The sequence below is a fragment of the Acidobacteriota bacterium genome (genome assembly GCA_018001935.1).
Lineage (GTDB): Bacteria > Acidobacteriota > JAAYUB01 > JAAYUB01 > JAAYUB01 > JAGNHB01.
Genome location: JAGNHB010000014.1, coordinates 20,050 through 77,720 on the forward strand (window position 1 = coordinate 20,050; position 57,671 = coordinate 77,720).

At 67.4% G+C, this 57,671-nt stretch carries 43 protein-coding genes (1 of these 43 running past the window's edge); 24 read left to right on the plus strand and 19 right to left on the minus strand.

Annotated elements, in window-relative coordinates; translation table 11 throughout:
- Window positions 1-586: 586 nt before the first annotated feature.
- The 5 genes from KA419_07765 (at window position 587) to KA419_07785 (ending at window position 7,438) form a co-directional block, all read left to right on the plus strand.
- Window positions 587-1,531: a metallophosphoesterase gene (locus KA419_07765; GenBank protein ID MBP7865833.1), complete on the plus strand. Its 945-nt coding sequence runs from the start codon at window positions 587-589 to the stop codon at window positions 1,529-1,531.
- Between the two features lie 178 nt (window positions 1,532-1,709).
- Window positions 1,710-3,119: a hypothetical protein gene (locus KA419_07770; GenBank protein ID MBP7865834.1), complete on the plus strand. Its 1,410-nt coding sequence runs from the start codon at window positions 1,710-1,712 to the stop codon at window positions 3,117-3,119.
- A gap of 130 nt (window positions 3,120-3,249) precedes the next feature.
- Complete coding sequence (locus tag KA419_07775) at window positions 3,250-4,026, plus strand: type III pantothenate kinase (protein MBP7865835.1); 777 nt, start codon at window positions 3,250-3,252, stop codon at window positions 4,024-4,026.
- Window positions 4,023-6,599: a protein kinase gene (locus KA419_07780; GenBank protein MBP7865836.1), complete on the plus strand. Its 2,577-nt coding sequence runs from the start codon at window positions 4,023-4,025 to the stop codon at window positions 6,597-6,599. The genes KA419_07775 and KA419_07780 overlap by 4 nt, the downstream gene beginning before the upstream one ends.
- A 98-nt stretch (window positions 6,600-6,697) precedes the next feature.
- The gene (locus KA419_07785; GenBank protein ID MBP7865837.1) at window positions 6,698-7,438 is read left to right on the plus strand and encodes a rhomboid family intramembrane serine protease; all 741 of its coding nucleotides are present in this window, start codon (window positions 6,698-6,700) and stop codon (window positions 7,436-7,438) included.
- A gap of 83 nt (window positions 7,439-7,521) precedes the next feature.
- Here the strand turns inward: KA419_07785 and KA419_07790 are convergent, their stop codons facing one another.
- From KA419_07790 to KA419_07800, 3 genes are read right to left on the minus strand one after another with little or no spacing between them, the layout of a single operon-like run.
- Window positions 7,522-8,223: a methyltransferase domain-containing protein gene (locus tag KA419_07790; protein ID MBP7865838.1), complete on the minus strand. Its 702-nt coding sequence runs from the start codon at window positions 8,221-8,223 to the stop codon at window positions 7,522-7,524.
- 42 nt (window positions 8,224-8,265) lie between these two features.
- Window positions 8,266-9,273 carry a glycosyltransferase family 2 protein gene (locus tag KA419_07795; GenBank protein ID MBP7865839.1) on the minus strand — a complete coding sequence of 336 codons (1,008 nt, stop codon included), beginning with the start codon at window positions 9,271-9,273 and terminating at the stop codon, window positions 8,266-8,268.
- 20 nt (window positions 9,274-9,293) lie between these two features.
- Window positions 9,294-10,850 carry a DnaJ domain-containing protein gene (locus KA419_07800; GenBank protein ID MBP7865840.1) on the minus strand — a complete coding sequence of 519 codons (1,557 nt, stop codon included), beginning with the start codon at window positions 10,848-10,850 and terminating at the stop codon, window positions 9,294-9,296.
- 154 nt (window positions 10,851-11,004) lie between these two features.
- Between KA419_07800 and KA419_07805 the strand changes: the two genes are divergently transcribed.
- Window positions 11,005-12,000: a response regulator gene (locus KA419_07805; GenBank protein MBP7865841.1), complete on the plus strand. Its 996-nt coding sequence runs from the start codon at window positions 11,005-11,007 to the stop codon at window positions 11,998-12,000.
- Window positions 12,001-12,004: 4 nt separating this feature from the next.
- On the opposite strand, the gene KA419_07810 is transcribed toward KA419_07805, so the two are convergent.
- The 4 genes from KA419_07810 to KA419_07825 all read right to left on the minus strand — a co-directional run bounded on the left by KA419_07810 (window position 12,005) and on the right by KA419_07825 (window position 18,494).
- On the minus strand, window positions 12,005-14,188 hold the full coding sequence (locus KA419_07810) for a bifunctional (p)ppGpp synthetase/guanosine-3',5'-bis(diphosphate) 3'-pyrophosphohydrolase (protein MBP7865842.1): 2,184 nt from the start codon (window positions 14,186-14,188) through the stop codon (window positions 12,005-12,007).
- Window positions 14,185-15,831, minus strand: a complete 1,647-nt coding sequence (locus tag KA419_07815) for a hypothetical protein (GenBank protein ID MBP7865843.1) — start codon at window positions 15,829-15,831, stop codon at window positions 14,185-14,187. Before KA419_07815 ends, KA419_07810 begins: the two co-directional genes overlap by 4 nt.
- Entirely contained in the window at window positions 15,828-17,882 is a 2,055-nt protein-coding gene (locus KA419_07820; protein MBP7865844.1) for a protein kinase, read from the minus strand. Before KA419_07820 ends, KA419_07815 begins: the two co-directional genes overlap by 4 nt.
- A gap of 348 nt (window positions 17,883-18,230) precedes the next feature.
- Window positions 18,231-18,494, minus strand: coding sequence for a hypothetical protein (locus KA419_07825; GenBank protein ID MBP7865845.1), 264 nt, complete (start codon window positions 18,492-18,494; stop codon window positions 18,231-18,233).
- 897 nt (window positions 18,495-19,391) lie between these two features.
- On the opposite strand from KA419_07825, the gene frr reads away from it, so the two are divergent.
- From frr to KA419_07855, 6 genes are all read left to right on the plus strand, one after another.
- The gene (frr, locus tag KA419_07830; GenBank protein ID MBP7865846.1) at window positions 19,392-19,949 is read left to right on the plus strand and encodes a ribosome recycling factor; all 558 of its coding nucleotides are present in this window, start codon (window positions 19,392-19,394) and stop codon (window positions 19,947-19,949) included.
- 152 nt (window positions 19,950-20,101) lie between these two features.
- Window positions 20,102-20,659, plus strand: coding sequence for an ATP-dependent protease subunit HslV (gene hslV / locus KA419_07835; GenBank protein ID MBP7865847.1), 558 nt, complete (start codon window positions 20,102-20,104; stop codon window positions 20,657-20,659).
- Window positions 20,660-20,711: 52 nt separating this feature from the next.
- Window positions 20,712-22,058, plus strand: coding sequence for an ATP-dependent protease ATPase subunit HslU (hslU, locus tag KA419_07840; protein MBP7865848.1), 1,347 nt, complete (start codon window positions 20,712-20,714; stop codon window positions 22,056-22,058).
- A 386-nt stretch (window positions 22,059-22,444) separates the two neighbouring features.
- The gene (locus KA419_07845; protein ID MBP7865849.1) at window positions 22,445-23,434 is read left to right on the plus strand and encodes a hypothetical protein; all 990 of its coding nucleotides are present in this window, start codon (window positions 22,445-22,447) and stop codon (window positions 23,432-23,434) included.
- Between the two features lie 250 nt (window positions 23,435-23,684).
- On the plus strand, window positions 23,685-24,341 hold the full coding sequence (fsa, locus tag KA419_07850) for a fructose-6-phosphate aldolase (protein ID MBP7865850.1): 657 nt from the start codon (window positions 23,685-23,687) through the stop codon (window positions 24,339-24,341).
- A 127-nt stretch (window positions 24,342-24,468) separates the two neighbouring features.
- On the plus strand, window positions 24,469-25,122 hold the full coding sequence (locus KA419_07855; protein MBP7865851.1) for a metallophosphoesterase family protein: 654 nt from the start codon (window positions 24,469-24,471) through the stop codon (window positions 25,120-25,122).
- A 55-nt stretch (window positions 25,123-25,177) separates the two neighbouring features.
- Here KA419_07855 and KA419_07860 read toward each other — a convergent pair whose 3' ends face one another.
- Window positions 25,178-25,465: a DUF3303 family protein gene (locus KA419_07860; protein MBP7865852.1), complete on the minus strand. Its 288-nt coding sequence runs from the start codon at window positions 25,463-25,465 to the stop codon at window positions 25,178-25,180.
- Between the two features lie 83 nt (window positions 25,466-25,548).
- Here KA419_07860 and KA419_07865 point away from each other — a divergent pair, with 83 nt between their 5' ends.
- Window positions 25,549-27,099, plus strand: coding sequence for a formylglycine-generating enzyme family protein (locus KA419_07865; GenBank protein ID MBP7865853.1), 1,551 nt, complete (start codon window positions 25,549-25,551; stop codon window positions 27,097-27,099).
- 17 nt (window positions 27,100-27,116) lie between these two features.
- Here KA419_07865 and KA419_07870 read toward each other — a convergent pair whose 3' ends face one another.
- On the minus strand, window positions 27,117-29,801 hold the full coding sequence (locus KA419_07870; protein ID MBP7865854.1) for a PAS domain S-box protein: 2,685 nt from the start codon (window positions 29,799-29,801) through the stop codon (window positions 27,117-27,119).
- A 276-nt stretch (window positions 29,802-30,077) separates the two neighbouring features.
- Between KA419_07870 and KA419_07875 the strand changes: the two genes are divergently transcribed.
- Together KA419_07875 and KA419_07880 are read left to right on the plus strand one after the other, a co-directional pair.
- Window positions 30,078-32,519, plus strand: coding sequence for an ABC transporter substrate-binding protein (locus KA419_07875; GenBank protein MBP7865855.1), 2,442 nt, complete (start codon window positions 30,078-30,080; stop codon window positions 32,517-32,519).
- Window positions 32,520-32,569: 50 nt separating this feature from the next.
- The gene (locus KA419_07880) at window positions 32,570-34,504 is read left to right on the plus strand and encodes a protein kinase (GenBank protein MBP7865856.1); all 1,935 of its coding nucleotides are present in this window, start codon (window positions 32,570-32,572) and stop codon (window positions 34,502-34,504) included.
- Here the strand turns inward: KA419_07880 and KA419_07885 are convergent.
- Window positions 34,474-35,538 carry a flippase-like domain-containing protein gene (locus tag KA419_07885; protein ID MBP7865857.1) on the minus strand — a complete coding sequence of 355 codons (1,065 nt, stop codon included), beginning with the start codon at window positions 35,536-35,538 and terminating at the stop codon, window positions 34,474-34,476. The genes KA419_07880 and KA419_07885 overlap by 31 nt on opposite strands.
- Window positions 35,535-35,726: a hypothetical protein gene (locus KA419_07890; GenBank protein MBP7865858.1), complete on the minus strand. Its 192-nt coding sequence runs from the start codon at window positions 35,724-35,726 to the stop codon at window positions 35,535-35,537. The genes KA419_07885 and KA419_07890 overlap by 4 nt, the downstream gene beginning before the upstream one ends.
- A 133-nt stretch (window positions 35,727-35,859) precedes the next feature.
- Between KA419_07890 and KA419_07895 the strand changes: the two genes are divergently transcribed.
- From KA419_07895 to KA419_07905, 3 genes are read left to right on the plus strand one after another with little or no spacing between them, the layout of a single operon-like run.
- Window positions 35,860-37,623, plus strand: coding sequence for an ABC transporter substrate-binding protein (locus KA419_07895; protein MBP7865859.1), 1,764 nt, complete (start codon window positions 35,860-35,862; stop codon window positions 37,621-37,623).
- Window position 37,624: 1 nt separating this feature from the next.
- Window positions 37,625-38,218 (plus strand): signal peptidase I, encoded by a 594-nt coding sequence (lepB, locus tag KA419_07900; protein MBP7865860.1) that lies wholly within the window; start codon window positions 37,625-37,627, stop codon window positions 38,216-38,218.
- Complete coding sequence (locus KA419_07905; protein MBP7865861.1) at window positions 38,218-38,781, plus strand: YdeI/OmpD-associated family protein; 564 nt, start codon at window positions 38,218-38,220, stop codon at window positions 38,779-38,781. Before lepB ends, KA419_07905 begins: the two co-directional genes overlap by 1 nt.
- A gap of 17 nt (window positions 38,782-38,798) precedes the next feature.
- On the opposite strand, the gene KA419_07910 is transcribed toward KA419_07905, so the two are convergent.
- The 5 genes from KA419_07910 to KA419_07930 all read right to left on the minus strand — a co-directional run bounded on the left by KA419_07910 (window position 38,799) and on the right by KA419_07930 (window position 43,546).
- Window positions 38,799-39,272 (minus strand): hypothetical protein, encoded by a 474-nt coding sequence (locus KA419_07910; GenBank protein ID MBP7865862.1) that lies wholly within the window; start codon window positions 39,270-39,272, stop codon window positions 38,799-38,801.
- 392 nt (window positions 39,273-39,664) lie between these two features.
- On the minus strand, window positions 39,665-41,749 hold the full coding sequence (metG, locus tag KA419_07915; GenBank protein MBP7865863.1) for a methionine--tRNA ligase: 2,085 nt from the start codon (window positions 41,747-41,749) through the stop codon (window positions 39,665-39,667).
- Between the two features lie 235 nt (window positions 41,750-41,984).
- Complete coding sequence (locus KA419_07920) at window positions 41,985-43,088, minus strand: glycosyltransferase family 4 protein (protein MBP7865864.1); 1,104 nt, start codon at window positions 43,086-43,088, stop codon at window positions 41,985-41,987.
- Entirely contained in the window at window positions 43,089-43,298 is a 210-nt protein-coding gene (locus tag KA419_07925) for a type II toxin-antitoxin system HicA family toxin (protein ID MBP7865865.1), read from the minus strand. It lies immediately after the preceding gene.
- A complete protein-coding gene (locus tag KA419_07930) occupies window positions 43,295-43,546 on the minus strand; it encodes a type II toxin-antitoxin system HicB family antitoxin (GenBank protein ID MBP7865866.1) in 252 nt (83 codons plus the stop codon). The genes KA419_07925 and KA419_07930 overlap by 4 nt, the downstream gene beginning before the upstream one ends.
- A gap of 143 nt (window positions 43,547-43,689) precedes the next feature.
- On the opposite strand from KA419_07930, the gene lexA reads away from it, so the two are divergent.
- Window positions 43,690-44,295, plus strand: coding sequence for a transcriptional repressor LexA (gene lexA, locus KA419_07935; GenBank protein ID MBP7865867.1), 606 nt, complete (start codon window positions 43,690-43,692; stop codon window positions 44,293-44,295).
- Window positions 44,296-44,978: 683 nt separating this feature from the next.
- Window positions 44,979-46,133 (plus strand): DNA polymerase IV, encoded by a 1,155-nt coding sequence (gene dinB / locus KA419_07940; protein ID MBP7865868.1) that lies wholly within the window; start codon window positions 44,979-44,981, stop codon window positions 46,131-46,133.
- A gap of 13 nt (window positions 46,134-46,146) precedes the next feature.
- On the opposite strand, the gene KA419_07945 is transcribed toward dinB, so the two are convergent.
- Genes KA419_07945 through KA419_07955 form a run of 3 tightly spaced genes read right to left on the minus strand, consistent with a single transcriptional unit; the run spans window position 46,147 to window position 50,622 of the window.
- On the minus strand, window positions 46,147-47,472 hold the full coding sequence (locus KA419_07945) for a TIGR04013 family B12-binding domain/radical SAM domain-containing protein (protein ID MBP7865869.1): 1,326 nt from the start codon (window positions 47,470-47,472) through the stop codon (window positions 46,147-46,149).
- Window positions 47,469-49,694, minus strand: coding sequence for a dienelactone hydrolase family protein (locus KA419_07950; GenBank protein ID MBP7865870.1), 2,226 nt, complete (start codon window positions 49,692-49,694; stop codon window positions 47,469-47,471). Before KA419_07950 ends, KA419_07945 begins: the two co-directional genes overlap by 4 nt.
- Before the next feature lie 22 nt (window positions 49,695-49,716).
- Window positions 49,717-50,622, minus strand: coding sequence for a hypothetical protein (locus KA419_07955; protein ID MBP7865871.1), 906 nt, complete (start codon window positions 50,620-50,622; stop codon window positions 49,717-49,719).
- 113 nt (window positions 50,623-50,735) lie between these two features.
- On the opposite strand from KA419_07955, the gene KA419_07960 reads away from it, so the two are divergent.
- The 4 genes from KA419_07960 to KA419_07975 all read left to right on the plus strand — a co-directional run.
- Window positions 50,736-53,531: a SpoIIE family protein phosphatase gene (locus KA419_07960; protein ID MBP7865872.1), complete on the plus strand. Its 2,796-nt coding sequence runs from the start codon at window positions 50,736-50,738 to the stop codon at window positions 53,529-53,531.
- Window positions 53,528-54,853, plus strand: coding sequence for an SLBB domain-containing protein (locus KA419_07965; protein ID MBP7865873.1), 1,326 nt, complete (start codon window positions 53,528-53,530; stop codon window positions 54,851-54,853). The genes KA419_07960 and KA419_07965 overlap by 4 nt, the downstream gene beginning before the upstream one ends.
- Before the next feature lie 167 nt (window positions 54,854-55,020).
- Complete coding sequence (locus KA419_07970; protein ID MBP7865874.1) at window positions 55,021-55,560, plus strand: bifunctional (p)ppGpp synthetase/guanosine-3',5'-bis(diphosphate) 3'-pyrophosphohydrolase; 540 nt, start codon at window positions 55,021-55,023, stop codon at window positions 55,558-55,560.
- Window positions 55,561-55,639: 79 nt separating this feature from the next.
- Window positions 55,640-57,671, plus strand: partial view of an immunoglobulin domain-containing protein gene (locus tag KA419_07975; protein MBP7865875.1) — the 5' portion only. The gene runs 440 nt beyond the window's last position; 2,032 of the gene's 2,472 nt are visible here — the first part of the coding sequence; its start codon is at window positions 55,640-55,642; its stop codon lies off the right edge, out of view.

The following is a 57,671-nucleotide window of genomic DNA, read 5'->3' on the forward strand; positions in this document are numbered from 1 at the left end:
GGGACGGGGCGTACGAACTTCCCCGTTCGCACGCGCCGTCCCGGCGCGGGTGAAACGAGGCCGAGAGCGCACGGGGGGGTACGACGCGCAGCCGGTGGGGGAGTGTCCGCCCCGGGACGGGGCGTACGAACTTCCCCGTTCGCACGCGCCGTCCCGGCGCGGGTGAAACGAGGCCGTGAGCGCACGGGGGGGTACGACGCGCAGCCGGTGGAAGAGTGTCCGCCCCGGGACGGGGCGTACGAACTTCCCTGTTCGCACGCGCCGTCCCGGCGCGGGTGAAACGAGGCCGAGAGCGCACGGGGGGGCTACGACGCGCAGCCGGTGGAAGAGTGTCCGCCCCGGGACGGGGCGTACGAACTTCCCCGTTCGCACGCGCCGTCCCGGCGCGGGTGAAACGAGGCCGAGAGCGCACGGGGGGGTACGACGCGCAGCCGGTGGGGGAGTGTCCGCCCCGGGACGGGGCGTACAAACGTCGGCGAACGAACTTCGGCGATGAAACGGTTGAAACCCCGTGTTGAAGCCATATAGAATAGCCCTGCCCGGGGCGGGTTCCGGCCCCGGCAGTTTCCTTGCAGGACACCTGATCGTGAAGACGTCCCCTCACAAGACCCAGACCCCAGGGCCTTCCGCCGGCGGAAAGGCGCCGTCTTACGCCGGTACCGTCGCGGGCCGGGAAGGGTTCGACCCCTTGTGCATCCTGGTCGGAGACACCCAGAAAACCACCTGGTTCGAGTTCTGGCGGGAACGCAACGTCTCCGCCACGCCCCCCCTCGTGGCCGAGATCGCCCGGCGGGCCCCGGGATTTTTGCTCCACCTCGGGGACCTCACTGCCCGAGGCCAGTCCGGCGCCCACTGGCGGCACTTCGACCGCGTGTTCCGGCCGCTGCGCGTCGCCGGGATCCCGCTGGTCCCGGTGGTGGGCAACCACGAGTACTACGGCCTCGATGTGCTGGCCTTCCGCCACTATTTCGCCCGGTTCCCGTTCCTGGAGAAGCGGAAGTGGCGGTCCTTCCGGGCCGGGGACGTCGGTTTCCTCCTGCTGGACGGCAATTTCGGCGGGCTGACCGCCGCGGAAGACCGGGCCCAGCGGGAGTGGTTCGCCCGGGCCCTGGCCGACCTGGAGTCGGACCCGGGTGTCCGGATTTCCGTCCTGGCGGTGCACCAGCCTCCCTTCTCCAACAACCGCGTGGTGGGTTGCAGCCCGGCGGTGCGCCGGGCTTTCGCGGAGCCCTTCGCCGCTTCCCGCAAGGCGCTTCTTTGCGTCAGCGGCCACTCCCACGCCTACGAGCACTTCGTCGAGGGGGGGGTGCACTTCGTGGTGTCCGGCGGCGGGGGCGGCCCCCGCCACGCGCTGGCCCTCTCCGGGAACCGGCGGCTGTTCCGCGACCTCTACGCCGGGCCGGCCGTGCGCTTCCTCCACTTCTGCGAGTTGAGAACAGCCGAAGGCGGCCTCCGGGTGGACGTTGTCCGCATGGGGCAGGATGGGGCGTTCGACGTCGCGGACCGGTTCGTCGCGACGCGGGGCGGTTGAGCCCGTGAGGGGGCCGCTTCCGGTGTATGCGACGCGCCAACAGCCGGAGCGCCGCTTCCTGCGTGCCGCACAGCCCTCGGGGCGGCGCGGTCCGGTTGCTGCCGGAGATGGGCAACCCGCAGAACACGGCAACCCGGGTGTTTCACTCGACACCTTGCTTGAGGTGATAAGATTTAACATGCGAACCTGCGGGAAAAATTTTCTTTTCATGCTCCGGGGCGCCCCTGCCCGGGGTGAAGGTCCCGGGAGCGCGCGGCCCCGGCCGGTGCTGCGGGTTATCCTGGCGGCCTGGCTGGCCGCGGCCTGCGTCTGCCCGGCGGCCACTCCCGCGAGGAAGGCCCGGAAGCCGAAGCCGCCCGCCAGGATCGTCCCGGCCGCCCTTGAGGTGGTCGGCCTGGACCGGTACCCCGTCGAGGCGTTCGTGGCGGCCACGGGGGTCCGGTCGGGGGTCGCCGTGACGGCGGCGGAGATCGACCAGGCGGTGTCCCGCCTCACGGGCTCGGGGATGTTCCGCACGATCACCTGGAAGACCCGGGTCGTGAAACGGAAGACGATCCTGACGTTCAACGTGCAGGAGACGGACCGGACCGTCCCGGTTTTCTACGAGAACCTGATCTGGTTCACGGAGGAGGAGATCAACCGAAAGGTCCGGGCGGTCTTCCCCCTGTTCGACGGGAGGGTCGACATGTCGGGGGTCCTGGCGGGCACGGTTCGGACCACCCTGGAGGGCCTGGTCCGGGAGCGGGGGGTCACGGGGACGGTGAAAGCCGGCCTGGCCTGCGATTTCACGTCGGGGGCCCACCGCTTTGCCTTCGCCGTGGAGGGGGCGGACCTGCGGATCGCGGGCGTGAGCGTCACCGGCGTCTCGCCGGGATTGCAGCGGGACGTCAGGCAGGCCTGCGACGCCCTGACGGGGCGGGAGTACTCCCGAACCGGGCTGGACGCTTTCGCCCGCCTGGCGCTGCTGCCGGTTTTCCGGCGGCACGGTCGCATGAAGGCGGTCTGCGGCACGCCGACGGCCACGCTCGACCCCGGGCCCGGCGCCCGCGTCCGGGTGACCCTGCCGGTGGAGGAGGGGCCGGTCGGCGTGCTGGGGGGCTGGACGTGGCAGGGTGCGTCCGTCTTCACCGCGGAGCGGCTGAACGAACTGCTGGGCCTCGCCCCGGGGGAACCCTACGACGAGGCGAGGCTCCAGGCCGGTTTCGGAAGGGTTTCCGAGCTTTACGCCCGACGCGCCCACTACGCCGCGAAAATCGCTTCCGACCTCCGGTGCGACGAGACGGGGGCCCGGGTGGACCTGGTCCTCACCGTGGCCGAGGGGGAGGCCTTCCGGATGGGGCGCCTGGACTTTCCCGGGCTTCCGCCGGACCGCGCCGATCGCCTCCGGAAGGCGTGGCGCCTGCAGCCGGGAGAACCGTTCGACCCCGACTACCCGGCGGAATTCGTCCGCGGCAACGCCGAAAAGCTCGCCCGGGCGTACGGCACGGCTCGGGACGCCCGCCGTCCCGTCACCGTCGGCTTCCGACACGAGATCCGCCCGGACCTCGGCCGGGCGACCGTGGACGTGGTCATCTCGCCGGCGAACTGAGACGCCGATACGGGCCCGGCGCCCTCGGCCCCGCCAGTGGCGGCCGGGGTCTTTCCGAGGGCCCGGCGTCCGCTTTCCTTGACATCCGGAGTCGATCCCTTACAATGGGCGTGGCGCAGGGAGGGTCGTGATGGAGAATGGTCCCCTTTTTCTGGCGGCGGATTGCGGCAACACCCACATCAAGCTCGGGGTTTTCGCGGGGAGCGACTTGAAGGCCACGTTCCGGCTGACCTCCGACCCGCAGCGGACGTCCGACGAGTACGCCGTGACCCTCCGGTCGCTGCTGGCGGGGGAGAACCTCGACCTGCGGCGTTTCGAGGGCGCCGCTCTCGCCACGGTGGTGCCCCCGGTGCAGCCGCTCCTGGCGCGTGCCCTGACGAAGGTGCTCCCGTGCCCCTGCCTGGTGGTTTCGCCGGAGACCGACTCGGGGATTTCGCTGGACGTCGACGACCCTGACGAAGTGGGCGCGGACCTGGTCTGCCTCGCGGCCGGGGCGGCCCGTCTCTACCCCTTGCCGGCCGTGGTGGTCTCCTTCGGGACGGCCACGGCGATCCTGGCCCTCACCGCTTCCGCTTCCCTGGTCGGGGTGGCCATCGCCCCGGGGATCCTCGGTTCCGCCCGTTCCCTGCACGCCAACACTGCCAAGCTGCCCGACGTCGATCTGGCCACCCCGAAGCGCGCCCTCGGCCGCAACACGGTGGAAGCCCTGCGGGCCGGGCTGGTCTTCGGCTTCGCGGGGCTGGTGGAGCGGATCGTCCGGGAGATGGAGAAGGAACTGGGGGCGTCCGTCACCGTGATCGCCACGGGGGGGCTTCTCAACGTCCTGGCCCCCGTGACCACGGTGTTTCACCACGTCGACGCCTTCCTGCCCCTGCACGGCCTGCGGGCCATCTGGGACCGGCGATGATCGGGCGCGTCCTGGGGAACATCCGCATCGAGTCCGCCCTCGGGGCGGGAGGGATGGGTGAGGTCTTCCTCGGTTTCGACGAGAAACTCCAGCGCCGGGTGGCGCTGAAGGCCATCCGGGGCGCCCGCCGGCTCGACCCGGGCGCTCGCCGGCGCTTCCTCCGGGAAGCCCGGATCCTGTCCCGTCTCGACCACCCGGGCATCTGCCGCATCCACAACCTCATCGAGTACCCCGACTGCGATTTCCTCGTCCTGGAGTACATCGAGGGCGACACCCTCACCCGGCTCCTCCGGGAGGGGGCGCTCTCCGAGGGGCGCAAACTGGCCGTGGCCGAGGGGATGGCCCGGGTGCTGGCGGCGGCCCACACGGCGGGGGTCGCCCACCGCGACCTGAAACCGGACAACGTCATGATCACCCCCGACGGCCAGGTCAAGATCCTCGATTTCGGGCTGTCCCGCCTGGTGGGCGACACCCCGGCGTCGGCCGACGAGCCCGTCCCCGACGCCGGCGGGGACGCCGACCCCATCTCCGTGAGATCCATCAGCGGGTCGGGGTCCGGCACGAGCGGCGGCAGCCTGCCGTCCCCGGACCTCGAGGGGGGGGAGGCTCGGCTCACCCAGCAGGGGCACGTCATCGGCACGGTCGCCTACATGAGCCCCGAACAGGCCCGGGGCGCCCCGGTCACGGAAAAGGCGGACCTCTATTCCCTCGGCGTCATCCTTCACGAGCTGTTCACCGGAAAGAGCCCCTACCCCGAGGGCCTGACCACGATGGAATTGCTGGTCCGGGTGGGGCAGGGGATGGTGGGGCCGGCGGAAGGAATCGACGTCGGGTTGGCCTCGCTGATCGACCGCCTCAAGGACGTGGAGCCCGAGCGCCGACCCTCCGCGGAGGAGGCCGCCGGGGCCCTGGCCGGCGTGATCGCGCGCCCACAGCGTCGCCGGCGGCGGCTCCGGCGCCTCGCCCTCGGGTTTGCCGCCGCCGCCCTGGTGACCCTGGCCGTCTGGCTGACGTGGCTGGCCTCCCGTCGGCCGGACCGCCTCGAGTTCGCCCCCCAGGGGAGGGTCGTCGTGATGCCTTTCGTGGACCGGACCGGCGGCGAGGCCTGGGTCCGCACGGGGCTGCGGGACCTGGTGGTCAAACCCCTCGAAGGCCTTCCGGCCGCCAACCTGGCCCCCCTGGATCAGGTGGAGGACGTCCTGAAGTCCCGTGGGCTGGACAAGGCCACGGAGCTGACGGAAGGGCAGGTGATGGACCTCCGGTCCGCTCTGGGGGCGGACGTGGTGGTGGAAGCCTGGGCCAGCCGGGAAAGCGAGGCGTTGTGCCTGACCTACCGGGTGTGGGTGTCCGGGAACCGGAGCGACCGCCGCCTTCACGGCGCGAACCTGCCCCTCCTCGGCGACCGGATGGCGAGGATGCTGGCGGAGGAACTCCGGCTGGGTTCCCTCGCCGCCGGCTCGCGCGACCCCTTCGCCAGCCAGCTTTACGGCATCGGCCTGCACACCTCCCGGACCCGGGGGGCCAAGGCCGCACGACCCCTCTTCGAGTCGTGCCTCGTGATCGATCCCGGATTCCGTCCGGCCCGTTTGCAGCTGGCCGCGTGCGCGGAGCAGCTGGGGGACTGGTCGGCCGCCATCGGGGAAGCCCGCGCGGTGCTGCGGGAGGCGGAAGCCGCCCGGGAGTTCTCACTGGAGGCGCAGGCCCTGGGGTTCCTCGGCGGCCTGTACGCCACGCGCACCGACTACGCGGAAGCGACCGCCTGCCTGGAGCGCGCCCTGTCCCTGGAGAAGCGTCGCGGCAACCTCGCCGGGCAGGCGGCCGCCGGCTTCCAGCTGGGCCGGGTGGCCTACCTCCGAGGCGACTGGGCCCGGGCCCGGGCCCTCCTGGAGTGGGTGCTGGCGCTGGAACGCCGCACCCGGGACCTGCCCCGGGAAGCGGACACCATCAACTACCTCGGGCTGGTGGCCCTCAACACCCGCCGGTTCGACGTGGCGAGGGCGCATTTCAGCCAGGCCATGAAACTGGCCGCGGAGCAGGGGGACGCCCGGCGGGGGGCCATGTCCCTCGTCAACCTCGGGAACGTGGCCAACCACCAGGGGCAGGCGGCCGAGGCCGAGAAGCGCTGGAACGAGGCCCTGGCCGCCCTCCGAGGCTGCGGCGACTTTCACAACGAACTGGTCGTCCTGAACAACCTGGGCGTCCTGAAACTCAAGCAGAAGGACCACGCCGGCGCCGCGGCCGTCTACCGTGAACTCGTCGGGCGCAGCGCCCAGACCGGGGACCGGGTGATGGAAGCCGCCGCCTCCCTCAACCTCTCCCTTTGCCTGATGGCGATGAAAAAGCTGGACGAGGCCCGAAAGTGCATCGACCGGGTGATGGCCCTCGAGACCTGGGTGCGGGACGACCCCGAGTGTTTCGCCAACCGGGCGGAACTGTCCTTCCTCGAGGGAAACCGGGAAGAGGCCGTCCGTCTCATGGAGGAAGCCTGCCGCCGGGGGGGGAAGGACTGGGCGGAAGGCGCCCGGGGGGACCTGGACCGGTACCGGGGCCGCGCGCCCCGGGCGAAGGGCTGAGAGGGCCTGCCTCCGCCGACGCCCCGGGAGGTCCCGGCCGGGGCCGGCCGCCCGCCCGGGGCCGCGCGACGGGCGCAATCCATCCGCACGAGGAGAGGATGAACTATCCCTACAACGTCCAATACCGCTTCGGCCCGAAGCTGACGGCCGCCGCGAAAGTCCTGATCGGGATCAACATCGCGGTCTACCTCGTCCTGACCGTGGACCGGACCTCCCTCAACACCGACTTCGGGCGGGTGGACCTCTGGCTTTCCCTGATCCCCTTCCGCGTCTGGGGCTCCGGGGAGGCCTGGCGCCTCCTGACTTACATGTTCCTTCACGGCCCCCCGCTGCATCTTGTCTTCAACCTCTTGATGCTGTGGATGTTCGGCTCCGAGTGCGAGGGGGTCCTGGGGCGGCGGCGCTTCGTCGCCTACTACCTCGTCACGGGCGTGGGCGCGGGCTTGTGCCAGATGGGGCTCGCGGCGATCATGCCCTCCATCGCCGGCGTCCCCGTCATGGGCGCGTCCGGGGCGGTCTACGGGCTCCTGCTGGCCTACGCTATCTTCTTCCCCAACCGGTGGCTCCTGCTGTTCTTCGCGATCCCGGTGAAGGCCAAGTACCTGGTCGCGGGGTGCGCGATCCTCGAACTGCTGATGACCGTCTCCAATTTTCGCGACGGGATCGCCCACGTCGCCCACCTGGGCGGGATCGTGTTCGGATACTTCATGTTGAAGCGGCGGACGTTCCGGGCGGACCTCCGGTACCACTGGCTCCGTCTGAAAGCGTGGCACTACCGGCGGAAGTTCAAGGTCGTCCGCAAGTCGGACCGGCCGTCCCCGCCGCGGTATTACCACTGAGCCGGAGGCGCCGTTCGCCAGCCGTTCCACCTCGCCAAGGCGCAAAGCTCGCAAAGGAAGACGGCCTTAGCCGCAAATAATGCTCACGGCCGGGTGGCGGTGGCCAGGAGGGACGTCCCGATCGGAAGAGGGCGGCAGACCGACTGGGTCAGGCACCCGGTCGCGTAGAGCAGGGCGTTGAGCCAGCGGGGGACCGGGGGGAATTCGGAAGGGGACTCCCGGATCACCAGCTTGCGGTACAGCGCCATCGGCACCATCTCCGGGAAAAGATGGCGGCAGCGGCGGGGTGAAAACCCTGTGGCCGACAGGAGCCCCAGGAGGCTCCGGCGGGTGTAGCGGCGCTGGTGCCCCAGCTGGCGGTCCCAGTCCGACCACAGGCGGGGGCCGGCCGGGACGGTGCAGACCAGCCGCGCCCCCGGCCGCATCCGGGCGTGCAGGTCCCGCACGAGGGCTGCGTCGTCTTCGAGGTGCTCGAAGACGTCCAGGGCCAGGACCACGTCCATGCCCCGGTAATCCTCCGCCTTCGCGGCGTTCGCCGTTTCCCCGAAGACCGTTTCGAGGTGGGCGGCGAGCTGGGGGATCGGCTCGTGGAAGAAGTAGGACGCCCGGGGGCGGTCGCGCCGGATGAAACGCCCGATGACGCCCGACCCGGCCCCGAGGTCCAGCACCGACACGGGCCCCGTCGAGGGGACCGAGCGGGCGACCGCGCGCCAGCGCAGGCGATGCCAGAAGAAGCGCTCGTAGCGGTCGGACAACTGGTCTTCGAGGTGGGTTTCCAGCGACACGGCATCACTCCGGGACGTTGCAGGGTTTTCCGGCCGGGACGGTCACGCCCGCTCACCGGGCTTCGGAAGGGCGCCCGCCCCAACGGCCCCTCGCGCATCCCCGCCGTCGGGGGCGGTGTCGCCCGCCGTGCCGCGGACCACCTCGCGGACCACGTACGCCGGCCTTTGCTTGACCTCCTCGTAGATCCGCCCGAGGTACTCCCCGATGATCCCGATGGAGATGAGCTGGACTGACCCGAAAAAGAAGATGCTGAGGAGGGTCGACGTCCAGCCGGGGATGGCCTGGGTGGTGAAGAAACGGAAGTAGAAGACCACGCCCGTGGCCACGGCGGCGACGAAGGCGGAGAAAAGCCCGACGGCGGTGGCGAGGCGGAGGGGGATCGTGGAGAAGGAGAAGACGGCGTCCAGGGCCAGGCCGACGAGCCGGTGGAACCGTACGCGCGGGGGGCCGTCGGTCCGGGGGTCCCGCTCGACGGGGACCCCTTCCTGCCGAAAACCCGCCCAGGCCCGCATCCCGGGAACGAAACGGTTGCGTTCGGGCATGGCGGCGATCACGTCGACCACCTTGCGGTCCATCAGGCAGAAGAGCCCCGCTTCGAGGGGGATCGGGATGCTCGCGAGCCGGAAGAGCAGGCGGTAGAAGGCGGAGAAGAGTAAGCGCTTGAGGATGTTCTCCTTGCGCTTTTCCCGGACGGCGTAGACGACGTCGGCCCCGGCCTCCCAGCGGGCGATGAAGCTTTCGACCGCTTCCGGACGGTCCTGGAGGTCCGCGTCCAGGATCACCACGGCGTCGCCCGATGCGTGCTGCAACCCGGCAAAGACCGCGGTCTGGTGGCCGAAGTTCCGGGAGAGGTTCACCAGGACCACCGCCGGGTCGGAGCGGGCCCAGCCCCGGACGATGGACTCGCTGGCGTCCCGGCTCCCGTCGTTGACGAAGAGGTACTCCGCCGCGCAGCCCAGACGGGGGGCGACGGCCTTCAGACGTTCGTACAGGACGGGGAGATTGGCGGCTTCGTTGAGAAAGGGGATGACGAAGGAGAGCCGTTTCATGGGGGGGCGCCGCGCGGGGGTCATCGCTTGAAGAGCTTCCCGAACATCCCCCGCGACTTCGACTTGTTCGAATCCTCGATTTCCTTGAGCTCCTGCCGGGCGATCTTGTTCTCAGGGTCCCACTGGAGCGCCTGCTCGAACATGTTCACCGCCTTGACGTTGAGGTTCGCCTCCTTGTACATGCGGCCGAGGTGAAGGTAGGTGGAGACGTTCATGGGGTTGACCTCGATGGCCTTGAGAAAGTGCTGTTCGGCCTCGCGCTTGTACTGGGGAATCTTCGACATGGCGTAGCCGAGGTAGGCGTTGTAGTCGCCGTTCTCCGGCTTGAGCTGCACGGCCCGGCGGAGCAGGCCGACGGCCTCGGCGTACTTCTGGCTGTTGATCAGGGCCCGTCCCTTGTTGAAGTGCTCCAGGGCCAGGGCGTCGACGTTCAAGGGCGGCTCCGGGCCGCTGGCGACCACCTTGCGGGTGTTCAGCTTCTCGTCGTAGACCCCTTTCTGGGAGGGGTCCTTGAGCGTCTCGTAGGCGGTGTTGATCAGGTTCGAGATCTTCTCCAGGAGGCTGCTGAGCTGGGGGGAACGGTACTTTTCGAACTTGTCCGGATGGTAAAGCTTGACCAGGGCGTAGTAGCGGTTCTTCAGCTCGGAGAGCGAGAACTTCTCCCGGTCGATCCCGAGGACATCGTAGTAGTTCTGGCGGTCCATCTCGTCGTGCAGGTCGCTCAGTTCCGAGATCTTCCCCTGGACGTCGAAGGCCTTCTCGGTCCCGGCAGCGCCGCCGGAGATTGCCCCGGCCTTCGCCGGCGAGGGCGCGGAGGGCGCCGGTTGGGCCGGGGGGGCCTCGGCCTTCTCCGGGGCGGAGAACGGGGAGGCGGACGGCACCCGGTGCAGGGGGGTGAACGACAGGAAGTGGAGAGCGTCCAGGAGGGCGAGATGTTCCAGCGTTTTCTCCTGGGGTGCGTTCACCTGCTGGAGGACCTCGGGGATGCCGAACATCCCGGTCAGCTTGGAGAGGACCGTGCTCTCGGCGGAGTTGAAGGGAAGCGCCCGCATGACCTGGATCTTGTCGAGGACCAGGTTGACGTGGTAGCCCTCGAAGTACTCCACGAGACGCTCCGTGGACAGGTTCATCGTCCGGAGGAGGTGAAGCTGCATCTCCTCGAGGTGGAGGGGGGGCTTTTTGGAGGGACCCTTGGATTTCTCCCGCTCGTTGATCTTGAAGTCGATGCGGTCCCATTCCAGCATCGCCTGGACCATGCGGGAGAGCTGAAGCGAGAAGACTTTCCGGATCTGGTGTTCGGTGAGCTGCTTCTCCTGGATGAGTTCCTCGTCCAGTTCGAAGGCCTTGAGCTTGATCTGGGTTTTCTGCTTCAGCTCGTCGGAGGTCATGATCTTGAGCATGACCAGCAGAACCGAGAACTTCTCCTTCAGGTCGGTGCTGTCCAGGTAGGTGATGCAATCTTCGTGGATCTCGAAGATTTTCCGGTCGTGCCCGTGCTGGAAGACAATGTGGAACGAAGTTCTCGACCGGCGGGCATCATCCAGAATTTTCAGAATTTTTTCAGCCCGATCGTGCATATTTGCTTCCATCCTCTTACCCCATAGCCTATAATAAAATTCTTAAGGCGAAAGTACAAGGAAAAGTTGATCGACGGTGGGAGGTTCGCCGGTGGACGGCAGGAAGAAGTGGAAGATCCTCGTTGTGGACGATGAGGAATGGAACCGCTTGATCATGGTGGGTTTCCTTGAACAGTACGAGTGCGTTTCGGCCCGGAACGGGATGGAGGCCCTCGAGGTCGTGAAGAGCTTCCGGCCCGACCTGATCTTCCTTGATCTGATGATGCCGGAGATGGATGGGTTCGAGACCTGCCGCCGCCTGAAGACCAACCCGCAGACCCAGCACATCCCCGTCGTCATCGTGACCTCCTTCACCGATCGGGATTCGCGGATCAAGGGGCTCGAAACCGGGGCCAACGACTTCCTGACGAAGCCCGTCGACCGGCTCGAACTCCTGGTCAGGACAAGCAACCTTTTGAAAAACAAGGAGTACGACGACTTTCTCCTGAACTACAACAAGATCCTCGCGGAGCAGTTGGCGGAGAAGACCAGCGAACTCCGGGCCTCCTTCATCGACACGGTGCACCGCCTGACCCTCGCCGCCGAGTACAAGGACGAGGACACGGCCTGCCACATCAAGCGGATCGGCCTCTACGCCCGGGCCCTGGCCCAACAGATGAACGCCTCCCCGGACGAGCTGGAGAACATCTGGTACGCGAGCCCGATGCACGACATCGGGAAGATCGGGATCCCCGACAGCATCCTGCTCAAGCCCGAGCAACTGACCTGCGACGAGTACGAGGTGATGAAGTCCCACACCCTGATCGGGGCCAAGATCCTCCACGATTCCAAGTCCCAGATCCTCAAGGCGGCCGAGGTCATCGCCCTCCACCACCACGAGCGCTGGGACGGCGGGGGGTACCCGGCCGGTCTCAAGGGGGACCGGATCCCCATCGAGGGGCGGATCGTCAACATCGTCGACCAGTATGACGCACTCCGCAGCAACCGCCCCTACAAGCCGCCCTTCGACCACCCCAAGGCCGTCCGGATCATCCTCGAGGGGGACGGCCGCACCATGCCCTCCCACTTCGACCCGGACGTCTTCCGTGCCTTCGCGGCCGCCCAGGACCAGTTCGACGACATTTTCCGGAACACCCGCATCGACATGTAGAGGGTCAGGAACCGCTCCGGCTCACGTCCAGGACCCCCCGCAGGGCCCGGAGCTTCTCCAGGACCGTCCGAATCTCGTCGGCCGAGCGGACCAGGAGGACGAAGTCCATCATCGTGCACCCGTCCCGGGCCTGGACGGCGCCCGACGAAAGCGGGACATCCATCTTTTTCAGCAGGCCCGCGACCGCGGTCTGAACGGCGGGGCGCTCGGCGGTGAGATGGATCTTCACCGGGAGCGTCTCCCGTGACTTGCCGGCCCACTCGGCGTCGAGGATCCGCTCCTCCGGTTCCTTCTCGAGCCGGGGGCAGTCCTTCCGGTGGATCGTCACGCCGCGGCCCCGGGTCACGAAGCCCACGATCGCGTCCCCGAGGAGGGGGTTGCAGCACCGCGCGTAGCGGACCAGCATGTCGTTCTGCCCGGCCACGACGATGGTGGACGGGTGCCGGACGGGCCTCGCCGGCACGGTTTCCGGGAGCGGCGCCGGCGGGGGGGGTGCTGCCGCCGATTCGGGGCAGAGCGCCTCGAGAACGGCGTCGGGGGTAAGTTCCTCCCGCCCCAGGTTGAGGTGGAGGTCGTCGAGGGACCGGCACCGGAATCTTTCCAGGGCTTTCGCGACGCGGGGCTCGTCCTTGAGCAGGCGCGACAGCGGGACCGCCCGTTCCTTCGCCGCGCGCTCGAGCAGGTCCCGGCCCCGGGCGCGTTCCTGGAGCCGGCGGGTTTCCCCGAGGAAGTGCCGGATCTTCTGCCGCGCCCGGTGGGTGCGGACGAATTCGAGCCAGTCGGGGGAGGGTTTCGCCCGGGGGTGGGTGATGACTTCCACGATGTCCCCGTTCTTCAGTTCGTCCGAGAGGGGCGCGATCCGCCCGTTCACCTTGGCGCCCACGCACGTGTGGCCCACGTCGGTGTGCACCGCGTAGGCGAAGTCGAGGGGGGTGGCGCCGGCCGACAGTTCCCGGACGTCGCCGGCGGGTGTGAACACGAAGATCTGGTCGTCGAAAAGGTCGGTCCGGAGCGTGTCCAGGACGGCGTTGTCGAACACCCCCTCGCCGCCGGCGAGCATGTCGTGGAGCCAGCCGAACTGGCGGAGCCGGTCCTCGCCGGCGCCCCGGCGGGAGGACTCCTTGTACATCCAGTGGGCCGCCACGCCGTTCTCGGCGATGTCGTGCATCTCCCGGGTCCGGATCTGGACCTCGATCCGCTCGTTGCCGGGGCCGATGACGGCGGTGTGGAGCGACTGGTAGCCGTTGGGCTTCGGCACGGCGATGTAATCGTCGAAGGTCCCGGGGATCGGCCGCCAGCGGTGGTGGATGAGGCCGAGGACCTGGTAGCAGTGGGCGATGGTCTCCACGATGACCCGCAGGGCCGTGATGTCGTAGAGGTCGCCGTAGTCCAGCCCGCGCTCCTCCATTTTCCGCTGGATGGACCAGAAGTGCTTGCCCCGGCCGCTGATTTCGCCCTCCAGGGCGTTGTCCGCCAGCATGGCGGCGATTTCCCGCCGAGCCTGGTCCACCAGGGACGCCCGCTCGGCCTGGGTCTTCGCCACCAGGGCCTTGAGGTTTTGGTACTTCTCGGGCTGGAGGAAGCGGAAGGCCTGGTCCTCGAGTTCCCGCTTGAACCGGTACAGCCCCAGCCGGTTGGCGAGCGGGGCGTAGATGTCCATGGTCTCCTGGGCGATGACCTTCTGCTCCTCGTCGGGGAGGTGCTGCAGCGTGCGCAGCGAGTTGAGGCGGTCCGCCAGTTTGATGAGGATGACCCGCAGGTCCCGCGCCAAGGTCAGGATCAGCTTCCGGAAGCTCTCGGGGTCTGACAGCCCCCCGCGGCGGAAACCGTAGCGGGAGATCCGGGACGTGGTCTCCAGCAGTTCGGCCGCCTGCGGGGCGACCCGGACCCGGGAGACGAGGTCGGACGCCGTCACCCGGCCGCGCTCGTAGGCGGCGAGGAGGATCCCCGCCTCCAGGCCCGCGGGGTCCATCTTCAACTCGGCGAGCGAGAGGGCGACCCCCAGTGAGTGGACAGAGAAGGGGTCCCCCGAGGCGCGCACAACCCCCTCGAGGGCTTTCGTCGCCTGCTGGAGAACGGCCTCGACCTCCCGGCACGCCTCCGCGGGAAGGTAGGCCGCAAGCGTGTCCATCAGGTGAGCCCGGAGTTCCTCGGGCGTCGCCCGCTTGGTGGAGACGGGGTCCTTCATCGGCCCGATTTCCAGCGATCGAACAAGGCCATCACCGCCGGGCTGACCCACTTCCGCGGCGCTTGGAAGCCCGCGGGAAGGGAGGCGATGTCCTTTCGCGCGCTCTCCAGCATCGCCCTGGCCTCGTCGCCTTCCAGGCGGTGGATGCAGACAGCCGCGCAGGCCCGGAAGAAGAGGGCGATCTCCCGGCGGGTGCAGTCGCCGCGCTTGAGGTACTCGTCCAGGAGGAAACGCACCTTGCGGTAGTCGCCGGAGTCGAAGTACTCCTCCAGGGCGTTCCGGAGGTACTCCTCCGTCTCCATGTTCCCGCTCTTCTGCCGGAGGTCCCGGATCTGCCGGAGGAGGTCCTGGGCCTCGGGCGACTCGGGGAAATCGGCCCGGGCGGCCTCCGTCAGGCGGGCGGCCTGCTCCGTGTCCCCGGACTTGAGCCGCTCGCGGGCCTGGGCCAGGTTCCGGTCGAGGGCGGCCTTCTTGTCCGCGATGACCTTCAGGAGTTTCCGGGCCTCCGCCTGGAACTCCTGCTGCGTCTCCAGTTGGCGCAGCAGGCCCTCGGCCTCCTTCCACCGCTTCTGGTCGACGAGACGGCGGACGTCGGCGACGCGGCGGAGGCGCTGGATCTGGGCCTGGACCGGCCGGAACTCGGCGGCGCCCGCGAAGTACTTTTCCCCCAGCGTGACGAAGGCGACGGCCTTGTCCAGGTTGCCCCCGTCTGCGGCGGACCGGGCCTCGTCCGCCAGCCGGGCCTTGACCTCGTCCAGGGCCTTCCGGACGTCGTCCGCCGCGGGGTACTTCTGGGCTGCCCGACGACCGGTTTCCAGGGCCATCTCGTAACTTCCCTGGCGGGTGTAGTTGCGGATGTCCGCGACGACCTCCTGGAGCGACTGGCTCCGCGCCTTCGCGTCGGCGATGGCGGCGTTGGACTGCTCGAGCATCCGCTGGGCCTCGGCGGCGTGGAAGCGGTTGATGGCCACCACCACCTGGAGGCAGGGGACGGCCTTCTCGTGCTGGCCCGCCTGGAAGAAGGCCCGGCCGTTCTCCCAGTTGCGCAACTCCCGCTCGATGTCGTCGAGGGCGGACGCGGCCTTCTTCGAGGCGTCGGGGTCGCCCTTGGCGTCCCGGGCCTGGGTGAAGAGCCGCTGGGCCGTGGGGTAGTCCCCCCGCCGAAGGGCGTCCTCCGCCTGGGCCACGGCTTGGGCCACCGCGGGGTCGCGGGCGGGCGCCTCGGGCCCGACGGGCGGGCGCGAGGCCGCCTCTGCGAACGCCTTGTTGACCTTCTCCTTCAGGACGTTGTACTTCGCCACGTAGGCCGAGTCCCGGCCGAACTCCTTCAGCTCGATGTTCTCCAGCTGCTGGTCCAGGTACTCCTTGGCGGCCTCGTACTTGCGCAGGTTGAAGTAGGCTTCCACCAGCAGGATGTAGGGCTTGTAGTCCATGTAGAAGTGGCTGTAGATCTGGGCGTTTCGTTTCGGGCGCGGGTACTTCTTGAGGCAGTAGTTCACCAGGTTGTTGACGGTGACGGTCCACTGGCCGGACTTCGCGGCCTTCTCCGCCTCCTCGTAGTACTTGTACCACTCCTGCTCCTGGGCGAGGGCGCACAGGGAAAGCAGGCCGGCCAGGGCCAGGGTCGCGGGAAGTCGTCTCATTGCGGCCCCCCTTCACCCAGGATGTCGCGCACCGCCTCCCCCGTGTTGAAACCGGGGAATTTCCGGCTGACGACCAGCGCCTTGCCGCTCTCGATGGTGACGGTCTCCTTCACGGGGTCGGGCTGGAGGGCCTTGTTCTCGTAGGTCACCGTGTACTTTCCGGGCGGGAGCTGGAGCCGCAGCGGCGTCGCCAACTCCGGGATCGCCACGGGCTTCCCGGCGGCGTCGGCGATGGCGGTCACCGTGGCGGCGGGCCGGACGTCCAGGACGAGGTGGCCCGGGGCGGGTGGCGGTGGCGGCGCGGGCCTCGTACCCGGCTGGAAGATCAGGAAGGCGATCAGGATGGCGGCGGCGGCCAGGATCCCGGTGACCAGAAGCCAGATCTGCAGCCGCTGGCGGTGGATGTTGCGGATGCAGGTCTGCAGCCGCGGGTCCATGCCGGTCCGGGCCACCGTCTCGCCGGCCAGGCTGAGCGCGAGGTTGTACTTTCGCTTGAGGGCCAGCGACTGGATCTTCTTGACCGCCGTGCTGACGATCTCCTCCTTCTCCAGGTTCTCCACTTCCTGGAGCAGGGTTTCCGCCTCCTTGAAGTCGGGGAGGATCTCCACCACTTTCCGGCAGACCGTCTTCGCCTCCTCCCGGTTGCCTTTCTCGAGGATGGAACGCGCCTGCCGGCAGAGGGTCCGGCACTCCTCCTCACGCTCGGAACGCTCGACGGCCTCTTCCGCCGTCCGGTACATCTCCGCCAGCTCCGCGTCGGACGGGTTGAGCTTGATGGCTTCCCCGAAGACCCGGAGCGCGTCGGAGAACTGGCGCAGCCCCATGAGGTGACGGCCCTTGTCGATGTAGCCCTCGATGGACTGCCGGAGCCGCTTCTCGCTCTCCTTCTGGTGGGTTTTCCGGACCCACTCCAGGGCCCGGGGGTTTTCCGGGTCGATGATCAGCGCCTCGTTGAAACACTCGAGGGCCAGGTCGAAGTGGTCGTCCTCATAAAAGTTGGAGCCTTCGGAGAGGAGTTCGTCGATGCGTATGGCCCGCTTCTTCTCCTGTATCTCGCCGTAAAGGGCCTCCAGGATCTCGGCGGACTCCCCGGAGGAGCGCAGCCGGTCCAGCACCCGGGAGGCCAGGTCGAACTTGCCCTCCCGGATGTAGCGCTGGATCACCTCCACCTTCAGGCTGGGCTCCTCGAGGCCGGAGCGGGTGATGGAAATGGTGGTGTCCAGGGCGGCGTCCTGGTCCATCTCGGTCATGAACTTCTTGAGCCGCCGGGACATGCTGGACAGGTCCATGAAGCGGTCGTCGGGGTTCTTGCTCAGCGCCTTCATCACCACCGCTTCCAGCTCGGCGGGGCAGGTGGGGAAGAAGTCGCGGACCGACGCCGGTTTCTCGTGCAGGATCTTGTAGAGGATCGAGGTGTAGTTCTCCCCCTCGAAGGGGCGGCGGCCCGTCAGCAGCTCGAAGAGGATGACCCCCACGGCGAACTGGTCGGAGCGGCCGCTGGTGGGGTCGCACTTGACCGCCTCCGGCGACATGTACGAGGGCGTCCCCAGCATCACGCCCGTCTTGGTGAGGAGCGACGACTGGCTGATCTGGGCGATGCCGAAGTCCACGATCTTGACCCGGCCGGTGGGCAGGAGAAAGATGTTGGCCGGCTTGACGTCTCGGTGGATGATGCCGTTCTGGTGGGCGAAGTTGAGCCCCTCGCAGACCTGCACGACGATGTCGATGACCTTCTTCAGGGTGAAGATGTAGCCGGACTGCATCAGGTGCAGCAGGTCCGAGCCCTCCAGGAACTCCATGGCGATGAAGGGGATGCCCTGGTCCTCGCCCAGTTCGTAGATGATGACGATGTTGTCGTGCCGGAGGCGCCCCGGGGCCTGGGCCTCCTTGTAGAAGCGCTTCTTGAAGTCCGGGTCCGCGGCGTTGGTGTAGGACATGGTCTTGAGCGCCACGTAGCGGGCCATGAGGGAGTCGTAAGCCTTGTAAACGATCCCCATGGCCCCCTTGCCCAGTTCCTCGATGACTTCATACTTGCCGAGTTGTTTCAGCATGGGCCGCTCTCTGCCTGAATATCGGGCTCATTATAAAGGAATGCGGCACCGAAAGTCCACCCCGCGAAAGAAAAAGTGATTTCTTGCGCAATTTGGCATGGCGCTTCCTTCGAAGGAACCGCGAACCCGAGCATAGCAGGGAGACCGACCGGGCGCTGCCCGGCCGATGGGGAGTGCGGCGCGCCGGTCTGCCGGAGCGCCGCGTTGACCACGCCGTGCCGGTCTGCCGGAGCGGCGTGGGTATCCTGCCCGAAGGGCGAGATCCAGCGCCTTGGGACCGGTGAGTTCGCCCGTCGCCCGGTTTTCTCCGCGACCGGTGCGCATACCGCCTGCTGCGGCACCCCCCCATCAGCGAAAGGGCCTCTTCTTTCCCGTTCCCCCCGAGGCAGAGGAAAGGGGGGAGAGGGTGCGGTCCGGTTTCGTGCCGGGGAGACCGGCTGCCCATCGGGTGACGGGGCTTCCGGCGGCGGTGGACAGGATGCCTGTCGCCGCCCGGGCCCGGAGCGGTTCCATCGCCTTCATCCGGGAGAATTTGAAGAACGGGAGCAGACCCGTGAGGAGGGCGACCGCCAGGATGATCATCACAAAAACCGCCGTGCGCCAGCTTGCCATGACTCACCTCCGAACAGGGGACTCCACGGCCGCTCGGGCGATCGGTTTTTCCCGTCGGGCGCTGCCGTGTTCACCTCCATTGACACGCGTGCCGCGGTTTTCGTTCCCCGGGAAATGGCGGATGAAAATGGAGTGCATCCCGGGGAGCTGGGCGTTTCGCCAAATCCTTGGGACAGGCCGTCAGAAGGGACGGAGCCCGCACCGCGGGCGATTCTCGAGACTGATCCGCCCGGAGGCTTGAGGAGGTGGCCGGATTGTTATGACCAACAGATCGGAAAGGAGTTGCGTCGAGACTTGTTATGTCTGCCAGATTCGATTGGATTTAAATAGCACCTGGCACCGTTTGGCTGCAGACGATCGGACCCCACCGATTGCCGGGGTGTGGAATTACGGTTCAATTCCGTCTCTCCCTTTGGGCGCCACCGCTTCGATGTATCGCCGGGCGGCCGATGCGACGGATTCGGGAATTTCGCCTCGCCGGGACGACCTTTCGAGAATGGCGAGGCGCTGCCGGGCGGAAAGGGCGCGGAAGTGGCTCCGCTGGATGGAGTAGCAGAGCGGCCGAGGGGAGATCAGCATCACCAGCGCCCATCCTGTGGCGGCCAGGAGGATTGCGGCGACGGTATCCCTGACGTTCCAGTGGCCCGGTTGTTTCTGTCGAGGATCTCGGGTCAGAAGCGATGAGCCGCAAATCGCAAAGGTCAGTGTTCCCAGCAGGAACCAGGGCAGGGAGGCTTTCAGGTCCAGCCATCCCTGTTAAATGGTGTCGGCTTCTCTCCTCCACGCGAGTCGCGGAAAAACGGTTTTCCCCGGTTTTCCCGGGGTCATCCGCCTTGACCCGGAGGCGGGGGAGACCGTATAATCCGCCTTTTGAAATTCTCGCGGAGAGGACCGACCATGGTACAGGAAAAGCTGAAACAGACCGAAGAGAAGATGAAGAAGGCCATCGCGGACTTCGAGCAGGAACTGAAATCCATCCGGACGGGCCGCGCCTCGGCCGCCCTGCTGGACAACATCCGCTTCGACTACTACGGGACCCTGACGCCCCTCAAGTCGGCGGCGACGGTGTCAACCCCCGAGCCGAACCTCATCGTCGTCCAGCCGTGGGACACCAGCCAGATCCCCGCCATCGAAAAGGCCATCCTCACCTCCGACCTGGGCATCACCCCTTCCAACGACGGCCGCGTGGTGCGGTTGCCCGTTCCCCCACTCACCGAGGAACGCCGGAAACAGATGGTGAAGACCGTGGCCCAGATGGCCGAGCAGCACCGGGTGGCCGTGCGGAAGATCCGGCAGGAGGGGCGCGACCAGGTCCAGAAGCTGGAGAAGGACAAGAAGGTCTCCGAGGACGACGCCAAGAAGGGGCTCGACAAGATCCAGGAGTTCACCGACGGCTACATCCGCAGGATCGACGAGATCACCAAGAAGAAGGAAGCGGAGCTGATGAAGATCTGACGGACCCGCAAAGAGTGGCGCAAGCTTCAGCTTGCGCGGGAAATCAAAGGAGTTGCGATGTAATTCATGACGGTTTCCCGACTGTTTGCAAAGTTCTCGAGACCCGGCCGCCGTTCCATCCAAGCGGCGGCGAAACGGTAAAGGACGGTATCATGACACGAATCCGAAGCACGACGGTGCTGCTGGTCCAGGCCAACGGCATGACCGTCATGGCCGGGGACGGCCAGGTGACCCTGGGCGACACGGTGGTCAAGCACTCCGCCCGCAAGGTCCGCCGGCTCTACGACGGCAAGGTCCTGGCGGGCTTCGCCGGCGCCACCGCCGACGCCTTCGCCCTTTTCTCCCGCTTCGAGAAGAAGCTCAAGGAGTTCGCCGGCAACCTGGAGCGCGCCGCCGTGGAACTGGCCCAGGAGTGGCGCACCGACCGCTCGCTGCGCAACCTGCAGGCCCTCATGATCGTGGCGGATACCCAGCGGGCCTTCCTCATCTCCGGCAACGGCGACATCATCGAGCCCGAGGAGGGGATCGCGGCCGTGGGCTCCGGCGGGCCCTACGCCAAGGCCGCCGCCCTGGCGCTGCGGCGCCACACCCCCCTGGGCGTCCGCGACATCGCCGAGGAGGCCCTCAAGATCGCCGCCTCGCTGTGCATCTACACCAACGACCGCCTCACCGTGGAGACGCTGGGCGGCCCGGAGGAGCGCCATGACTGAGCCCGTGACCCTGCCGGACCTGTCGGAGCCGCCCCCGCCCGAATTCGACCGGATGACCCCGCGCCAGATCGTGGGGGAGCTGGACAAGTACGTCATCGGCCAGAAGAAGGCCAAGCGGGCCGTGGCCATCGCCCTGCGGAACCGCCTGCGCCGCCTCAAGCTGCCGCCGGGCATGGCCGAGGAGGTGGCGCCCAAGAACATCATCCTCATCGGCCCCACGGGCGTGGGCAAGACCGAGATCGCCCGACGCCTGGCGCGGCTCTCCCGGAGCCCCTTCCTGAAGGTGGAGGCCTCCAAGTTCACCGAGGTGGGGTACGTGGGCCGGGACGTGGAATCCATGATCCGTGACCTGGTGGAGATCGCGGTGAACATGGTCCGCGAGGAGCTGGGCAAGGACGTCCTGGAAAAGGCCCACCACAACGCCGAGGAGCGCCTGCTCGACCTCCTGCTGCAACCCATGTCCCCGCCCCGCCAGAGCCGCGTGGAGAACCCCGGCGACTGGGCGGCCTACGACAACTTCAGCAAGACCCGCGAGAAGATGCGCGAGCGGCTCCGGGCCGGCGACTTCGACCACCGCGAGGTGGAGCTGGAGGTCCACGAGTCCCGCTTCCCCTCCTTCGAGATCTTCTCCTCCTCCGGCGTGGAGGAGCTGGGGATCAACATGAAGGACATGATCGGCGGCCTCTTCGGCGGCCAGAAGAAACGGCGCAAGATGAAGGTCGGCGACGCCCGGGAGCACCTGGTCCGCGAGGAACAGCAGCAGCTCGTGGACAACGACCGGGTGGCCAAGGAGGCCCTCTCCCGCGTGGAGCACTCCGGGATCATCTTCCTGGACGAGATCGACAAGATCGCCGGCCGGGAAGGGGGGCACGGCCCCGACGTGAGCCGGGAGGGCGTGCAGCGGGACATCCTCCCCATCGTGGAGGGGACCATCGTCCACACCAAGTACGGGATGGTGCGCACCGACCACATCCTCTTCATCGCCGCGGGCGCCTTCCACATCAGCTCGGTGTCGGACCTCATCCCGGAGCTGCAGGGGCGCTTCCCGCTCCGCCTGGAGATGGACAGCCTCACCGAGGACGACTTCATCCTCATCCTCACCGAGCCGAAGAACGCGCTGCTCAAGCAGTACGAGGCCCTCATGGCCACGGAGGGGGTCGCCCTGGCCTTCGAGCCCGGGGCCGTGCGCGCCCTGGCCCGCGCCGCCGCCCAGGTGAACGAGCGGACGCTGAACATCGGGGCGCGGCGGCTCTATACCATCCTCGAGAAGGTCCTCGACGAGATCCTCTTCGAGGGGCCCGACCTCGAGGACAAGCGGGTGAGCATCTCCAGCGCCTACGTGGAGGACGCCCTCAAGGGCGTGATGGAGAACGAGGACCTCAGCCGGTACATCCTCTGACCCCGGGAGCGAGCATGGTTTCAAAATCACTCCAGAGCCGCACGCGTCTGAGTCTGAGCCGCGCGCGTCTGAGTCTGAGCCGCGCGCGTGAGCAAGCGGTCAGACCTGCCGCCTTCAGCCGGCCCCTCACGGTCTCTGACCGCTCCCTCACGGTCTCTGACCGCTCCCTCACGGTCTCTGACCGCTCCCTCACGGTCTCTGACCGCTCCCTCACGGTCTCTGACCGCTCCCTCACGGTCTCTGACCGCTCCCTTACGGTCTCTGACCGCTCCCTTACGGTCTCTGACCGCTCCCTTACGGTCTCTGACCGCTCCCTTACGGTCGCGGCTCTGACTGGATCGATCCTGGCCGGCCTGCTGCTCCTGCTCCTGGCGGGGTGCGCGCGGGTGGGCCCGCCCCAGCCGCCCTTCAAGCGGGTCCCGCCGCCGCCCGAGAAACTGGAGGCCTGGCAGGAGGGGGACGTGATCCGGGTCCGGTGCGTCCTGCCGGCCGAGAACCTCGATGGTTCACCCATTCACGATATCCGGGTGGTGGAGATCTACGGGGGAATCGTCCCTGAAGGGGTCCACCCCCTCGACACGGTTGGCTGGGGCGGCGTGATCGAGACCGAGGAGGGGGATCGCCTGAAGGCCCTCCTCAAAGGGAAGGAATTCGCTGTCGAGATCGGCCGGGAGAAACTGGGCGACTTCGAGACCGGGCGGGCCGGGTTCTCCGTTCGTTTCGCCAACGAGAGGAACCACTGGAGCGTCAACACCCCCGTGCTGATCCTCCCCGTTGCCCGGGTCGGCGGTTCGCCCGGCGCCCTCTCCGCGCGGGTGGAAAAGACCGGGGTGGTCCTCGAGTGGAAACCGCCCGCCGGAACTGTTCCCCGGGACGGCTACGTCGTCCGGCGCCGGGAACTGCCCGGGGGGGCAGCGGCGGATGTGGGAACGGTCGGGCCCGACGCCACCGACTTCCGGGACGCCGATCTCCGTTTCGAGACCCGCTACGCTTACTCCGTCGCCCCGTTCCGCAACACCGGGGGCGGGCGGGTCCTGGGCGCCTTCACCCCGCCGACGGACGTCGACACGAAGGACACCTTCCCCCCCGACGTTCCGACGGGGCTGTCCTTGGTGGAGGAGGAGGGGCGCCTGCGGCTGATCTGGAACCCCGTGGCCGACGCCGACCTCGCCGGTTACCTGGTCTACCGGGCGGGCGGGGATTCGTCCGGAGAGACGTGCCTGACCCCCAAACCCCTCGCGGCGGCGTCCTTCACCGACACGGACGCCGACCCGGCCCGGCGCTGGGCATACCGCGTCGTCGCCGTCGATCGCAAGGGGAACCGGAGCACCCCCTCGGAGACCGCCCAATGGGAGGGGCGGCCGGAGGACCGCTGAAGCGAACCGAATCCCAGATGCGCAGAACAGGCAGATGATGAAGAGAGCCACAATATACGCAGAATATGCAGAATGCAGAGAAAGCACGGAACGTACAGAACGTACAGAACGCAGAGAATGCAGAGAATGCAAGGAAGGCTCAGGAACTGCGGGATATGTGGGATTCCGGGGAATCAAAGAGGTTCGCCTTTTCCGGACCTACAGCCTACAGCCTACAGCCTAAATACCTAACTTCCAACCGAGGTGTGCCATGAAATTCTTCATCGATACCGCCAACCTGGACGAGATCCGCTCCGCCATGTCGATGGGCCTCATCGACGGCGTCACCACCAACCCCAGCCTGGTGGCCCGGGAGAAAGGGGCCTTCAAGGACATTATCGCGGAGATCTGCCGCACGGTCCCGGGCCCCGTGAGCGCCGAGGTGGTCGCCCTCGACGCCGAGGGGATGGTGCGCGAGGGCCGCGAACTGGCGAAGATCGCCCCCAACATCACCGTGAAGGTGCCCATCACCGCCGAGGGCCTCAAGGCCGTCCGGACCTTCGCCGGGGAAGGGATCAAGACCAACGTCACGCTGGTCTTCTCCCCCCTGCAGGCGTTGCTGGCCGCCAAGGCGGGCGCCACTTTCGTCAGCCCCTTCGTGGGCCGGCTCGACGACGTGGGTCACCCGGGGATGGAGGTGATCCGGCAGATCGTGGAGATCTACGCCAACTACGACTACGCCACCGAGGTCCTGGTGGCGTCGGTCCGGCACCCCATGCACGTGGTGGACGCCGCCCTGATGGGCGCCGACGTGTGCACCATCCCCTACAAGGTGCTCCTGCAGTTCGTCAAGCACCCCCTCACCGACAAGGGGATCGAGACCTTCCTGGCCGACTGGAAGAAGGTGGAAGGCAACGTCATCGTCTGAGCACCTTTGGAGGCGGCCCCACTCTTTGCGAGGCTTGGCGGCTTCGCGCCTTTGCGTGAGGCGCTGAAAGCCAGAATTTTCTTCAGGAGAGGGCCATTCATCGCCTTCTGAAGAAGGGGGAGGCGTCATGCGCATCATCGCCATCTCTGACGTTCACGACGACCTGACGAAATTGACGCTCCTTGCGCAGCGCGAGGCGGGGGCGGACCTCCTGCTGGTTTCCGGCGACCTGACCCATTACGGCGGCATGACCCGGTTCCGGGAAACGATGGGCGCCTTCGACGGCGTGTTCCCCCGGGTGCTGGCCGTGCCCGGCAACATGGACCGCCCGGAGGTGACGGGAGTCCTGGAGGAGGGCGGCACGGGGCTCCATGGCCGTCATGAGATCATCGGCGACGTCGGGTTTGCAGGGATCGGCGCTTCGCCCCCCACGCCCTTCGGCACCCCCTTCGAATTGTCCGAGGAGGAGATCGGGGAGGCCTTCGCCGCGGCGGCCGCCCGGGTCGCCGCCTGCCCGGTGCGCGTCTTCGTCAGCCACGCGCCGCCGCGCGGCACCGCCCTGGACCGGGTGCGGCTGGGCCTGCACGTGGGGAGCCGGGCCGTCCGGGCCGTGGTGGAACGCTTCGCCCCCGACGTCCTGGTCTGCGGGCACATCCACGAGGCCGCCGGCACCGACCGCCTGGGGCGGACACAGATGGTCAACCCCGGTCCCTTCGCCCGGGGCGGCTACGTCCGCATCCTCACCGGCCCGCCGGTCACCGCCGAGTGGTGCCGCCTGTAAAGAGTCCTTTGCGTGAAGAGGCGGGGACCCCGGGCCAGGATGCCGTTATTCTAACCTACTGCCCTGAATCGTCAGAACGCGAGGCGGCCTTCTCCGCCGCTTCTGCGGAGGTCATCACGGGGATGACCTCGAATTCGACGAGGTCGAGCCAGTTCGCCATCCAGGCATCGAGAAGGCCGCGGTCTCCCGTCTCCATGACCTGGTAACACCGCTTCAGTTCGAGATCCACCCAACTGGAAACGTACGTCAATCCAACCGGAGCCAGGCGGCCGCGCTCCCGGAAACGCCGGTACACGGGGAGGGGGTCTCCGTTCCGAAAATGTTCGACAATCATGTATAGCATTGGACATTCCCTCACATAATTTCCGTGATATCCTGACGCTGTATTATATCCTCACTGAAAAGGCCAAGAAAAAGGAGTTTCAGATGAAGAGAACCAGCCTGCTTTCCGCGGTGATCCTGCTCTGCCTGTCCGGGTCCGTGGCGGCCGCCCTTGACGCCTGGTGCCCCCACGTCACCGCCGCGGGAGGGTGGAAGACGGGAATTTCCCTCTTCAACCCGGGAAACGCAGCCGTGGATGTTTCAGTGGCGCGGTACGGCACGGACGGCAGCCCGAGCGGGGCCCCGATCACCCTGAGCGCCGCCCCCCGGTCCTGGACCGCCGTGACCCCCGCCGACCTGGCCTTTGAAGGGACCGCGCACCTGAGCGCCCCGTCCGACCTGGAAGTCAAGCTCTCCTACCAGCAGGGAAGCACGGAGGACGTCTGCGAGTTCTTCCTGACGGGAGAAGCGGTGCGCAGTTGGGTCCTGCCCAACACGGTGCGGTCCTGGATGGCTTACACCGGCATCGCCCTGATGAACCCGCTTTCATCGCCGGTCGCGGTGACCCTGGAGGCCTGGCTCAACGGTAGCCTGGTGGCCACCAACACCGTCGTGGTGAGCGGCGGGCAGCAGTACATCCGGCTCAGCAACGAAATCTGGCCGGGCCTGTCTTATGACGGGCTGGACACCGTTCAGATCTATGCCGCCGTCCCGATCCCCGCTCCCCTCGATATCACGGGGAACGTGGCCGGCGACCGTCACCTCTTTTTCAGCGCCCGCAACGTGAGGACGCCTGGTGAACTAGAGGAAACCGACCCCATCTTGGGGAACCTGGTCTACGTCCCGTCGGGGAAGTTCACCCAGGGTTCGCCGGTGTCGGAAGCCTGCCGAAACGCCTCGGTCGAGGTCCAATTCCCTCACACGCTGACGAAGCGCCTCGCCGTGATGGAAACGGAGGTGACCCGGCAGATGTGGGCGGACTTGAAAGCGGTCCAGCCGACCCTTCCGGCCGACATGACGGACACGGCCATCAGTCCCGGGATGACTTGCCCCGTTCAGAAGATCCAATGGTACGAGGCCGTGCTGTTCGCCAACCTCCTCTCGGTTCAGAGAGGGCTGATCCAGTGCTACTACGTGGATGCGGCGTTCACCGACCCCATCACGGCACTCAACCATACCGGTCCGGTGTACTGCAACTGGGAAGCCGGTGGTTTTCGGTTGCCCACCGAGGGGGAGTGGGAGTACATCTGCCGGGCGGGGACGACCACCGCCTTCTGGGTCACCGAGCCGCTTTACGGGACCACGACCTGCAGCACCTGCTCGCCTTCCCCGGCCTTGACCGCGTTCAACCTGTCGGCGTGGTGGTGCGCGAACAGTACGAACCAGACGCAGCCGGTCGGCCATTTGAATGCAAATCCATGGAACCTGCGGGAGGTCCATGGCAACGTCTGGGAATGGTGCTGGGACCGGTTCGCCAATGATTATCCCGCCGGCGCCCAGACCGATTACCGGGGTCCCGACACGGGAACGGCCCGCGTGGTTCGGGGTGGCGCCTGGAATTCGGACGCGACCTCCTGCCGGTCGGCGGGTCGGGGTTTGATCACCCCGCTCGGCCGGGAGAACTACTGCGGCTTCCGCCTCGTTCGGAAAGACTGAAAAGGATAGGCCGCCGGTCACTCCCGGGGGATTCGCAGGTCCAGCACTTCCCTCACCTTGTTGACGAGCGCGTGGACGGTGAAGGGCTTCTGGAGGAATTGGACCCCCGGCTCCAGCACGCCGTGCCGGGCGATGGTGTCGGCAGGATGCCCGGAGATGAAGAGGGTGCGGATCCCCGGCCGGAGGGCCGCCACTTTCCGGCTCAGGGCCTTCCCGTTGATTCCCGGCATCACCACGTCCGTGACGAGCAGGTGGGCCGGCCCGTCGTGACGGTGAAGGAGGTCCAGGGCCTCCCGGGGGGACCGCGCCGCCAGGACGGCGTACCCGTACTTCCGCAGGGCGGCCTCGGCGAGGTCGAGGATCTCCTCGTCGTCCTCCACCAGCAGGACGGTTTCCGTGCCCCGGGCCGGCTTGCGCTCCACGTCTGTGGCCGGCTTCCGGACCGGGGCAGTCCGGACCCGCGGCAGGTGGATGCTGAAGACGGTGCCGCGCCCGGGTTCGCTCCGCACGCTGATCACCCCGTTGTTCTGGCGCACGATGCCGTAGACGGTGGCCAGCCCGAGGCCGGTCCCCTGGCCCAGCTCCTTGGTGGTGAAGAAAGGCTCGAAGAGGCGGGAAAGGACGTCGGGGCCCATGCCGCAGCCGTTGTCGGCCACCTCCAGGAGGACGTACTCCCCGGGGGAGGCGTCCGGGTATGCTTCACAGTACGCCGGGTCCAGGACGGCGTTCGCGGTGGCGATGGTCACCCGTCCGGCCCCCCCGACGGCGTCCCGGGCGTTGACGGCCAGGTTGGCCAGGACCTGGTCGACCTGGACGGGGTCCACTTCCACCGGCCAGAGGGCGGCCCCCGGTTTCCACTCCAGTTCAATGCCCTCGCCGATGAGCCGCCGGAGCATCCTGAGCATCCCCGCCAGGGTCTCGTTCAGGTCCAGGACCACGGGGTTCACCGTCTGCTTCCGGGCGAAGGCCAGCAGTTGGCGGGTCAGTTCCGCGGACCGGGCGGCCGCCTGGCGGATCACCTGCAGGTTCTCGTGCAGGCCTGACCCCGGCTCGGCCGAAGACAGGGCCATGTCCGCGTATCCCGAGATGAGCTGGAGGCTGTTGTTGAAGTCGTGGGCCACGCCGCCCGCCAGTCTGCCGATGGACTCCATCTTCTGGGACTGGAGGAGTTGCTCCTCCAGGGCCCGCTGTTCCGTGATGTCCCGCGCGGTGGACAACCCACCGGCCACGTTTCCCCGGTCGTCCTTGAGGACCCTGCACCACCACGCGAGCAGCCGTTTGCGACCGTCCCGACGCCGCTGCCAGCTCTCGAGGTAGATCACGTCCTCCCGGCCGTCGAAGATGGGTTGGACGAGACGGTAGGTGTCCTGGTCCCCCTCGAAATAGAACCGGGCCTCCCTGCCCACGACGTCGTCGCCGAAAAAGGCCAGGCCGGCCTGGTTGGCCCAGGTGTACACCTTGTGGGTGTCCACTTCCATGAGGATGTCCGGGATGGCCGAGAGCATGGCTTCCTGCCGGCTGGAGAGAGCGCGCAGGGCATCCTCCGCCCGCCTGCGCTCGGTGATGTCGCGGGTGGAAACCTGGATCTCCGTTACCTCCCCCGAGGCCGGGTCGCTGATGGACCGGCTGGCGGCCTCCACCCAGGTGCAGGTCCCGTCCTTGCGAAGGAACCGGAAAACGTTGAGGTCGGCTTTCGGGGACTCGACGGCCCGGACCCGTGAGAGCTCGATGCGGGGCTGGTCGTCCGGGTGGATGATATCGAAGGCTGAGCGGCCCACCAGGTCCTCCGGTTCATAGCCGAACAATCGCCGGCTGGCCGGCGAGACGTAGCGGAACGACCCGTCCGGGCTGTGCCGGGTGATCATGTCCACCGAGTTCTCGGCCAGGAGGCGGAATTGTCGCTCGCTTTCGCGGAGGGCTTCCTCGGTCCGCTTTCGCTCGGTGATGTCGATCTGGATGCCGTCCCAGCAGGTCGAGCCGTCCTCCATCCGCCGAGGGGTGGAGGCGAAGCCGAACCAGCGGACTTCACCGGAGAGAAGTCGGATGCGGGCCTCCGTGGCGAAGGGAACGAAGGCGTGATAGGCGGCCTCCTCCTCCTGGTGGACCCGGGAGGCGTCCTCCGCCAGGACCCTCCCGTAGATGCGGAGCGGGTCCGCCATCGCCTCCTCGGGGGTGCAGCCGAAAAAGCGCCGGACCGCTTCGCTGACGTAGGAGAACCGCCGCCCGCCGTCCGGGGTGCGGATGATCTGGTACAGCATGGCGTTGGGCAGGTTGCTTCCGAGGGAGCGCACGAGGGCTTCGCGCTCTCGCAGCGTCTTCTCGGTTTCCTTGCGTCGGGTGATGTCCTCCGCGATGGAGAGGTGGAGCCGTTTTCGAAGGCCGGGCCGGCGGAGGGGCGAGACCGTCAGGTTCACCCAGACCGTGTGGCCCTGCTTGTGGACGTATCGTTTCTCGAGGGTGAACTCCTCGATCCGCCCGTCTGCGAAGCGCTGTTTGAGGTCGAGGTCCACCCCGAGGTCGTCGGGGTGGGTGATGGTCACCCAGGTAGTGGCCTCGAGTTCCTCCCGCGTGTACCCCACCAGGTCGCAGTAGCGCTGGTTGACCCGGACGAACCGCCCCGTCGCGGATTCGATCAGCGCGACGCCCACCACCGCCTGCTCGAAGCCGAGGGAGAATTCCGGCGGCAGGTCTTCGTGCTTCATGCTCGCATCTCCTCAAGGGCGAGCCGCTCCGTAGCGCTCCGGCCAATCCCCGCCGTCGTTCCCGTGACGATCACGTGCTTTTCGATGAACCGTTTCATGGCGGACTCCTTCAAATCCTCTACAGCCCCCTGGCCGTGTGACCCCACTATACCACGGGTCGGGCCGCCCCGTTCCCCGGGGCGGGCACGAGCGGGCGGGGTGATGAAATATCTCAACCCGGCGTTTCGGGGTGGTATAATGCCTTCACCCGTCGGAATGTGGAACGGGGTCGAACGGATGAAGACACGACTCGCGACCTTCATGCTCTGGATGCTTGCAGGCTTCGGCCCGGTCCTGCCGACTGTTCCCCCGAGCCCGCCGACACCCGTCTCGCCGGAGGCGGCGCCCGCGCCCGAGCGGCCGCTTCCCCTCCGGATCGGCGTCCTGGGCCCCCTCTCGGGCAGCAACGAGCCCGGCGGGCGGGGGCAGCTCAACGCCGTGGTCCTCGCGGTCGAGGAGGCCAATGCCGACGGCGGGGTCAACGGGCGCCCCCTGGAAGTGCTCGAGGCGGACGACGCCGGCCTTCCGGACCTCTCCCGAGAAGGGGTCCGCCGGTTGCTGGACCAGGGCTGCGTGGCCATCCTCGGGGCGATCAACAGTTCGTGCACCCGCGCCGCCATGGCGGAGTGCGCCGAGCGGAAAGTACCCATCCTCACGTCCAGTTCCACCGCGAGCCGGCTGACGTCCGTCGGAAACAAGTGGGTCTTCCGGTGCATCGAGTCCGACAGCAGCCGCATGTTCCAGATCGCCAAGTACCTGGTGGAGGACCAGGGGATCGGCCGGATCGGCATCCTCTACGAGAAGGACGAGTTCGGTCAGGGGCTGCGGGACGACCTCGTCTCGAACCTCCGGGCGTTCAAGCGGGAACTGGCCTACATGGGGAGTTTCCACCGGGACCAGTCGGATTTTTCCCCCCTGCTGGAAGCGGCGGGCGAGAAAGGCGTCGAAGCGCTGGGGCTCTGCGGCATCACGCCGGACAACATCCGGATCGCCCACCAGGTCAAGGCCATGGGGTTGGACGTCCGCCTCTTCGCGCCGGACGTGAACGAGCGCTACCTGGCCACCGGCGGGGAGGGCGTCGAGGACCTGGTGGCCACCGACACCTTCTACACCTCCCAGGAGAAACGGGACCTGAAGGACTTTCTCCTCAAATACCGCACCCGCTTCGGGCGGGAGGCCGGGCCCCATGCGGGGCGGGCCTACGACGCCGCCCGCATCCTCGTCGCCGCGCTCCGGCGTGCCGACCCTCCCGGGGGGGAGACCCTGAGGGAGGCCCTGCTGGCCACCGAGAACTTTCCCGGCCTGACCGGGGACTTCAATTTCAAACCCAACGGCGACGTCATCAAGAAGGCGGCCATCGTCGCCATCCACGGCGGGAAGTTCATTCCCGTCTCGGACCTGGCCTTCCAGAGCCGCCAGCGGTCCCTCCTGGTGATCCTGATCCCCGTCCTGCTGACGGCCTTCGGCCTGGTCCTGTGGACGGTGGCCCGCGTCCGGAAGACGGTGCGGGAGAAGTTGCGCCGGCGGTCCATGGCGGAGTTCCGGCCGATCCGCACCAACCCGTACATCGTGGGCAACCCGGTCCGGGAGAAGGCGATGTTTTTCGGGCGGGAGGACGACTTCCAGTTCATCCGGAAAAACCTGGAACGGCGGGACAGCGGCGCCTGCATCGTCCTGTGCGGGGAGCGGCGGAGCGGCAAGACCTCGATCCTCTACCAGGTCCTCAACGGGCGCCTGGGGGAGCAATTCGTCCCCGTGCTCATCGACCTGCAGCTCTACGGGAACGTCTCCGACGACATCGACTTCTACGGCCGCATGGCCACGGAGATCGAGGAGAGCCTGCGGAAGCGGGGGATCGTCATCCAACCGTCCGGGGACGTGGGAGGGCGGCTTCGCCTGGAGTTCATCCTGAACGCGCTCACCGGCCTGGGCGGGGAGCGGAAGTACCTGCTGCTCTTCGACGAGTACGAGATCCTGGAGACCCTCATCGAGAACGATGCGCTTCACCGCGCCACCATCGACTACCTGAGCGGGGTCCTGGAGAAATACCCTTCCTTCAGTTACGTGCTCACCGGTTCGACCCGGCTCGAGGACCGCCGGACCCCCTACTGGCGGCACCTGATCGGGAAGAGCCTCTGCCGGAAGATCAGCTTCCTCACCCGCGCGGACACGCTCCGGCTCATCCAGGAGCCCCTCAGGGGACTGGTGTTTTACGAGGAAGGCGTCCCCGAGCGCATCTGGCGGTTGACGGCGGGGCAGCCGTTCTACACCCAGGCCGTCTGCATGAACGTGGTGGACCACCTCAACGAGATTTCACGCAACCTGGTGGGCGTGGCCGAACTCGCCGCGGTGACGGACCAGATCCTGGAGAACCCGCTCCCCCAGATGCTCTACTTCTGGGAGAGCTTCGAGTACCCGGAAAAGCTGGTGCTCTCCCTGCTGGCCGAGGCCCTCAAGGACGAGGGGGACTGGGTGGACGTCCCGGCCCTCCAGGCCCACGCCGAATCCATCGAGTTCTCCGAACCGCTGGACGTGGAAGGTACGAACAAGGCGCTGGAAAGTCTTTTCGCGAGGGAGATGCTCAACCGGGGGGGCGAAGGGTTCCAGTTCCGGATGGACCTGTTCCGCCCCTGGATCCAGCGGGACCACTCGCCGTGGCAGGTGCTCAGCGAGGGGTAGCGGCATCCCGGGGCCCGGGCCCCACGACAATCACGGAGCGGAGGGAGGGCATGGTCAAGAACCCTTACCTGGAGCGGGCGGCGATCCGGGACATCCACCACTTCTTCGGGCGCCGGCGCGAGGTGTCGCGGATCTTTTCCCGCATCGGCGCCGCCCGGCCGCAGTCGGTGTCGGTGGTGGGCGAACGGAGGATGGGGAAGTCCTCGCTCCTCAACTACGTGGCATCGCCGGAGATCCGGGCGAAGTCCCTGGAGGACGAGAACCGCTACGCCTTCGTCAAGATGGATTTCCAGGAGCGGAAGAACATCGCCCTCCAGGAGTTTTTCCGGGAGTTCATCCTGCTCGTCATGGAGGCCGGGGACTTCTCCGCCACGATCCCCCCCGACTTCGACGGGGTCCGCAACGCCGTGGCGTCCCTGCAGAAGAAGGGCCGCAAACTCATCGTCCTCTTCGACGAGTTCGACATCGTCACCTCCAACCCCGCCTTCGGGGAGGACTTCTTCTCCTTCTTCCGCTCCATGGCCAACAATTACGACCTGGCGTACATCACCAGCTCCCGGCGCGACCTCCAGGAACTCTGCCACACCACCCGGGTGGCGGACTCGCCCTTCTTCAACATCTTCAGCACCATCAACCTCGGCGTCTTCAGCCGGGAGGAGGCCGTGCAGCTGATTGCGCTCCCCTCGGCCGAGGCCGGCGTCCCCCTCGAGGGCCACGCCGAGCTGATCCTCCGCACGGCCGGCCTCTTCCCGTTCTTCCTCCAGATCGCCTGCTGCGCGCTGTTCGAAACCCTGACCACCGAGGGCTGCATGAACGAGGCCCTCTTCGCCGACGCATTCCGGGAGGAAGTGAACCCCCACTACAACTACCTGTGGGAACAGTTCTCCAACGACGAGCGCAAGGTCCTGGCCACCGTCCGCCGGGGCGAGAAGATCCCTCCCAACGCCATGTACCTTCTGAAGAAACTTGAACGGGAGGGGTACGTGCGTACCGAGGGGGGAAAGATGACGCTCTTCTCCACCTCCTTCGCCGCCTTCACCGAGGAGAAGGAGATGGAACACACGGTCGTCCTGGAGGACACCGTTCACATCAACCGCACCGAGGACGACAACACCCGGGTGTTCCTCAGCGTCACCGACACGGGGAGCCTTCAGCGGCTGGGGAACTTCGAGATCCTCGGAAAGCTGGGCGAAGGGGGGATGGGCACGGTGTTCAAGGCCGAGGACACCCAGCTCAAGCGAACCGTCGCCATCAAGGTCCTGACCCTCCAGGTGGGCGCGGACTCGGTGCTGCGAAAGCGCTTCATCCGGGAGGCGCAGGCCGCCTCCGCCCTCAACCACCCCAACATCTGCACCATCTTCCAGGTCGGGCACCAGGAAGGCATCGAGTTCATCGTCATGGAGTTCGTCCAGGGACGGACCCTCAAGGAGATGATCCGGGAACGCGTCTTCTCCGCCGTGGACACCGCCCGCATCGGCATCCAGGTGGCCGACGCCCTCGACGCCGCCCACGCCCTCAAGCTGGTCCACCGGGACATCAAGCCCGCCAACATCATGGTGACCTTCCAGGGGCGGGTCAAGATCCTCGATTTCGGCCTGGTCAAGGACCTCGGCACCGGTCCCATCCGCAAGTCCGGCGAGACGGGCCTGACGGAACAGGGCGCCATTCTCGGCACCGTGAACTACATGTCGCCGGAACAACTCAAGGGCGAGCCCGTCGACCATCGAACCGACATCTTCTCGCTGGGGATGGTGCTCTACGAGATGTCCACGGGGCAGCAACCCTTCGCCGGGGACAACTACATCAGCGTGATGCACGCGATCCTCTACCAGGCGCCGAGGCCCTTCCCGCCCGGTTTCCCGGAGGAACTGCGCATCCCCATCCTGATGTCCCTGGAGAAGGACCCGAGCGATCGCCCCTCCAGCATCGCTCACCTTCGGAAGGAACTCCACACCTATCTTCGGATGGTCTCCCCGGAACCCTGACGCCCGGCCGGCACACCCGGGCCGGAACGGCGGAAAAGGGTGAAAAGGCCGCTCCGGGCGAAGGCCAGGGCGCCGAGGACGGCCAGCGGGACCGTGGCGACGAGGAAGCCGGTCCCGGCGAAACCCCCCGCGGAGGAACGGTCGACGCCGAAGAGGACCAGGGCCGAGGTGACGAGGAACTGGTGGGTCCCGACGTTTGCGGGGGTGTTGGGCATCGCCGTGCCCAGCCGGAGGACACAGAAGACCACCAGGACCGCGGGGGTCCCCAGGGGGAATCCCCAGGCCCGGATCATGGCGGCCAGGGCGGCCGTCTTGACGATGAGGATCCCGGCGGAAACGGCGAAAGCGCCCCAGAAGTTGCGCGAGAACCCGGTGGCGCGCAGGCCTTCGCCGGCGACGAGCAGGAAGCGCCGGACCCTGCCGCGCGCCGGGAACCCGGCCGGGTGGTTTTCGGGGAGCGGGGGAGCGGGGCGGCGGCGGCTGTACAGGGCCACGAGGATCAGGAACGAGGCCCCGAGGGGGACGATCATCAACCCCAGGACGAGGGCGGCGCGGAGCAGGGCGCCGGGAAGGGGGACGAGCGTGGCGGTCACGGCGGCCAGCAGGAAGAGCCAGAACCCGTCGAGAAGCCGCTCCACGCCCACGGTGGGGAGGACCCTCGCGTAGGGGGTGCCGCGCTCGCGCGCCACCAGCCACGGCCGCAGGAATTCGCCCGGGCGGAAGGGGAGGAACTCGTTCACGAAGAGCCCCGCGAAGATCGCCCGGGTGGCGAGGTTCACCGGGACGTGCCCGGGGCCGCCCAGGAGGAGAGCCCAGCGAAGGCCGTGCACCCGGTAGGCGAAGATGTCCAGGCCGGCGGAGACGAGCGCCCAGCCCCAGGAAACCCGGGCGAGGTCCCCGAGGATCCGCCGGCCGTCCATGTCGTGGAAGACCCACACGAGGACCCCCAGCGCCACGGCGTAGCCCGCCAGGATCCGTGCCGGGCTCGGGGAAGGGAAGGGGAGGGGGGCGAGGCCCCTTTCCGGTGACTTCACGGGCCCCCCACCGCGGCGGGCCGGTCCGCGACGAGCCCGAGACGCAGCCCCCGGGGGTTCACCCGGGGGAACCCCGTCCCGGTGCCCCTGGCGATCCCTCGCGGGATCGGGTAACCGGCCGGGATGGGGCCCGCGACCCTGATCCCGACGACGTTCGCGCCCATGTCCGGACCGGCGGGATGCTGCACTGCCGTCCTCCTTCCTCCGAGGGAGGGGATTATAACGCAAAAGGCCGATTCTGGAAATCGAGCGGAATTAAATGTTGATGAGAGAACATTTCGTGTGTTATAAGTTGGGTGATCTTGGGTCAACGAGGCGTTTATGGAAAAGGCATTCCGGATCGTTCGAGTGGTTGTCCTGGGCATGATGGCTCTCGGCCTCACGGCGTGCGAGAAGCTGCTGGAACCGAAGACGGAGATCAAGGTCCCCGAGTACAAGATTTCGGATTGCGCTCCGGGCGTCGCTACCGACAAGTTGCGGCTCGGGATTCCCTCCGCGCCGCTGACGCTGAACCCCGTCCTGGCGAGGGATCGCGTTTCCCGGTTCCTGGCGGGCCAGTTGACGGCGACCCTGTACCGGTTCAACCCCGTCACCCTGGACTTCGAGCCGCACCTGGCCACCCGGTTCAACCGGGAGCCCGACGGCAAGACCTTCACCATCCACCTTCGCCCCAACCTCACCTTCAGCGACGGGAGAACGCCTTTCACGGCGGAAGACGTGCTCGCCACCCTGAAGTACATCACGAACACCAAGATCTCTTCCTCCCTGACGGCCTACCTCTCCTACTACAAGGGCCGGCTGGAGTTCAGCAAGATCGACGACTACACCATCCTGTGCAAGGCTCCCGAGAGCATGATCGCCTTCGAACCGGTCCTGGCCAGGATTCCCGTGCTCTGCGAGCGGCAGATCCGGGAGGCCGAGAACGCGCCCGAGTCCCTGCTCTCCCTGCAGACGGTCAAGCCGGACACCTTCCTCGGTCTCGGCCCTTTCGTGCTGAAGCAGCTCGAAGCCGAGAAAATTGTCCTGGGCCGTAACCCCCACTACTGGGTCCAGGACGTGGTCGGGCGCAAGCTCCCCTACACCGAGGAGCTGCAGTTCACGGTGACCCCGAACTCCGCGGAGATGGAAAGCGCCCTCGAGACCGAATCGATCGACATCGTGGACAACATGGACCCCGTCAAGTGGGCCCAGCTCAAGAAAGTGGGCGAGTTCGCCATGTTCCCGTCCAGCGAGGCGGAAGCGACCCCCTCCTGCCTGCAGTACCTCCTGTGGTTCAACCAGAGTGTCAAGGAGTCCGGCGACAGCGAGGAGCGCATGATCCACTCGTCCTGGCTGAAGCAGCCGGCGTTCCGGACCGCCTTCTTCATCGCCCTCAACCGGGCGGAATCTCTCGGTGAGGCCAAGGGCAAGGTCGAGATCTCGAACTGGTTCCTGCCGGACTGCTACGCGGATTACAACGATCCTGCCCCCCGGCCCGAACCCAACCCGGCCGAGGCCCGGCGGGTGTTGACGGACAAGACCATCTTCCGCTTGACCGGCGCGGAGGGGAGTTACAAACTGGAGGATTCGGAGGGCAACGCCGTCGCCATCAAGCTGGCCGTCGTCCAGGGGGACCTCACGGCCAAGACCCTCGGGACGGAACTTGTGAAAACCTTCAAATCCCTTGGGATCGGCGCCACCGTGATGGAACTGTCCTTCGCGGAGCTGATGCAGAAGTTCGCCACCGCAGACTATGACGTCGTCCTCCTCCCGGTGGACACCATCGCGCACCCCTACTTTCTCCGCGAAGTGTTCTCCTCCATGTCTTACGGCCGCCCGTACGCCCCCGAGGCGAACGCCCAGCCGGACCCCGTCCAGAAAGCCCTGAACGATGCCCTTGACAGGCTTTATCAGTCTCCGGGTTACGATGTGCGCTGTGCAGCCGCCCGCGATGCCCAAGCCCTGGCACTCAAGGGAGGGTTCGCCGTTTCGCTGGTGCGCCCCCGGACCTTCTTCGGCGCCCAGAAGACCCTTCAGAACCTTCGTTCGGGTCCCGCGGTCACCACCCTATTGTGGAACCTGGAAGAGATCTTCAAGAAAAAGTGACATGACCGACCCGATTCCGGGCGGGGCTCCGCCTGCCGCCCCCAACCGCTCGAAAAGGCCGCTGCGTTTCGCTCTGCGGTGCATCCGTGACCTGGTCATCGCGGCGGCCCTTGTGCACCTCGTCACTGCCTTCTTCCTCCAGCCGGTACGGGTGGAGGGCGACAGCATGCAGCCCGGGATCCGTGACGCGGAGCGGATCTTCATCAACAAGTTCTCCTACCGCTTCGGCGACGTCCACCGGGGGGACGTCGTGGTCTTCACGCCGCCGTCTGACGCGGGGAAGACCTGCATCAAGCGCGTCGTCGGGCTTCCCGGGGAAACCATCCGCATCTCGGACGGGGCGGTCTTCATCGACGGGAAACGTCTCCACGAGCCCTACATCGTTCCCGCTACCCGCTCCGAAGGCGATATCGACGGTTTCACGATCCCGGGCGGAAACTACTTCGTCCTGGGCGACCACCGGGACTTCAGCAACGACAGCCGGAACTGGGGCCCGATCCCGGGGGACCAGATCCTCGGGAAGGCCGTTCTCCGCTACTGGCCGCCGTCGGCCTTCGGCCTCATCGGCGGGGCCGCCGCCCCGAAGTCCCCGTGATGGAATGCTTCTTCGAATCCGCGGCCGGGTGGCGGGACTGGCTGGAGAAGCACCACGCGTCGGAACGAGTGGTCTGGCTGATTTTCTACAAGGCCCACACCGGACGGGTCTCCCTCCGCTATGAAGAGGCCCTGGACGAGGCCCTTTGTTACGGTTGGATCGACAGCATCATCAAGCGGATTGATGACGAACGCTACTGTCAGAAGTTCACGCCGCGGACGAACACCCTCCGGTGGTCCGATGCCAACGTTGTCCGGATGCGCCGACTGATCGCCGAGGGCCGCATGACCGACATCGGGCTCTCCAAGGTGGGAGACCCGTCCATCCTGGAGCAGGACCCGCCCCCGCGCGCCGATGTCCCCGCTGACGATCCCCCCGATTTCATCCGGGAAGCCTTCGAGGCCGAACCGGCGGCGGGCACCGCCTTTGGGGCGCTCACCCCGGGCCGTCGTCGCCTTTACCTGCGCTGGGTCCTGGACGCCAGGCGCGACGAAACCCGCCGCAAGCGCCTCCAGGAACTCATCGGCCTGCTGAAGGAAGGGAAACCGCTGTCGATGAAGTGATCCCTGTCAAGATGTCCTCAGCGGGGAGCCGGCGGGTTGAGGACGAAGAACCGGCCCAGGTCTCCAAGTTGGCATCCGAGGGAATAGAGGGCGAGGGAGAAGGCGACGTTTTCCGCCGGGAGGGTGCAGGCGGGGTCGGAACAGAGGATCATCCTCTGATTGATGTAATAGCTTTTTCGGGCGAAGTGTTCGGTGTACCCCTTGGCCTGGAGAGTGAATACACCGTGGCCGACCCGGGAGGAGAAGAAGTAACCGTCGATACTCTGGGGGGGATCAGTCAGGAAGCGCGGATGCAGATAGTTGTGTCGGGCCAGTTCCTGAAGCGTTGCGAAGTTCCCGAACTTGTCGGCGAATGCTCTTTCGGTGGAAGCAAAGTTCTTCATTAATTCACTTGTCGGTGTATGCCGTGACCCTTTCGTGGACGTCGAGCAATATATGCAGAGAAGGCAGAAGGCCAGCGAGCAGATGATCCTGATTCTAAAGGCATTCATGGAAAACTCCTGACCGGGATCCTCTATCTCTTACGGTCCCAAGGGTGGAGGGGTTTCATCAGACCGATCAGACCGATCGGACGGATCCGACGGATTCGTCGCCCAGGCCTCCCGGCAGCTTCCTGGAAAGCCGTGAATGACCGGTGATGGCAAGAACGAAAGGCGGTCGGGTCTCAGTCTCGGTTACGATCCCGACGGCGATACCGATCCCGATATCCCCGGCCTTCCGGCTCCTGACTCCTGACTTCTGACTCCTGGCTACTGATTCCGACCTTCAGCCTGACAGCCTTCAGCCTATCGACCTTTCGACTGCGACTGCGATACCGATTCCGATTCCGACCCCGATGGGAATCCCTCCGAACCTACAGCCTAACAGCCTTCAGCCTAACAGCCTACTTTATCCCCCCGTCCACCCCGCGATCGACAACCACGGGGGCATCACCCGCCAGGAGCAGGAGGTCGCCGTAGAGGGGCTTGCCGCCTTCCGAGCGCAGGGTTACCTTCTGGAAGTCGGTGATCTCGATCTGGGGCGTCCCGTCGAAGGGGACCCCCTTCGGGCGGACCGGGGTTCCCGGGAGGGCCTCCGTGGTCAGCACGCCCAGGGCGGTCTCGCTGGAGGCGGCCAGGAGCATCCCCTGGCTCTCCATGCCGCGGAGCTTGGCGGGCTTGAGGTTGGCCACCACCACGATGTGCTTGCCGAGGAGTTCCCCATCGGTGTAGAACGTGCGAATCCCGGCGCAGAGCTGGCGTTTCCCCGTGCCGAGGTCCACCTGCATGACCACCAGCTTGTCCGCCTTGGGGTGGGAGCCCACCTCCACGATCTTCCCCACGCGAAGGTCCACGGCGGCGAAGGGGTCGGCCTTGACGAGTTCCACGCTCTCCAGGCGGGGGATCAGGGGCGCCGGGGACCCGATCTCGTGGCCGAGCAGGTCGAAGCGGGCGTCGGCAAAGACCTGGTGAGGCAGGCCCAGCTGGCGCTCCAGTTCGGTGCAGAGAACGGGGACCACCGGTTTGAAGAGGATCCCGAGGATCCGGACCAGGTTGACGGTGAAGGAGACCACCCGGTGGGCTTCGGCACGGTCGGTCTTGAGAAGGGCCCAGGGGGCCTTCGCCTGGAAGTAGCGGTTCCCGAGGTCCCCGATCTCCAGGATCTCCCGGACGGCGAGGCGGAAGTCCGTCTTCCGGTAGGCCGCTTTCACGCGCTCGACCCGCTCCAGGACGTCCTTTTGCAGGTCCGGTTCCCCGGGGTCGCCTTCCGCGGTGCGCCCGTCGAAGTTCTTCTGAAGGAAGGTGAGGGTGCGGTTGGCGAAGTTGGCGAAGTTACCGATCAACTCCGCGTTGACCTTCTTCCGGAAATCCTCCAGGTCCAGGTCGATGTCGGCCAGCTTGGGCGACAGGTTGGCGGCGTAGTAGTAGCGCAAAAACGCCGGGTCGAGCTTCTCCAGGTAGTCGCGGGCCGTGAGGTAGGTCCCCCGGCTCTTGGACATCTTCTCGCCGTTGACGGTGAGGAACCCGTGGACGTGGATGTTCTCGGGGACGTTGAAGCCGGCCCCCATGAGCATGGCGGGCCAGAAGAGGAAGTGGAAGTAGATGATGTCCTTGCCGATGAAGTGGATGACGCGGGCCCGGTCGCCGACCCAGTACGACTCCCAGTCGCGCCCGGTGCGCAGGCAGAGGTTGCGGCAGGAGGCGATGTAGCCGATGGGGGCGTCGAGCCAGACGTAGTAGTACTTGTCGGTCTCGCCCAGGATGGGGAAGCCGAAGTAGGGGGCGTCCCGGGAGATGTCCCAGTCCTTGAGCCCCTCGTCCACCCAGTGGAGGATGTAGTTGCGGATCTCGGGCTGGAGGTTCTCGTTCCCCGTCAGCCAGGCCCGGAGGCGGTCGGCGTAGTTGGCCAGCTTGAAGAAGAAGTGGCGGGACGTCCTGTGCCCCGGGGGGGTCCCGCAGATGACGCAGGAGGGGGACACCAGGTCGGTGGGGTTGTAGGTGGCGTTGCACCGTTCGCAGTTGTCGCCGTACTGGTCGGGCGCGCCGCAGCGCGGGCAGGTGCCCTTCACGAAGCGGTCGGGGAGGAAGCGGTTGCAGCGGGCGCAGTGGGTGAGGTCCACTTCCTTGGTGTAGATGTCGCCGTTGTCCCGGAGCCGGGAGTAGATGAGGTCGGCGCACTCCTTGTTCTCGGGGCTGTTGGTGCTGTAGAAGTTGTCGAAGCGGATCTGGAACTCGGCGAAATCCTTCCGGTGTTCGTGCCACACCTTCTCGACGAGGGCCTCGGGGGTCACGCCCAGCTTCGCGGCGTTCACCTCGATGGGCGTGCCGTGGGTGTCGTCGGCGCAGCAGTAGACGACGTCCTCGCCCATGAGGCGCAGGGCGCGCACGTAGACGTCGGTCTGGATGTACTCCACCAGGTGGCCCAGGTGGATCGGCCCGTTGGCGTAGGGCAGGGCGCTGGTGACGATGATGGGCTTGGGATTATCCATGACGTGAACCTCCACGAAGTCGCAAACCGTTCCTTATAGCAGGAAAAGCCCGCCGTTTCAACGCCCGAAGTCGTTTCGATACGCCTATAAATACACGAAGGGAATTCGGCCCGCGAATAACGCCAATCGACGCGAGTATATAAAACGAATAATATCTTTTGATTACTCGATTCCAGTTCGCGTTCGTTCGCGTGATTCGCGGGCAAATATCCCTTCGTGGTGTTTCGCGGGGTGATCAGTTCCGTTCGAGGGCGCGGAGGTAGAAGTCCCGGTAGGCGGAGGCCATGCGGTGGAGCCCGAAGTCCCGCTCCGCCCGGGCGCGGCCGGCCCGGCCCAGGGCGGCCCGGCGCTCCGCATCCTCGAGGAGCGCGTCCAGGGCCGACGCCAGGGCGCGTGCGTCGCCGACGGGAACCAGGATCCCCGTCTCCCCGTCCGCCACGAGGTCCAGGACGCCCCCCGCCCGGGTGGCGGCCACGGGAAGCCCCGCCGCCATGGCCTCCATGACGGAGAGGCCCTGCCCCTCGCTGTCGGAGGACGACACGTAGAGGTCGGCGGCCCGGAGCAGGGCGGGGAGGTCCTCCCGGTAGCCCTCGAAGACGACCCGCGGAAGGTCCCGATCCCGGACGAGCGCCCGGAGCGACCCCTCCAGCGGGCCTTCCCCCGCCAGACGAAGACGGGCCGAGGGGTGGCGGGGCGCCACGGCCGCCCAGGCCTCGAGGAGGAGGCGGTGGTTCTTCTCCGCCGAGAAGTGACCGGCGCTCACCACCGCGAGTTCGGCGGGGGCGATCCCCAGGGACGAACGGTGAGTGTCCCGGTCTTCTGGCAGGGGGAAGAGCTTGATGCCGTTGGGGATAACGTCCACCCGGGCCGGTCGCACGCCGCCCCGGACGAGGGTGTCCCGCACGAAAGCGGAGACGGCGGCGAAGCGGCGGACCGCCCGGTACTTCCACCGGGAGAGGCGCTTGACGGGGAAGGCCACGTGCCGGGTCACCGCCAGGGGGATGCCGGTCCGGACGAGGGCCGGCAGGGCCAGGGCGTGGGCGTGGGAGGTGTGGGCGTGAACGAGGTCGAAACCTCCCGAAACGGCCAGGCGGCGCAGGCGGCGAAGGGCAGCAAGGTCGAGAGGACCCCGGGCGTCCAGGGGCTCGACCGCCTTCCCCGCGGCCTCGAGCCTTTGGGCCAGCGGGGACCCCGGCGGGCAGGTGGTGACGGCGTCCACGCCGCCGGGCAACTCCGACACCAGGGAGGCCAGCATCCGCTCACCGCCGCGCCACCCCCGCTCGGTGCTCACCATGAGCACGCGGAGGTCCCGGCCGGGTTTGGTGTCGTGAGGGAGCATTCAGGCGTCCTCGAACTCTTTCCGGGAGATGTGCAGTTCCTTCAGAATTCGAGAAATCAGGCTCGGCCCGATGTCCCGTGTGCTGTGATACGGAATCGGGACCTGTCTGCCCGTTTTCGGATTTCGCCAGATCTCGTGGCTGCCCGCACCATATCGTGTTAAATGACAGCCAAGCCGAAGAGGTTTTTTTTGGAGCTCGGAGTACTTCATACCACCACAGCAACGTGAGACGTGAAGGGGAATTCCTTGAAGCGCCGGATACGGTCCGGAAGCGGATCCCCGGATGCCTTCATGGAAGCGATCAGGGCCGAGGCCACACGCGGGGCTTCCTCGATGATCTCTTCCACCGTGGTCCCCGCCACCAGCAGACTCGGCAGTTCGCTGCAGGTGGCGAGATACCGATAATCTCCTCCGTCCTTGAGTTCCTCAATGACCAGTTCAAGATCAAAGATTTCCATGCGTGCAATCTCCCTCCTTCCGGGGCATCTCTCAAAATAACTATAGCATAATCAGGACGGTTTTGGGTTCCCCGTTCTTTGGGCTTGATTTTCACCTTATTTCCACCTATCATGGGAAGTGAGAGCAGGCAGGAGGTGAACACATGTCCCCCACGCGGCGCCAGTCGGAAGTCCTGGATTTCATCGCGGCATTTCTCCGGAAGCGCGGCTACAGCCCCAGCCTGGAGGAGATCGGGCGGGGGACGGGGATCGCGTCCGTCAACGCCGTGCACAAGCACGTCAAGGCCCTGGAGCGGGAGGGGCTCGTCCGTCGGAGCCCGCACGCCGCCCGGAGCGTGGAGCCGGTGGGGCCGCCGGCCGAGGAGGGGGTGGAACTCCCCCTCCTGGGTGTCATCGCCGCCGGCGTGCCCCTGGAGGCGGTGGAGAACCCGGAGGTGCTCCGCGTCCCGGCGGATTTCGTGGGGCGGGGCACCCACTTCGTGCTCCGGGTGAAGGGGGATTCCATGATCGGCGAATGCATCGCCGACGGCGACTTCGTCATCGTGCGGGAGACCCCGTCCGTGGAGAACGGCGAAATGGCCGTGGTGCTGGTGGACGGCGAGAACGTCACCCTCAAGCGCCTCTACCGGGAGCCCGGCGGCATGGTGCGCCTGCAGCCGTCCAACCCGGCCATGGAGGCCTTCCGCTTCCCGGGGGAACGGGTCCGGGTGCGCGGCGTGGTGGTGGGGGTCCTGCGGAAGTATCGGTGAAAGGCTGTAGGCTGTTAGGCTGAAGGCTGTTAGGCTGAAGGTCCGGAGATCTTCCCTTCGGAATCGGTATCGGTATCGGGATCGGTATCGGGGTCGGGATCGGGATCGCAACCGGCGTCGCAATCGGTATCGGGGTTGCCGTCGGGGTCGAGCAGGCTGCAGGCTGGGGGCCTGTGGAGTGCGGCGCGAAGGCTTCCGGAGCGCCGCTTTCACCGCGCCGCGCAGGCTGCCGGAGCGGCGCGATTCAGCTGCCGGTCTCCCCCGGGGCCGACTGCCCGACACGGGTAAGCCGGGTGAGAACCCCGGACGAACACGGACGTCCGCGAATTGCAGCCGGGAGGCTATTGCGATTGCGACAGCGATGGTTTCAACGGTTGGTTTTAGGCCTTGACAAACGTTGATGCGTTCGCAAAAAGTCCTTTTCTCTCACAGAGGCACGGAGGCACAGAGAAATGCAAATCGTATTTAATAGAATCAACAATCCTTACGATTCTTCTCCGTGCCTCTGTGCCTCTGTGAGATCACAACCAGGACTTTTTGCGACCGCATCAACGTTGATCATAGCAGCGATACCGATTGCGATACCGAATTCCGATACCGATAGCGATACCGAATTCCGATACCGATACCGATACCGATTCTGATACCGATACCGATGGGAGAGGCGGGAAGGGAGAGCGGGGATGGGACGGACGATCATGCACGTTGACATGGACGCCTTCTTCGCCGCGGTGGAGCAGCTCTACAACCCGGCGCTGAAGGGCAGGCCCGTCATCGTGGGGGGCGACCCCGACGGCCGCGGGGTGGTCTCCGCCGCGTCCTACGAGGCGCGCCGTTTCGGGGTCCACTCCGCCATGCCCATGGCGTGGGCGCGCAAGCTCTGCCCCCAGGCCGTTTTCCTGACGGGGGACTTCGAGAAGTACAGCCGGGCGTCGGCGATGGTCTTCCGGATCCTCGAGAACTACACCCCCGACGTGGAGGAGGCCTCCGTGGACGAGGCCTACCTGGACGTCACGGGGTGCGAGCGCCTCTTCGGCCCGCCGCTGGCCATGGCGGCCCGGATCCGGGCGGAGATCGCCGACCGCCTGGGCCTGTCGGCCTCCATCGGCATCGGCGCCAGCCGGAGCGCGGCCAAGATCGCCTCGGACCTGGCCAAGCCCGCCGGCATCCTCCTGGTGGTGCCGGGGCGGGAGGCGGACTTCCTGGCGCCCCTCCCGGTGGCCCGGATGCCCGGCATCGGCGACGTGACGGAGCGCCGCATGAGGGCCCTGGGCATCCGGACCCTGGCGGACCTGGCGCGCCTTGACGACGGCCTGCTGGAGCGGGTCTTCGGCGTGTGCGGCCCCGAACTGCGGCGGCGGGCCCGGGGGCTGGACGACCACGGGCTGTCCGCCCCGTCCCCCCGAAAGTCCATCGGCAAGGAGAACACTTTCCCCCGGGACGTGGTGGAGCGCACCGAGGCCGAGTCCACGCTGGCCCTCCTGTGCGAGAAGGTGTGCCGCAAACTCCGGCGGGCGGGCCTCGCCGCCCGGACCGTCACCGTCAAGCTCCGCTACGCCGACTTCCGCACCGTCTCGCGGGCGAAGACCTTCCCGGAACCCGTCCGCTACGACTCGGTGGTGATCCCGGCGGCCCTGGACCTCTTCCGGGCCCTGGACACGCGCCGCCTGGGCATCCGCCTGGTGGGGGTGTCGGTGTCGCGGCTCCGGACGGGCGTCTTCCAGCCCTCCCTGTTCCGGGCGGAGCAGGACGTCAAGGAGGAGGGCCTCTACCGGGGGATCGACGCCATCCGGGAGCGCTTCGGCTTCAAGGCCCTCCGGCGCGCCGCCCGTCTGTAGCGGTCCCCGGCGTTTACGTTGCGGGACCGTTTGATTTTCGGCGGCGGAGGGCCGTCCGGAAGCCGTGGGCGGCGAAGGCCTCCGCTTCCTGGTGCTTCCAGCGACCGCAGTGGAGCCCGGGCGGGAGGCGGTCGATGACCTGCCGGGTCCGTTCGTCGATTCGGGCGGGGGGATGCTTGCCCAGGGGGGTCCCCGGCAGCGGGATGAAGGCGTGGCCGTGGACGATGGCCCCCATCCCGGAGAGCTTTTCCATCACGGCCTCGGTGGCCCGGCGGTCGGTTTCCGTCTCGCCCGGGAGCCCGAAGATGACGTCCACGTAAATGCGGAAGCCCGCGGCCCGGGCGATCTCCACCGCCCGGAAGACGTCCGCCGTGGTGTGGCCGCGGCCGAGGCGTTCCAGGAAGTCGTCGCTCCCGGACTGCAGGCCGACCACCAGGTTGTCGTTGCCCGCCAGGCGCCGGACGAGGTCCACCATCTCCGCCGTCACCGACTCGGGGCGGGTCTCGGAAGGGAAGGAACCGAAGAAGACGTGCTCGGGGCCGAAGAGTTTTCCCGTTTCCCTCAGCAGCGCTTCCACGCCCGCCGGGTTGGGCGTCCGCCCGTCGGGCGACCCGTAGGCGAAGGCGTTGGGGGTGCTGAAGCGGAGGTCCTTGAGACTGCGGGTCCGCCCGGCCTCGCAGGCGGAAAGGACCCGGTCCAGGCTGCGGTGCCGCACCCGCGACCCGAAGAGGAACGGCGTCTGGCAGAACCCGCAGGCCCCCGGGCATCCCCGGGTGATCTCCACGGGACAGAGGAGGCGGCGCGCGGCGGAGAAGGGGAGGAAGTCGTCCAGGTTCACCGGGGGGGGCGGCGGGTTGAATTGAAAAGAGCCGCCCTCCGGCAGAACCAGGCCGGGGAGGCTTGCCAGCGGCTGATCGTCGGCCCACCGCTCCAGCAGGGGGGTGACGACGGCCTCGCCCTCGCCGTGGAAGGCGTAGTCGAACCCGGCCTGGATCGTTCCCACGGGGTCCCCCGAGGGGTGCGTGCCCCCCGCCAGGAACTCGAGGCGGGGGACCGCCCCCGCCAAAGCCTCCCGCGTTCGGGACACGAAACCGGCCATGGCGGGGAGGTGGGGCGTGTGGAAGGAACAGGCGAGCAGGACCTTCCGGAACCGGCGCCCTTCTTCCCGAAGGACGGGGGCCACGTCCTTGTGGGAGAGGAAGCGGACCTCCAGGCCCCCGCAGTCCGGGGGCACGGTGTCCAGGGCGCCGGCCAGGGCCGCCATGCCATGCTTGTTGTAGCGGTCCCGTACGAACACGGCCAGCGTGTCGCCCCGGGTTTCGGTCGCGGCCCGCTTCACCGGGGCACCTCCAGCTCGAGGCCATCGACCCCGGCGACCGGGATTTCGCCGGGCGGTGGGAACTCCCCCGTGAAAACCTGCCGGTCGTTGAGGATGACGGTGAGGGGCCCGACCCCGGGGAGCAGGGGCGCCGCCAGGCGGACTTTCAGCCGGCGGACGCCGCGGGTGCGCAGCCGCACGGTCCGCCCCCCGCCCGCCTCCGCCTCCACCTGGGCGTCGCCGCCCTCTTTCTCCAGGACCTCGACCCAGTAGTGTCTCGGGAAGGCGAGGTCGTGGAGCTGGAAATCCAGCCGGGGGGGGTACGGGTTCCGGGTGTGCCGCAGCAGAAAATCGAGGATCGACCCGCCGATCTCGCCGAGGCCCACGTCGTGCCCGCGGCCCGGGAGCAGTGTCAGCTCCAGGGCGGCTTGCCGGGGGAGTTTCCTCAGGGCGTCGACGGTGTCGCGGCTCGCCCGGGCCGGGATGACCGTGTCCTTCTCCCCGTGGATGAACAGGAGGGGGACGGGGCCGAGGTTGGACAGGAACGCCGCGCCGGGGGGGCCGTCGATCCCGGCGCCGCAGACGGAGACCGCGGCGGCGAGGCGGTCGGGCCAGGCCCGCGCGCAGGAGATCACGCCCGTCCCGCCGTTGCTGTACCCCACCAGGTACACCCGGTCCGGATCGACGTTGAAGGAGGCGCTGACCGACCGCAACACCTCGTGGACGAGGCGGACGGCCTCGCCTTCCCACCAGAACCGGGGGGCCTGGGGAAACACGGCGATGAACCCGGTCCGGGCGACGAGGTCCTGCGTGTAAAGTGCGCCCACCATGGCTCGCCCGTCGCCCCCGGAGAGAAAGACCAGGACCGGGGTCGGGCGGTCGCCGCGGTAGTCTTCCGGGACCCGGACGACGTACGGCCAGCCGGCGAATTCGCCCTCCGGCAGGGGAACCATGAACGACCCCGGGGGGAACGGCGGTGCGTCCGGAAGCGGGGCCGGCCGGCCGGGTGATTTGTCCGGGTCGGCCCCCGCCGCGGCCTGACGGACGAAGAAGTCCGCGTCGGCCAGCGCCTTGTTGCGGAGGCTTCCCACTTCACCGGGAGGCATCGCGCCCAGGAGCCGCGCCGCCAGGGCCCGAAGGCGCGGGGAAGGGGACCCCTGGCAGGGGGCGAGCGCCTCGACCGGCGGTGGTTCGAGCCGGTTGAGGTGGAAGATGGACAGGATCCGGAGACGTTCCGTCTCCCCTGCCGTTTTCAGTCGCGTCGCCAGCGTGTCCCGCACACCGTCGGGGACCCGGGCGCCGGGCAGCAGGAAGCTGCATTCGAGCCCCTCGCGGATGCCCGGGAGGTCCATCCAGGTTTCGGGCCCCTCCCCCGTGGCGGCGCTCTCGAAATCGACGGTCAGGGTCTCGTTCACCTTCCCGAACGCGGTTTCGTAGTGTGCCTCGAAGGACTGCCGCCGGGGGATGCCGGCGGCGGGGTCGAACCACACCGTGCCGGAAAGGTCCCCCTGGGAGAAGGACCGGGAGAATTTCACGCAGGGGTTTCCGCCGCACGTTTCGTTCTGCGACAGGCGGCACCGGAACGCCACGGCGCCCGCGGTCCACGTATCGCCCTCCCGGACGGGGTGGAGAGGCAGGGGCGTCAGCTCGGGGCAGAGGAAGAGCACCTCGCTGGTCCACTCCCGGAGAGCGCTCCAGGGGTGCAAGGCTTCCCCGCGGTTGTTGAGCCGGTTGGCCTCGGCCTGGTACCGGGGCCGCTCCTTCTGCCGGGCATCGAACGCGGGGCGTTCCGCCTCCAGGCGGTCTTTGCCGTCGATCACGCAGCGGACGAGCCGCACGGACACGCGCTCCCGCTGTACCGCGGTGGTGATCAGGCCGTCCTGGACCCGCACGAAAAGCACCTGGGCCCGGCACTCCCCCTCGACCCGCGTCGAGGCGCCCTTCCCGGTGATCTCCCGGGTGAAGCGCTCGCGGAAGACCCACCGGGAGCCGGGCTGGAAGCCGTACTTCAGGACGATTGCCGCCCCCCCCTGGCCCGGGTTGTCGCCGCCCGCCGCCCGGCCGCCCGACAGGGCCGCCAGGGCTTCCAGCCCGACGAGAAACCGGAGTGCGGCTTTCGCCAGTCGTGACGGTTTCGTTCGAGAAGGAGAAAGACCCCCGCGGCACCCCGGGGGGGTTGGCTTGGGCCGGGCGGCGGCTTCCCCGGGACCTGGGGCGGTCGGTTTGATTCTGCGGCTGGTCATCCGTTTCGAGGCCGGGCCCGGTTCAGGGCGCGGGTGGTCCGCTCTCGCCGGCTTCGGTTTCCGCCCCCGTGGGGAGCCAGAGCACGGAAAGCTGGTGCAGGGTGATGTCGGCGTGACGGTGGCGGATCTCGTACTCCTCCACGCTCAGCAGCCGCGCCTCGAGTTCGGCGTAGAAAACCGTCAACTCCCGGTGGGCTGCCGCGAGCATCTCGTTGAGGGCGTACTCGAGGTCCTCCTGGTCCTCCATGGGGGGCTGACCGGACGGGGGCGGGAGCGGGGCCCCCAGAGCGAAGAAGAGCCGGGTGAGCCGCTCGTCGGCCTCCTGGATCCGACGACGCCTGCGCTCTTCCAGGTGAGCGAAACTGGCGTCCTCGGCGTAGACTTCGGGCCGCAGGTGGTAACGCTCCTTGATCCCCTCGAGGCCGCGCTGGTGCTTCTTGCGGAGGGACAGCCACTCGGGCGCCGCCTCTTCGTGGATCCGGGCGCGGCAGCGCTGGAGGAAGTCCTCCCGGGACTCGTGGGGGTGGGAGAAGCACTTCAGGAGGGGGTGGTGAAGGATCCGGATGGGAAAGTGCCGGACGTAGCCCTGCTGGACCTTGGCGGCCAGGGCCCTGCGGTCGAACTCCATTACGGGCGACCGGTACGCGAGGCCGGAGGAGGGCAGGGGACGGAGACGGGTCCGGTCCACCCGGAGGAACATGTCCGCTGTCCAGAAGAAGTCGTCTTCCATCTCCATGAGGGGGCAGGCGATGCTGGTGTCGCCCGTGAGCTTGATCTGGGAGCGGACATCGTAGGTGTCGTAGTGCACCTCGGCGAGGAGGAACGGGTTCACCTGGATCGTCCTCCCCGCCCGGGCCCCCTCGACCACCTCCACGTCGGTGAACGACGGGATGCCGGTGATAGGGTTCGCGGGATGGGTTGTCAGCATGCGCCTCCGGTTCTCGGACAGTTTGGAATTCCTACTCTACCACAGCTGCCCGCGGATGGAAACCTCGTTGAATCCCGGGTCGAAATCCTGTAGGATTCACCTTCGGAGCGACCATGAAGCGGAACCGACTTCACCTCTGCCTGGCCCTGCTCGTCACGGGCTTTCTGATCTGCGCGTTCTACCTTTACTTCGTCCAGGTGAGAAAGGGCTTCTGGACGCCGTGGGTCGGCATGAGCTTCAGTGCCCACACGCCCCCGAAGGACAGCGCATGGATGCCCTTCGGGATCAGCAACCGGATCGGGACGGTCCAGACGGTGGTCTCCGGGGGGCCCGCTTCCCGCCAGGGGGTCCTGGTCGGCGACCGCGTCCGGGCCGTCGATGGCATCCCCATCGAGAAGACCGCCGAGGTGGTGGCCCATCTCCGGAAAACGGGCCCGGTTGCCCCGGTTCGCTTCGACCTCGAATCCGCCGGCCGCGTGAGAGGGGTCACCCTGGTCCCCGAGACCGCCCTGGGGTGGACGCAAAACATTCTCAGCCAGGCTTCCAGCGCCGTCACGGCCCTGATCTTCCTGCTCGTGGGCGTTTTCGTCATTTTCCGCCGGCTGGACGACCTCCGGGTGCTCCTGCTCTTCGTGGTCTGCACCATGGCCGCCACCGCGTTCCTCTATTACCCGATGATCGGCCTCGCGTTCGCCAACACCTACGGGATCCAGCACGACAGCTTCCTCGCCCCCGGGATGGGACTCACGATCCTCCTGGTCGTGATCTCCGGGCTCCTCGTCTCCATGGCCCTCCTTCACCTGACCCTCGTCTTTCCCCGGCCGCTTCGCTGGGTCGAAGCCCACCCCCTCACGATCCGGTGGATCTACCTTCTCGCCCCCTTCGGGTACCTTTTCGCCTTCGTGGCCGTCGCCCTCTTCGCCTATTTCTCTTTCCTCTCCTCCCTGGGGCTGGGGCGGGTCCTCCTGGCATTCGCCGTCGTGACGGCCCTGGCCGGCTTCGTGTTCCGACGTCGAATCCTCAAGCCAGGAAAGGGGCTCCGGGCGTTCCTCGCGGACCACCCCTGGCGGGTGATTGCCCTCGGCCTGGCCGCTCTCGCGGCGTTCTGCGGCCTGGCGGCGCCCCTCGCCGACTGGGGCCTGGTACCCGAGGCCCTGCTCATCGCCGGCGGCCTGTGCCTCTTCGCCGGGGTGATCCTGCAGCCGCTGGTCTACCCGGTCGCCAGCTGCGTCGCCCTCTACCTTCAGCATCGGCAGTCCAGGGCGGACGAGCGGGCCCAGTTGCGCTGGCCGATCTGGGGGACCTTCGTGGCCGTGTCCGGGAACCTGCTGCTGGGGCTCCTCATCATCGGTTCCGCCTTCGTGGGCCGGACGGCCCCGGGCGTCCAGCTGGTCGGAGAACTCGGGAGCAAGGCGCTCTACGTGCTGATCCCCCTTTCCTTTGCCATCGGGATCCTCAAGCACCGGGTGCTGGACATCACCGTCCTCATCCGGAGGACCCTGATCTACGCCCTGGTGACCTTCTCGGTGCTCGCGGTCTTCTTCATCCTCGCCGGGGGGGCCGGCGGCCTGCTGGCCACCTACACCGGCGTCCGAAGCACCTGGTCCATCGTGTTGTCGACCCTGTGCGCCGTGGCGGTGGTGACGCCGGTGCAGCGACGGGTGCAGGGCTTCGTCGATCGGCGTTTCTTCCGGAAACGCTTTGAGTATCCAAAGCAGTTGGATCATCTGGAAAAAATCCTTCAACAATCGGAGGATAGGCAGGATATATTCAGTCTGTTTATTAGGAAAGTCGAGTCCGTTTCGCCGATCAAGTCCGGCGTGGTCTTCTACCGGGCGGAGGGTGAAACGGTCTTCCGGGCGGCGCAGGCTTTCGGGACCGTTGCGGAGGTGTGCCACTCGCGGCGGGTCGAGGAATCGGACCCCCTCGTTCTTTCGCTGGACGAACCGTTGGAGCCGGGTTCCGGCCTGCTGGCGGAGGGGACCGCCCGGGCAAGGCCGGGAGGAGGCCTGCACGCCCTGGCGGGGTTCCGGGTGGACGAGCGCCTGGCCGGTTTCCTGGCGGTCCCTGCGGAAACCCTCCCGTCGAACCTCGAAACGGAGGACCTGGGCTTCGTCCGTCTGGCGGCCGGCCTGGTGTCCCGGGCCCTGGAACGGCTCAAACTCCGGGCCCAGTCCCTCGACCTCGAGCGGGCCCTGGAAATCCAGCGAAACCTGCTTCCGAGGAGCGTGCCGGAGGTCCCTGGCGGGCGCTTCGCCGTTTTCTGGAAACCGTCCCGTTCGGTCGGCGGCGACCTCTACGACTTCTTCGATTTCGGCGGGGGACGTTTCGGATTCGCCATCGCCGACGTCTCGGGGAAGGGCATGCCCGCGGCCCTCATCATGTCCAACCTGCAGGCGGCTTTTCGCGCGGTCATCGACGAGACGTGCCCGCCGGAGGAGGCGTGCCGCCGCCTGAACCGCAGCGCGGTGAACCTGCTGGGAGACGGCAGATTCGTGACTTATTTCTACGGAGTTTACGACTCGGAACATCAGGTGATGGTTTATTGCAACGCCGGCCACTGCGCCCCCCTCCTCCTGAGGGAGGACGGGTCGGCGGAGCGACTGGAGTCGGGCGGGCCGGTCCTGGGGGTCCTCCCGGACGTCGTGTTCGAGAGTGGACGGGTCCACCTTCGGGCCGGCGACCGCGTTGTCCTGTACACGGACGGCCTTTCCGAAGCCTCCGACGCCGACGGGGAAGAGTTCGGGGAGACCCGGATCGGGGAGGTCTGCCGCACCGCCTGGGACCTCGATCCGGAGGCGATGATCCGTGCCCTGGTGGACGCGATTCGCGAGCACGGCGCCGGGGAACTCCAGGATGACCTGACGGTCCTGGTTCTGGCCCTGGGCAAAGCAGGAGGGACGGGATGAACACGGGCCATGGGATCACCCACGCGGAACTGGTCCGCCGGGTCAAGGAAGCGGGCGTGGCAGGGGCCGGGGGGGCGGGTTTCCCCACCTGGCGGAAACTGGACTGCGCCGGCCGGGTGGACACCGTGATCCTCAACGGGGCGGAGTGCGAGCCGCTTCTCTTTTCGGACCTGCACTGCATGCGGTGCTACCCCGAGGCGATCGTCGGGGCGGCGGCCCGGGTTCGTCAGGCCCTGGGGGCGCGGGAGGTCGTCCTCGCGTTCAAGCACAAGCGGCGGAAACACCTGGACGGGCTCGTGGCGGCCGCGGCAGGGGACCCGGCGATGCGCGTGCTGGAACTGGAGGACGTCTACCCTTCCGGCGACGAGCACGTGCTGACCTTCCTCGCCACCGGCCGGGTCCCCCCCCAGGGCGGGTTGCCCCTGGACGTGGGCGTCCTGGTCCAGAACGTGCAGACGGCGGTCCACATCCACGACGCGGTGGAAGGGAAACCGGTTACCCGGCGTTTCGTCACGGTGGCCGGCGCCGTCGCACGCCCCTTCTGCGCCGAGGTCCCCCTCGGGGCCCGGGTGGGCGACCTCCTGGAGCGCGCGGGCGGGCCGACCTGCCCCGAGCCCCTCGTTCTCGCGGGGGGGGTGATGATGGGACGCCCCGTCGAGGTCGGCGATGGCGTGGCGCGGACCACCTCGGGGATCGTGGTGCTCCCGCCGGGCAACCCCGTTGCCCAGGAACTGCGAACCCCGCTCGACCGGGAGGTCCGCGTCTCGGCCTCGGTCTGCGACCAGTGTTACGCCTGCACGGAACTATGCCCCCGGCGCCTGCTCGGGCACGCCATCGAACCGCACAAGCTCATGCGGAGGGCGGGGAAGGTCCTGTCGGCCCCCGGGGAGGAGGATCACATCGCCTTGTACTGCTGCGAGTGCGGCGTCTGCTCCCTGGTGGCCTGCCCGGTCCGCATCACCCCCCGCCGGCTGATCGCCGCCATGAAGCCCGTCGTGCCCCGGGAGTACCTCCGCAAGCAGGCGGGGACGCCACACCCCGACCACGCCCGCAAGGCCCTGCCCATGCCCTGGCTCAAGATGCGCCTGGCGCTCGAGCGTTTCGACGTGGAACCCGAGTTCCTGGGCCCCCTCAACGACGTGCCCCGTCTCTCCCTCGATCTCGCGGAGTTCGGCGGCGGCCGGGCGCAACCCCGGGTCGGCCCCGGGGACCTTGTCCTTCCGGGGGACCGCGTGGCCGAGGGAAAGTGGCTGGACGTCCACGCACCCCTGGCCGGCACCGTGGAGGCTATCGACGGCAAGGTCGATATCCGGGTTTTATGAGTTCAAACCCAGGAGCTCCTGGAAAGTAAGGATCTTTGTAAGTTCTGACTGGTTTCAGGGCGGTATTTATTTCCCTGCTTCCAAGTTCGGGCCGGCGTGTGCGATAATAGGCGGCGATCCTCCTGCCGTGCCCCGTGGTACTCGGAATCTTCACTGGGGGTGTGCGCATGAACTGGGACCCGGAACGGTACATCGAAGCCTTGCGTTTCGCGGCGGAGCGGCATGGCGGGCAACGCCTTCCGGGTTCCGACATCCCGTACCTCTTCCACCTGTCGTGCGTGGCGATGGAAGTGCTTCACGCCGCCGCCGAGGACCCGGAGATCAACCTCGATCTCGCCTTGACCTGCGCCCTCCTGCACGATGTCGTCGAGGACACCGGCGCGGAGACGGAGGTGTTGCGGGAGCGCTTCGGCGACGCCGTGGCCGGCGGGGTGGCGGCGCTCACCAAGCGGGCGGACCTTCCCGGGGCGGAGCGCATGGCCGACAGCCTCCGGCGCATCCGGAAACAGGGCCGGGAAGTGGCCATGGTTAAGCTGGCGGACCGGGTCGTCAACCTCCAGCCCCCACCCGCCCACTGGACACCGGCGAAGATCGAAGCTTACCGGCAGGAGGCCCGGGGGATCCTGCACGAACTCGGGAGCGCCAGCCCGGCCCTGGCCCGGCGACTGGCGGAGAAGATCGCAGAGTACGGCTGGGACGTCGAGTGAAAAGGTCGACCACCGGGCGCCGTCCTCCCGTGCGCCGCCGGGCCACCCGCCGGCGCCGGAACACCACAGGAGAGGGATCATGAAAACACGCAGCCTCCTCGTTGTCCTGTCCATCCTTGCCGTCGGGTTGACGGCCGCCGCGGTGCGCGCGCAGGCCCCCATCATCGTCGACCACACCTGCACCGACCTGTCCCAGGTCCCCGCCAACTGGATCCAGCAGGCCAAGGCGAACCTCCGGGTCGGTTACGGGCACACGTCCCACGGCAGCCAGCTGGTGACGGGCATCGAAGCCTTCCGGGGCAGCCCGGGTTCGACGTACGACTACCAATCCTCCGGCTGGGGCCTGGAAGCGGGCACCTTCCTCAACGACTACTGGGGCAACGCCGGCGGGGCGGGCGACCTCGGTTCGGACGGTGACCTCGCGTGGCGCGATGCCACGGTGGTCATGCTGGGAACGACGGGCAACGACCGAAACGTCGTCATGTGGTCGTGGTGCGGCGGCGTCAGTTGGACCTCCGAGGCGGGGATCAACGCCTACCTGAACGCCATGGCGGCCCTGGAAACCGCGTACCCGGGCGTCCGGTTCGTCTACATGACGGGGCACCTCGACGGGTCCGGAAACGCGGGGAACCTCCACCAGCGGAACGAGCAGATCCGGGCTTTCTGCATCAACAACAACAAGATCCTCTTCGACTTCGCGGACATCGAGAGCTTCAACCCCACCGACGGCACCAACTTCCGGGCCCTCTACGCAACCGACGGGTGCGAGTACGACACCAACGGGGACGGCAACCCCTGGGGGGACGGCAACTGGGCCACGGAGTGGATCGCGGCCCACCCCACCCACGAGCTGACCCCGATCGCCGCGGGGTGCAGCGAGTGCGCCCACTCCGAACGCCTGAACTGCGTGATGAAAGGGCGGGCCTTCTGGTGGTTGATGGCGCGTCTCGCCGGTTGGGACGGCGGCACCGGCTGCCAGGCGCCCTCCATCACGACCCATCCCGCGGGGGCCACCATCCAGAGCGGGCAATCCGTCACCCTCAACGTCCAGGTCTCCGGGACGCCGCCCTTCAACTACCAGTGGTACCGCGGCCTGAGCGGGAACACCGCCGACCCGGTCGGCGGCGGGATCGGCTCCTCCTGCGACACCGGTCCCCTGGAAACGTCGGCCGACTTCTGGGTCCGCGTGACCAACGGCTGCGGGACCGCCAACAGCAACACGGCCCACGTGACGGTCCAGTCCGGCCCCCTCCCGCTGACGCACGGCGCCCACGTGGCCAGCACCGACGCCTGGTGGTCCCGGGTGATCCTGGTGAACACCGGGACGGGGGGTGCCTCGGCCATCCTCAGGTCCTACGACGCGGCCGGATCGCTGCTGGACACTTATGACACCGGGGAGATCCCGGCGAAGGGGTTTTTCTACGAATCCATGGAAACCGTCTTCCCGACGGCGGCCGCCCTGGGGGATGCCCGGTACACGGTGTCGGGCCCCGCCGACTTCAAGGGCGTCACCGAGTTCGGCACACGGGACGGCCTGTCCCGGGCGGTACTCCCGCTGGCTGCCGGCTCGTCCACCCAGATCTTCTTCCCCTACGTCTATATCTCCGACCCGGGGACCGGTCTTTACTACACCGGGTTGACGGTGGTCAACCTCGCGGCCTCCTCGAACCTGGTCCAGTTCACCGCTTTCAACGAGGCCGGGGAGCAGTTGGGGACCCATTCCGTCACGCTGGCGGCCGGGGCCAAGTACGTGAGCCTCGTAGACCAGATCATCCCCGGGCTCGTGAACCCGTCCCGGATCCGGAGCGTCCGGCTGGCCGCGGCACAGCCCGTGGTCGGTTTCGAGTTGTTCGGGAAATGGGGCGAGATGGGGGTGGCGGGGCTCGGCGGGGTCGATCCCGCCTCCGCGGCGAACATGCTGCGGTACGTCATGGTCCCCTCGAACACCGACTATTTCACCGGCGTCACGTTCCAGAACTTCGGTCCGGTCCCCACCACCGCCCATGCCCGCCTCTACGACGCCGACGGGGCCTCCCTCGACACCCAGGACTGGCTGGTCGGTCCCGGACAGCAGATCACCCGGGAGATCTGGGGCATCTTCAACGGGCGCG

Bases quoted from the DNA above. Each gene is read 5' to 3' on its own strand.
- KA419_07770 (MBP7865834.1), top strand. From the start codon at position 1,710: ATGCGAACCTGCGGGAAAAATTTTCTTTTCATGCTCCGGGGCGCCCCT.
- KA419_07775 (MBP7865835.1), top strand. From the start codon at position 3,250: ATGGAGAATGGTCCCCTTTTTCTGGCGGCGGATTGCGGCAACACCCAC.
- KA419_07780 (MBP7865836.1), top strand. From the start codon at position 4,023: ATGATCGGGCGCGTCCTGGGGAACATCCGCATCGAGTCCGCCCTCGGG.
- KA419_07785 (MBP7865837.1), top strand. From the start codon at position 6,698: ATGAACTATCCCTACAACGTCCAATACCGCTTCGGCCCGAAGCTGACG.
- KA419_07795 (MBP7865839.1), bottom strand. From the start codon at position 9,273: ATGAAACGGCTCTCCTTCGTCATCCCCTTTCTCAACGAAGCCGCCAAT.
- KA419_07800 (MBP7865840.1), bottom strand. From the start codon at position 10,850: ATGCACGATCGGGCTGAAAAAATTCTGAAAATTCTGGATGATGCCCGC.
- KA419_07805 (MBP7865841.1), top strand. From the start codon at position 11,005: ATGGTGGGTTTCCTTGAACAGTACGAGTGCGTTTCGGCCCGGAACGGG.
- KA419_07810 (MBP7865842.1), bottom strand. From the start codon at position 14,188: ATGAAGGACCCCGTCTCCACCAAGCGGGCGACGCCCGAGGAACTCCGG.
- KA419_07815 (MBP7865843.1), bottom strand. From the start codon at position 15,831: ATGAGACGACTTCCCGCGACCCTGGCCCTGGCCGGCCTGCTTTCCCTG.
- KA419_07820 (MBP7865844.1), bottom strand. From the start codon at position 17,882: ATGCTGAAACAACTCGGCAAGTATGAAGTCATCGAGGAACTGGGCAAG.
- KA419_07825 (MBP7865845.1), bottom strand. From the start codon at position 18,494: ATGGCAAGCTGGCGCACGGCGGTTTTTGTGATGATCATCCTGGCGGTC.
- frr (MBP7865846.1), top strand. From the start codon at position 19,392: ATGGTACAGGAAAAGCTGAAACAGACCGAAGAGAAGATGAAGAAGGCC.
- hslV (MBP7865847.1), top strand. From the start codon at position 20,102: ATGACACGAATCCGAAGCACGACGGTGCTGCTGGTCCAGGCCAACGGC.
- hslU (MBP7865848.1), top strand. From the start codon at position 20,712: ATGACCCCGCGCCAGATCGTGGGGGAGCTGGACAAGTACGTCATCGGC.
- fsa (MBP7865850.1), top strand. From the start codon at position 23,685: ATGAAATTCTTCATCGATACCGCCAACCTGGACGAGATCCGCTCCGCC.
- KA419_07855 (MBP7865851.1), top strand. From the start codon at position 24,469: ATGCGCATCATCGCCATCTCTGACGTTCACGACGACCTGACGAAATTG.
- KA419_07860 (MBP7865852.1), bottom strand. From the start codon at position 25,465: ATGCTATACATGATTGTCGAACATTTTCGGAACGGAGACCCCCTCCCC.
- KA419_07865 (MBP7865853.1), top strand. From the start codon at position 25,549: ATGAAGAGAACCAGCCTGCTTTCCGCGGTGATCCTGCTCTGCCTGTCC.
- KA419_07870 (MBP7865854.1), bottom strand. From the start codon at position 29,801: ATGAAGCACGAAGACCTGCCGCCGGAATTCTCCCTCGGCTTCGAGCAG.
- KA419_07875 (MBP7865855.1), top strand. From the start codon at position 30,078: ATGAAGACACGACTCGCGACCTTCATGCTCTGGATGCTTGCAGGCTTC.
- KA419_07880 (MBP7865856.1), top strand. From the start codon at position 32,570: ATGGTCAAGAACCCTTACCTGGAGCGGGCGGCGATCCGGGACATCCAC.
- KA419_07895 (MBP7865859.1), top strand. From the start codon at position 35,860: ATGGAAAAGGCATTCCGGATCGTTCGAGTGGTTGTCCTGGGCATGATG.
- lepB (MBP7865860.1), top strand. From the start codon at position 37,625: ATGACCGACCCGATTCCGGGCGGGGCTCCGCCTGCCGCCCCCAACCGC.
- KA419_07905 (MBP7865861.1), top strand. From the start codon at position 38,218: ATGGAATGCTTCTTCGAATCCGCGGCCGGGTGGCGGGACTGGCTGGAG.
- KA419_07910 (MBP7865862.1), bottom strand. From the start codon at position 39,272: ATGAATGCCTTTAGAATCAGGATCATCTGCTCGCTGGCCTTCTGCCTT.
- metG (MBP7865863.1), bottom strand. From the start codon at position 41,749: ATGGATAATCCCAAGCCCATCATCGTCACCAGCGCCCTGCCCTACGCC.
- KA419_07920 (MBP7865864.1), bottom strand. From the start codon at position 43,088: ATGCTCCCTCACGACACCAAACCCGGCCGGGACCTCCGCGTGCTCATG.
- KA419_07925 (MBP7865865.1), bottom strand. From the start codon at position 43,298: ATGAAGTACTCCGAGCTCCAAAAAAAACCTCTTCGGCTTGGCTGTCAT.
- KA419_07930 (MBP7865866.1), bottom strand. From the start codon at position 43,546: ATGGAAATCTTTGATCTTGAACTGGTCATTGAGGAACTCAAGGACGGA.
- lexA (MBP7865867.1), top strand. From the start codon at position 43,690: ATGTCCCCCACGCGGCGCCAGTCGGAAGTCCTGGATTTCATCGCGGCA.
- dinB (MBP7865868.1), top strand. From the start codon at position 44,979: ATGGGACGGACGATCATGCACGTTGACATGGACGCCTTCTTCGCCGCG.
- KA419_07950 (MBP7865870.1), bottom strand. From the start codon at position 49,694: ATGACCAGCCGCAGAATCAAACCGACCGCCCCAGGTCCCGGGGAAGCC.
- KA419_07955 (MBP7865871.1), bottom strand. From the start codon at position 50,622: ATGCTGACAACCCATCCCGCGAACCCTATCACCGGCATCCCGTCGTTC.
- KA419_07960 (MBP7865872.1), top strand. From the start codon at position 50,736: ATGAAGCGGAACCGACTTCACCTCTGCCTGGCCCTGCTCGTCACGGGC.
- KA419_07965 (MBP7865873.1), top strand. From the start codon at position 53,528: ATGAACACGGGCCATGGGATCACCCACGCGGAACTGGTCCGCCGGGTC.
- KA419_07970 (MBP7865874.1), top strand. From the start codon at position 55,021: ATGAACTGGGACCCGGAACGGTACATCGAAGCCTTGCGTTTCGCGGCG.